Annotated in this window: 57 protein-coding genes (2 of these 57 running past the window's edge); 36 read left to right on the top strand and 21 right to left on the bottom strand. The window is 59.7% G+C overall.

All coding sequences use genetic code 11. From position 1 onward, the window contains the following. The 7 genes from LVW35_RS27465 to LVW35_RS27435 form a co-directional block, all read right to left on the bottom strand. Positions 1 to 366 carry the 5' portion of a DegT/DnrJ/EryC1/StrS family aminotransferase gene (locus tag LVW35_RS27465; protein WP_233892850.1) on the bottom strand. It extends 774 nt beyond the left edge of the window, so only the first 366 of its 1,140 coding nucleotides appear in the window; the start codon lies at positions 364 to 366; its stop codon lies beyond the left edge, outside the window. A 158-nt stretch (positions 367 to 524) separates the two neighbouring features. After that, positions 525 to 1,190, bottom strand: a complete 666-nt coding sequence (locus tag LVW35_RS27460) for an outer membrane protein (RefSeq protein WP_233892849.1) — start codon at positions 1,188 to 1,190, stop codon at positions 525 to 527. A gap of 188 nt (positions 1,191 to 1,378) precedes the next feature. Next, complete coding sequence (locus tag LVW35_RS27455) at positions 1,379 to 1,693, bottom strand: DUF2388 domain-containing protein (protein WP_003176799.1); 315 nt, start codon at positions 1,691 to 1,693, stop codon at positions 1,379 to 1,381. 69 nt (positions 1,694 to 1,762) lie between these two features. Next, positions 1,763 to 2,209 (bottom strand): NfeD family protein, encoded by a 447-nt coding sequence (locus tag LVW35_RS27450; RefSeq protein WP_233892848.1) that lies wholly within the window; start codon positions 2,207 to 2,209, stop codon positions 1,763 to 1,765. A 10-nt stretch (positions 2,210 to 2,219) separates the two neighbouring features. Next, a complete protein-coding gene (locus LVW35_RS27445) occupies positions 2,220 to 3,140 on the bottom strand; it encodes an SPFH domain-containing protein (RefSeq protein WP_010207363.1) in 921 nt (306 codons plus the stop codon). Between the two features lie 77 nt (positions 3,141 to 3,217). Continuing rightward, a complete protein-coding gene (locus tag LVW35_RS27440) occupies positions 3,218 to 4,897 on the bottom strand; it encodes a GspE/PulE family protein (protein WP_233892847.1) in 1,680 nt (559 codons plus the stop codon). An 84-nt stretch (positions 4,898 to 4,981) separates the two neighbouring features. Continuing rightward, positions 4,982 to 5,320, bottom strand: coding sequence for a hypothetical protein (locus LVW35_RS27435; protein ID WP_233892846.1), 339 nt, complete (start codon positions 5,318 to 5,320; stop codon positions 4,982 to 4,984). A 127-nt stretch (positions 5,321 to 5,447) separates the two neighbouring features. Between LVW35_RS27435 and LVW35_RS27430 the strand changes: the two genes are divergently transcribed. Then, positions 5,448 to 5,918 carry an Lrp/AsnC family transcriptional regulator gene (locus LVW35_RS27430; protein WP_010207358.1) on the top strand — a complete coding sequence of 157 codons (471 nt, stop codon included), beginning with the start codon at positions 5,448 to 5,450 and terminating at the stop codon, positions 5,916 to 5,918. A 19-nt stretch (positions 5,919 to 5,937) separates the two neighbouring features. Here LVW35_RS27430 and LVW35_RS27425 read toward each other — a convergent pair whose 3' ends face one another. Beyond that, complete coding sequence (locus tag LVW35_RS27425; protein ID WP_233892845.1) at positions 5,938 to 7,305, bottom strand: CYTH domain-containing protein; 1,368 nt, start codon at positions 7,303 to 7,305, stop codon at positions 5,938 to 5,940. Positions 7,306 to 7,463: 158 nt separating this feature from the next. On the opposite strand from LVW35_RS27425, the gene argE reads away from it, so the two are divergent. After that, positions 7,464 to 8,612: an acetylornithine deacetylase gene (gene argE / locus LVW35_RS27420; RefSeq protein ID WP_233892844.1), complete on the top strand. Its 1,149-nt coding sequence runs from the start codon at positions 7,464 to 7,466 to the stop codon at positions 8,610 to 8,612. A gap of 135 nt (positions 8,613 to 8,747) precedes the next feature. Beyond that, the gene (gene argA / locus LVW35_RS27415) at positions 8,748 to 10,046 is read left to right on the top strand and encodes an amino-acid N-acetyltransferase (protein WP_233892842.1); all 1,299 of its coding nucleotides are present in this window, start codon (positions 8,748 to 8,750) and stop codon (positions 10,044 to 10,046) included. A 68-nt stretch (positions 10,047 to 10,114) separates the two neighbouring features. Here argA and tauA read toward each other — a convergent pair whose 3' ends face one another. Beyond that, positions 10,115 to 11,101, bottom strand: coding sequence for a taurine ABC transporter substrate-binding protein (gene tauA, locus LVW35_RS27410; RefSeq protein WP_233892841.1), 987 nt, complete (start codon positions 11,099 to 11,101; stop codon positions 10,115 to 10,117). A 370-nt stretch (positions 11,102 to 11,471) separates the two neighbouring features. Here tauA and LVW35_RS27405 point away from each other — a divergent pair, with 370 nt between their 5' ends. The 8 genes from LVW35_RS27405 (at position 11,472) to LVW35_RS27370 (ending at position 18,704) form a co-directional block, all read left to right on the top strand. After that, a complete protein-coding gene (locus LVW35_RS27405; protein ID WP_233892840.1) occupies positions 11,472 to 12,845 on the top strand; it encodes an OprD family porin in 1,374 nt (457 codons plus the stop codon). 272 nt (positions 12,846 to 13,117) lie between these two features. Then, positions 13,118 to 13,756, top strand: coding sequence for a peroxiredoxin (locus LVW35_RS27400; RefSeq protein WP_233892839.1), 639 nt, complete (start codon positions 13,118 to 13,120; stop codon positions 13,754 to 13,756). 194 nt (positions 13,757 to 13,950) lie between these two features. After that, a complete protein-coding gene (gene ssuE / locus LVW35_RS27395; RefSeq protein ID WP_233892838.1) occupies positions 13,951 to 14,544 on the top strand; it encodes an NADPH-dependent FMN reductase in 594 nt (197 codons plus the stop codon). A gap of 95 nt (positions 14,545 to 14,639) precedes the next feature. Beyond that, positions 14,640 to 15,608, top strand: a complete 969-nt coding sequence (locus LVW35_RS27390; protein ID WP_233892837.1) for a sulfonate ABC transporter substrate-binding protein — start codon at positions 14,640 to 14,642, stop codon at positions 15,606 to 15,608. Between the two features lie 25 nt (positions 15,609 to 15,633). Then, a complete protein-coding gene (gene ssuD, locus LVW35_RS27385) occupies positions 15,634 to 16,782 on the top strand; it encodes an FMNH2-dependent alkanesulfonate monooxygenase (RefSeq protein WP_233892836.1) in 1,149 nt (382 codons plus the stop codon). Positions 16,783 to 16,791: 9 nt separating this feature from the next. Beyond that, positions 16,792 to 17,580, top strand: a complete 789-nt coding sequence (gene ssuC / locus LVW35_RS27380; protein WP_016978992.1) for an aliphatic sulfonate ABC transporter permease SsuC — start codon at positions 16,792 to 16,794, stop codon at positions 17,578 to 17,580. After that, on the top strand, positions 17,577 to 18,383 hold the full coding sequence (ssuB, locus tag LVW35_RS27375) for an aliphatic sulfonates ABC transporter ATP-binding protein (RefSeq protein ID WP_233892835.1): 807 nt from the start codon (positions 17,577 to 17,579) through the stop codon (positions 18,381 to 18,383). The genes ssuC and ssuB overlap by 4 nt, the downstream gene beginning before the upstream one ends. Before the next feature lie 105 nt (positions 18,384 to 18,488). After that, positions 18,489 to 18,704, top strand: a complete 216-nt coding sequence (locus tag LVW35_RS27370; protein WP_003213899.1) for a TOBE domain-containing protein — start codon at positions 18,489 to 18,491, stop codon at positions 18,702 to 18,704. Positions 18,705 to 18,832: 128 nt separating this feature from the next. On the opposite strand, the gene LVW35_RS27365 is transcribed toward LVW35_RS27370, so the two are convergent. Further along, positions 18,833 to 19,474 carry a TetR/AcrR family transcriptional regulator gene (locus LVW35_RS27365; RefSeq protein WP_233892833.1) on the bottom strand — a complete coding sequence of 214 codons (642 nt, stop codon included), beginning with the start codon at positions 19,472 to 19,474 and terminating at the stop codon, positions 18,833 to 18,835. 98 nt (positions 19,475 to 19,572) lie between these two features. Next, on the bottom strand, positions 19,573 to 20,949 hold the full coding sequence (locus LVW35_RS27360) for a glutamine synthetase family protein (RefSeq protein ID WP_010207341.1): 1,377 nt from the start codon (positions 20,947 to 20,949) through the stop codon (positions 19,573 to 19,575). 278 nt (positions 20,950 to 21,227) lie between these two features. Here LVW35_RS27360 and LVW35_RS27355 point away from each other — a divergent pair, with 278 nt between their 5' ends. The 8 genes from LVW35_RS27355 to LVW35_RS27320 all read left to right on the top strand — a co-directional run bounded on the left by LVW35_RS27355 (position 21,228) and on the right by LVW35_RS27320 (position 29,873). Beyond that, a complete protein-coding gene (locus tag LVW35_RS27355; RefSeq protein WP_233892832.1) occupies positions 21,228 to 21,467 on the top strand; it encodes a hypothetical protein in 240 nt (79 codons plus the stop codon). 79 nt (positions 21,468 to 21,546) lie between these two features. Next, positions 21,547 to 22,905: a glutamine synthetase family protein gene (locus LVW35_RS27350; RefSeq protein WP_003176780.1), complete on the top strand. Its 1,359-nt coding sequence runs from the start codon at positions 21,547 to 21,549 to the stop codon at positions 22,903 to 22,905. Between the two features lie 58 nt (positions 22,906 to 22,963). Next, positions 22,964 to 24,328: an aspartate aminotransferase family protein gene (locus LVW35_RS27345; protein ID WP_233892831.1), complete on the top strand. Its 1,365-nt coding sequence runs from the start codon at positions 22,964 to 22,966 to the stop codon at positions 24,326 to 24,328. Between the two features lie 196 nt (positions 24,329 to 24,524). Then, on the top strand, positions 24,525 to 25,619 hold the full coding sequence (locus LVW35_RS27340) for a polyamine ABC transporter substrate-binding protein (protein WP_326489612.1): 1,095 nt from the start codon (positions 24,525 to 24,527) through the stop codon (positions 25,617 to 25,619). A 151-nt stretch (positions 25,620 to 25,770) separates the two neighbouring features. Next, the gene (locus tag LVW35_RS27335) at positions 25,771 to 26,865 is read left to right on the top strand and encodes a polyamine ABC transporter substrate-binding protein (RefSeq protein WP_233892829.1); all 1,095 of its coding nucleotides are present in this window, start codon (positions 25,771 to 25,773) and stop codon (positions 26,863 to 26,865) included. 67 nt (positions 26,866 to 26,932) lie between these two features. Next, positions 26,933 to 28,075, top strand: a complete 1,143-nt coding sequence (locus LVW35_RS27330; protein ID WP_003176776.1) for an ABC transporter ATP-binding protein — start codon at positions 26,933 to 26,935, stop codon at positions 28,073 to 28,075. Beyond that, the gene (locus tag LVW35_RS27325; RefSeq protein WP_442799566.1) at positions 28,072 to 28,992 is read left to right on the top strand and encodes an ABC transporter permease subunit; all 921 of its coding nucleotides are present in this window, start codon (positions 28,072 to 28,074) and stop codon (positions 28,990 to 28,992) included. The genes LVW35_RS27330 and LVW35_RS27325 overlap by 4 nt, the downstream gene beginning before the upstream one ends. Next, positions 28,989 to 29,873: an ABC transporter permease subunit gene (locus tag LVW35_RS27320; RefSeq protein ID WP_010207334.1), complete on the top strand. Its 885-nt coding sequence runs from the start codon at positions 28,989 to 28,991 to the stop codon at positions 29,871 to 29,873. The genes LVW35_RS27325 and LVW35_RS27320 overlap by 4 nt, the downstream gene beginning before the upstream one ends. A gap of 70 nt (positions 29,874 to 29,943) precedes the next feature. Here the strand turns inward: LVW35_RS27320 and LVW35_RS27315 are convergent, their stop codons facing one another. After that, positions 29,944 to 30,585, bottom strand: coding sequence for an HD domain-containing protein (locus LVW35_RS27315; RefSeq protein WP_233892828.1), 642 nt, complete (start codon positions 30,583 to 30,585; stop codon positions 29,944 to 29,946). Between the two features lie 283 nt (positions 30,586 to 30,868). Here LVW35_RS27315 and LVW35_RS27310 point away from each other — a divergent pair, with 283 nt between their 5' ends. Continuing rightward, complete coding sequence (locus LVW35_RS27310; RefSeq protein ID WP_233892827.1) at positions 30,869 to 31,834, top strand: GlxA family transcriptional regulator; 966 nt, start codon at positions 30,869 to 30,871, stop codon at positions 31,832 to 31,834. Here the strand turns inward: LVW35_RS27310 and LVW35_RS27305 are convergent. Next, positions 31,812 to 32,165, bottom strand: a complete 354-nt coding sequence (locus tag LVW35_RS27305; protein WP_016973032.1) for a carboxymuconolactone decarboxylase family protein — start codon at positions 32,163 to 32,165, stop codon at positions 31,812 to 31,814. The two genes, LVW35_RS27310 and LVW35_RS27305, sit on opposite strands and share 23 nt — an antisense overlap. A 103-nt stretch (positions 32,166 to 32,268) precedes the next feature. Here LVW35_RS27305 and LVW35_RS27300 point away from each other — a divergent pair, with 103 nt between their 5' ends. Beyond that, positions 32,269 to 33,177, top strand: a complete 909-nt coding sequence (locus LVW35_RS27300; protein ID WP_233892826.1) for an AraC family transcriptional regulator — start codon at positions 32,269 to 32,271, stop codon at positions 33,175 to 33,177. Here the strand turns inward: LVW35_RS27300 and LVW35_RS27295 are convergent. Together LVW35_RS27295 and LVW35_RS27290 are read right to left on the bottom strand one after the other, a co-directional pair. Beyond that, positions 33,163 to 35,517: a penicillin acylase family protein gene (locus tag LVW35_RS27295; protein ID WP_233892825.1), complete on the bottom strand. Its 2,355-nt coding sequence runs from the start codon at positions 35,515 to 35,517 to the stop codon at positions 33,163 to 33,165. The two genes, LVW35_RS27300 and LVW35_RS27295, sit on opposite strands and share 15 nt — an antisense overlap. 31 nt (positions 35,518 to 35,548) lie before the next feature. Beyond that, a complete protein-coding gene (locus LVW35_RS27290; protein WP_233892823.1) occupies positions 35,549 to 36,124 on the bottom strand; it encodes a DUF6436 domain-containing protein in 576 nt (191 codons plus the stop codon). 99 nt (positions 36,125 to 36,223) lie between these two features. Here LVW35_RS27290 and LVW35_RS27285 point away from each other — a divergent pair, with 99 nt between their 5' ends. After that, positions 36,224 to 37,147, top strand: a complete 924-nt coding sequence (locus LVW35_RS27285; protein WP_233892822.1) for an alpha/beta hydrolase — start codon at positions 36,224 to 36,226, stop codon at positions 37,145 to 37,147. A gap of 16 nt (positions 37,148 to 37,163) precedes the next feature. Here the strand turns inward: LVW35_RS27285 and LVW35_RS27280 are convergent, their stop codons facing one another. Next, positions 37,164 to 37,916: a DUF2059 domain-containing protein gene (locus LVW35_RS27280; protein WP_233892821.1), complete on the bottom strand. Its 753-nt coding sequence runs from the start codon at positions 37,914 to 37,916 to the stop codon at positions 37,164 to 37,166. Positions 37,917 to 38,047: 131 nt separating this feature from the next. Here LVW35_RS27280 and LVW35_RS27275 point away from each other — a divergent pair, with 131 nt between their 5' ends. Further along, positions 38,048 to 38,680 carry a 2OG-Fe(II) oxygenase gene (locus tag LVW35_RS27275; protein WP_233892820.1) on the top strand — a complete coding sequence of 211 codons (633 nt, stop codon included), beginning with the start codon at positions 38,048 to 38,050 and terminating at the stop codon, positions 38,678 to 38,680. A gap of 2 nt (positions 38,681 to 38,682) precedes the next feature. Continuing rightward, a complete protein-coding gene (locus LVW35_RS27270) occupies positions 38,683 to 39,165 on the top strand; it encodes a DUF523 domain-containing protein (protein WP_233892819.1) in 483 nt (160 codons plus the stop codon). Here LVW35_RS27270 and LVW35_RS27265 read toward each other — a convergent pair whose 3' ends face one another. Beyond that, complete coding sequence (locus tag LVW35_RS27265) at positions 39,166 to 39,657, bottom strand: transporter substrate-binding domain-containing protein (protein WP_233892818.1); 492 nt, start codon at positions 39,655 to 39,657, stop codon at positions 39,166 to 39,168. A 134-nt stretch (positions 39,658 to 39,791) separates the two neighbouring features. Between LVW35_RS27265 and LVW35_RS27260 the strand changes: the two genes are divergently transcribed. Further along, positions 39,792 to 40,232 (top strand): DUF4399 domain-containing protein, encoded by a 441-nt coding sequence (locus LVW35_RS27260; RefSeq protein WP_233892817.1) that lies wholly within the window; start codon positions 39,792 to 39,794, stop codon positions 40,230 to 40,232. A gap of 126 nt (positions 40,233 to 40,358) precedes the next feature. On the opposite strand, the gene serA is transcribed toward LVW35_RS27260, so the two are convergent. Then, positions 40,359 to 41,588: a phosphoglycerate dehydrogenase gene (gene serA / locus LVW35_RS27255; protein WP_003195214.1), complete on the bottom strand. Its 1,230-nt coding sequence runs from the start codon at positions 41,586 to 41,588 to the stop codon at positions 40,359 to 40,361. Between the two features lie 205 nt (positions 41,589 to 41,793). Between serA and LVW35_RS27250 the strand changes: the two genes are divergently transcribed. The 4 genes from LVW35_RS27250 (at position 41,794) to LVW35_RS27235 (ending at position 46,011) form a co-directional block, all read left to right on the top strand. Continuing rightward, entirely contained in the window at positions 41,794 to 43,188 is a 1,395-nt protein-coding gene (locus tag LVW35_RS27250) for an FAD-binding oxidoreductase (RefSeq protein WP_233892816.1), read from the top strand. A 21-nt stretch (positions 43,189 to 43,209) separates the two neighbouring features. Beyond that, positions 43,210 to 43,875 (top strand): fumarylacetoacetate hydrolase family protein, encoded by a 666-nt coding sequence (locus LVW35_RS27245; RefSeq protein WP_233892815.1) that lies wholly within the window; start codon positions 43,210 to 43,212, stop codon positions 43,873 to 43,875. A 174-nt stretch (positions 43,876 to 44,049) separates the two neighbouring features. Further along, a complete protein-coding gene (locus tag LVW35_RS27240; protein ID WP_233892814.1) occupies positions 44,050 to 44,976 on the top strand; it encodes an SdiA-regulated domain-containing protein in 927 nt (308 codons plus the stop codon). 120 nt (positions 44,977 to 45,096) lie between these two features. After that, entirely contained in the window at positions 45,097 to 46,011 is a 915-nt protein-coding gene (locus LVW35_RS27235; RefSeq protein WP_233892813.1) for an SdiA-regulated domain-containing protein, read from the top strand. A 53-nt stretch (positions 46,012 to 46,064) separates the two neighbouring features. Here the strand turns inward: LVW35_RS27235 and rpiA are convergent, their stop codons facing one another. Further along, positions 46,065 to 46,736, bottom strand: a complete 672-nt coding sequence (rpiA, locus tag LVW35_RS27230) for a ribose-5-phosphate isomerase RpiA (protein ID WP_233892812.1) — start codon at positions 46,734 to 46,736, stop codon at positions 46,065 to 46,067. A 137-nt stretch (positions 46,737 to 46,873) separates the two neighbouring features. Here rpiA and ilvA point away from each other — a divergent pair, with 137 nt between their 5' ends. After that, positions 46,874 to 48,388, top strand: a complete 1,515-nt coding sequence (gene ilvA, locus LVW35_RS27225) for a threonine ammonia-lyase, biosynthetic (RefSeq protein WP_033897581.1) — start codon at positions 46,874 to 46,876, stop codon at positions 48,386 to 48,388. A 41-nt stretch (positions 48,389 to 48,429) separates the two neighbouring features. After that, positions 48,430 to 48,843: a DUF2269 family protein gene (locus LVW35_RS27220; protein WP_233892810.1), complete on the top strand. Its 414-nt coding sequence runs from the start codon at positions 48,430 to 48,432 to the stop codon at positions 48,841 to 48,843. A 110-nt stretch (positions 48,844 to 48,953) separates the two neighbouring features. Here LVW35_RS27220 and LVW35_RS27215 read toward each other — a convergent pair whose 3' ends face one another. Further along, positions 48,954 to 49,610, bottom strand: a complete 657-nt coding sequence (locus LVW35_RS27215; RefSeq protein WP_233892809.1) for an HAD family hydrolase — start codon at positions 49,608 to 49,610, stop codon at positions 48,954 to 48,956. A 143-nt stretch (positions 49,611 to 49,753) separates the two neighbouring features. Here LVW35_RS27215 and LVW35_RS27210 point away from each other — a divergent pair, with 143 nt between their 5' ends. Then, entirely contained in the window at positions 49,754 to 50,233 is a 480-nt protein-coding gene (locus tag LVW35_RS27210) for an RNA pyrophosphohydrolase (RefSeq protein ID WP_003176750.1), read from the top strand. 22 nt (positions 50,234 to 50,255) lie between these two features. Then, a complete protein-coding gene (ptsP, locus tag LVW35_RS27205) occupies positions 50,256 to 52,535 on the top strand; it encodes a phosphoenolpyruvate--protein phosphotransferase (protein ID WP_233892807.1) in 2,280 nt (759 codons plus the stop codon). Between the two features lie 44 nt (positions 52,536 to 52,579). On the opposite strand, the gene LVW35_RS27200 is transcribed toward ptsP, so the two are convergent. After that, on the bottom strand, positions 52,580 to 53,326 hold the full coding sequence (locus LVW35_RS27200) for an NRDE family protein (RefSeq protein ID WP_233892806.1): 747 nt from the start codon (positions 53,324 to 53,326) through the stop codon (positions 52,580 to 52,582). 120 nt (positions 53,327 to 53,446) lie between these two features. Between LVW35_RS27200 and LVW35_RS27195 the strand changes: the two genes are divergently transcribed. The 3 genes from LVW35_RS27195 to LVW35_RS27185 form a co-directional block, all read left to right on the top strand. Beyond that, a complete protein-coding gene (locus LVW35_RS27195) occupies positions 53,447 to 54,229 on the top strand; it encodes a sulfite exporter TauE/SafE family protein (protein WP_233892805.1) in 783 nt (260 codons plus the stop codon). A gap of 64 nt (positions 54,230 to 54,293) precedes the next feature. Further along, complete coding sequence (lgt, locus tag LVW35_RS27190) at positions 54,294 to 55,106, top strand: prolipoprotein diacylglyceryl transferase (protein WP_010207296.1); 813 nt, start codon at positions 54,294 to 54,296, stop codon at positions 55,104 to 55,106. A 51-nt stretch (positions 55,107 to 55,157) separates the two neighbouring features. Beyond that, on the top strand, positions 55,158 to 55,771 hold the 5' portion of the coding sequence (locus tag LVW35_RS27185; protein ID WP_233892804.1) for a thymidylate synthase. The gene runs 220 nt beyond the window's last position; only the first 614 of its 834 coding nucleotides appear in the window; its start codon is at positions 55,158 to 55,160; its stop codon lies beyond the right edge, outside the window.

Genomic DNA, 55,771 nt, shown 5'->3' with positions numbered 1-55,771 from the left:
CGGGGTAATCGCGGCTTCCACCTGAGCCAGGTCGATGTTGCGCGTGACCGGGTCGATATCGGCAAACACCGGCGTGGCACCGACTTCCAGGATCACGTTGGCCGTAGCAACCCAGGAGATCGGCGTGGTGATGACTTCATCGCCCGGCCCAATCCCGGCAATGCGCAAGGCAATCTCCATGGTGCAAGTGCCGGAGTTGAAGGTGCGCACCGGCCGGCCACCAAAGTATTCCGACAACTGAGCTTCGAATGCCTGTACTTTCGGCCCGCTGGTGATCCAGCCTGAGCGCAGTACGTCGCCGACCGCCGAAATAGTAGCTTCATCGATGGTGGGTTTGGAAAACGGCAGGAAGGGTTGTTGGCTCATGACGACGAAGGCATCCGTTCAGATTGGCGATGAGTAAGCGAGGTATCAGTACCGGCATGGTTGCACGGCTTGACTGAATATAGCCTGTCGCCTGTGAATGAATCGTCGTCAGTCGGGCAAAAAAATGCCGCTTCAACAGCGGCATTCTCTCCTGTGTTTCAGAAAGCGTAGCGCGCCTCCAGGAATACATTTTGTTCCTTGAGCTTGCCTTTGAGTTGTTCATCGCGGGCGTTCACACGGTTTGCGAAGGTGTTGTAGCCGGTTTCCACATCACCCATGGCGATGTAACGATAGCCCGCTCCCAGACTAAGTTGTTGGCTGACCTTCGCTTCCAGACCCATGCCTACGCTGTAGGCAAAGTTGTGTTGGCGGTTGTTGGCGAAACGACGCGTCTCACTGGTTTGATAGCCTTCGGCGTCAATGCGTGCGACGCCGACACCTGCCATACCGTAGAACGACAACCACTGGTTGATAGGGATATCTTTATAGCCGTTGAGCATCAAGCGTTGGCTCTGGACCTGCAGGCTGTTGACGTTGGCATTAAAGGGGGCCCAGTAGGATTTGAATGTCGAGTTGTTCGGCATCGTGTATTCCCCTTCCAGTCGCCACCCATTGTCAAAGCTATAGCCTGCGGCGAAAGAGGCCACGAATGACTTGCTGCTATCCGGGGCGTCCACCCGTTCAGTCACACGGGGGCTGGTGAGCAACGAACTGGAGAGGTGCTGGCGTGCGGTGTTGAATTTGGCTGATCCGTACCAGCTTTCTGCCTGGGCGTAGTCGGTAGCAAATGTAGATAGCAGGAGTGCGTAGGCAATCTTGTGCATGGACAGTGATTCGCTTTATTTAAAAGGAACCCTTAGCTTGTTGCCCGGCAGGATGAGGCTCGACAGGACTTCTCTGTATTCAGCTGTGAAAGCAGGAATACTTATGTGGTGCTCAGACGCGATGACAGTAGGAATTGAAGACAAAAAAAATGCCACTGTTTAAAGCGGCATTTTTTATCGAACCCGAGTTATTCGGTAACTGCGTTTTTCGCGAGGATGGCGTTGGCCAGCTCCATATCCGTGGCTTGCAGGCCAGGGTTGTCAGCGCGGACTTTCTGCATGGCAGCTTCCAGGTACGGGCCGCGGATGCCGCCGTCACTGGCAACAAAGCTGCCTGCGTCATCTTGTGCGGCGACCACCAGCTTGTGGTCCTTGAAAGTCAGGTACGTCGAGCCAGTGGTGGCGCCCGACGAAATGACATTGCGCCAAAAACTGTCGGCCATGGCTGAACCGACAGGAAGGGAAAGCACAGCGAGGGTTGCGACAGCATATTTAAGACGCATGATGGGTGACTCCGGGTGGGTTATCTGTACTTTCTGATTGTAATTAGCCTGACCGAGTTCCATCACTGACTAAACAGTTTCAACCCTTAACACCACGCCCTCCTGGGCAACCACCCGGACTTGAGCGCCTACAGGGCTGTCTGGGCCGGTCACCATCCATACGCCGTCTCCCACTTTTACCTTGCCCCGGCCATCCACAATCGCTTGATGCACCATGAAAGTCTGGCCAACCAGCCCCGAACCACGCTCGTTCAGCCCCGGCTGATCGCTGACCTTGGCGCTGCTGCGCTGACGTTTCCACCAATACACGGCTGTCAGGATCGACAACATGGCAAACAGAAGCAGTTGCCACTCCAGCCCCAGCGGCGGCACCAGGAACTTGATCACGCCCACCGCCGCCGCCGCGATGCCCATCCACAGCAGGTAACCACCGGCACCGAATACCTCAAGGATCAACAACACCGTACCCAGCGCCAGCCAATCCCAAAAAGACAGATGCTGCAGGAAATCCCACATGGCGCTGGCCTCAGCCTTTCTTGTTGTCGAAGGTTGCCTTGACGATCTCGCCGATACCGCCGACTGCACCGATCACCTGGCTGGCTTCCAGCGGCATCAGGATGACCTTGCTGTTGTTAGCCGATGCCAGCTTGCCCAGTGCATCAATGTATTTTTGCGCGACGAAGTAGTTAACCGCTTGCACGTTGCCCGACGCGATCGCTTCCGACACGACTTGCGTCGCGCGGGCTTCTGCTTCGGCCTGACGCTCACGGGCTTCAGACTCCAGGAACGCCGCCTGTCGGCTACCTTCGGCCTCAAGAATCTGCGCCTGTTTCTTGCCTTCGGCGGTCAGGATTGCCGATGCTCGCAGGCCTTCCGCTTCAAGGATCTGCGCGCGCTTGATCCGCTCGGCTTTCATCTGGCCTGACATGGCGGCCATCAGATCAGCGGGCGGGCTGATGTCCTTGATCTCGATACGGGTGATCTTGATGCCCCATGGCGCCGTGGCTTCGTCCACGGTTTTCAGCAATTTTTCGTTGATGCCGTCACGTTGGCTGAGCATGGCATCCAGTTCCATGGAGCCGAGCACGGTACGGATGTTGGTCTGCAGCAGGTTGCGGATGGCATGTTCGAGGTTATTGACCTCGTACGCGGCCTGCGCGGTGTTGACCACCTGGAAGAAGCACACGGCGTCGATCTGCACGGTGGCGTTGTCGGCGGTGATGACTTCCTGGGGCGGTATGTCCAGCACGCTTTCCATCACGTTGATCTTGCGACCGATGCGGTCCATGACCGGGATGATGATGTTCAGGCCAGGCTTGAGGGTATTGGTGTACCGGCCAAAACGCTCGACCGTCCACTGGTAACCCTGGGGGACGACCTTGAAGCCCATGAAGAGGATGGCGATGGCCAAGCCCACGAAAAGAAGCAGTACGGTTCCGATCTGCATTGCGATTCCCTATCTGATGGTGTCAGTGAAACGACGTTCGGCCGATTGTAACGGTGTTGTGACCGATAAGAACGGTTTCACTGCGTAACAACCAACGGATTTGTTACCGGATCCCCAGGGGTCACCCGCAATACTTCCGCCATTGTCGTCAGGCCCGCCTCGACTTTCTGCAGGCCGGCCATCCGCAAGCTGCACATGCCTTGGGCAATCGCCGTATTGCGCAAAGCCTGCACGTCCGCGCCGGGCGTGATCAACGCCTTGAGTTCTTCGTTCAATACCATGATTTCGTAGACGCCGGCTCGCCCCCTATAACCGCTGTTTCGACATTCCACGCAGCCGACCGCCTCGTGGACCTCATCCAGCGCCCGCTTGCAGTGAGGACACAAAACCCGTACCAGCCGCTGCGCCATTACCCCCAATAACGTGGCTTTGATCAAATAATGTGCAATGCCCAGCTCCTGCAAACGGCTGATGGCACTCGGAGCATCGTTGGTATGCAGGGTCGACAGTACCAGGTGCCCGGTCAACGCGGCCTGGATCGCCATCTCAGCTGTCTCCTGGTCGCGGATCTCACCGATCATGATGATGTCCGGGTCCTGGCGCAGCAGGGCGCGGATGCCGCTGGCGAAGGTCAGGTCGATGTTGTGCTGCACCTGCATCTGGTTGAACGCCGGCTCGATCATTTCGATCGGGTCCTCCACGGTGCATAGGTTGACTTCCCGGGTCGCCAGTTGCTTAAGCGTGGTGTAGAGGGTGCTGGTCTTGCCGGAACCGGTGGGGCCTGTGACCAGGATGATACCGTTGGTCTGGCTCGTCATGGACTGCCATCGTTGCTGGTCATCGTCGGATAAACCCAACTGGTCAAAGCCCTTGAGCAGCACCTGCGGGTCGAAAATCCGCATCACCAGCTTCTCTCCAAACGCCGTGGGCAAGGTGCAAAGACGCAGCTCGACTTCCGCCCCGGCCGGGCTTTTGGTCTTGACCCGGCCGTCCTGGGGCCTGCGTTTTTCCGCCACGTTCATGCGTCCCAGGCTTTTCAGGCGGCTGACCACCGCCATCGTCACCTGGGGCGGAAACTGGTAGGCGTCATGCAGCAGCCCGTCGATGCGAAAGCGCACGCGGCCCTGTTCACGGCAGGGTTCGATATGGATATCACTGGCGCGCTGGGCGAAGGCGTACTGCAACAACCAATCGACAATATTGACGATATGCGCGTCGTTGGCATCCGGCTCTTGATCATTGGCACCGAGATTGAGCAGTTCGAGATGGCCTGGCGTCGCGACCTTCTGGTCGGCGCCGCTGACAGACTTCGCCAACCGGTAAAACTCGCCGATACAGCGTGTTATGTCCTGGGGGTTGGCAACCACGCGCTTGATGGAACGCTTAAGCACCTGTGCCAGCCCGGCTTCCCAACTGGTGACGTGGGGTTGGGCACTGGCGATGGTGACGGTTTGCGCATCTACCGCCACTGCGAGGATGGCATGGCGCTGTGCGAACGCGTGGGACATCAGCGGCACCACCGTCGCCACGTCGATCTTCAATGGATCGATACGCAGATAAGGTTGTCCGGACTGTTGGGCGAGCCATTCGGTCAGGGTTTCCAGGCACGGGCCCTGGGCTGCGATGCTCTCCAGGGGGTGCTGGGTATTGCTGGCCGGCAGCGCTGACAAGCGCTGCGCGGCATCAGGGGAGATCAGCCGTCCTTCGACCAAAGCCGGCAACAGTTGATGCAGTTCCAATCGTTGATCAACCGGCATGCAGGTTTTCCTGGGTGGCTGTGGGTGTAAATCCCAGGCTAGCTAGCCCCTGAATATCTTCCTCCCTGTGTGTATTGCAGACTTTTACTGTGCGACCGCCACCACCGCTTGAGGCCCTACGGAATCAGCCGACCACATATCCAGCGTGCACACGCTGATCAGGTTTCGAATCTTTTCACCGATCACTTGGGCCCGGTGCCAGCTCAGGCCGTCCATCACGATGTCGATGTTCAGCAGGTCCTCTTCCCGGTTCACCATGACCTGTCGTGGCGTGAGGAATTGCAGTGCGAAATAATTGAGGACCCGGCACAACAGGTCAGGCTCCGCTTCGGCCACGATCCGGTAATGCGCCTGGCAATGAACGCTGTTGACGGCCCACGCATCGACGCGGGTAACAGGGGAGGTGGTTTCAACGGCGTGCATAGGAAAGCTCCAGATTCGACTGTAGAAATTTTTACATTCGCCAAGGGAGATTTCTTATCTAAGATGAGCCTGATTTAGGTTTTATCGAATTGAACAATTCAATGTAAGCACTATTTGAGGTATTTGTATGCACAGCGAATTGGACGCCTACGATCGCCGTATCTTGGCCCTGCTGCAAGAAGACGCCTCCCTGTCCAGCGCGCAGATTGCCGAGCAGGTCGGCTTATCCCAGTCACCGTGCTGGCGGCGGATCCAGCGGCTCAAGGAAGAGGGTGTGATCCGCGGCCAGGTGACGTTGCTGGATCGCAAGAAGATCGGCCTCAACACGCAGATCTTCGCCGAGGTCAAACTCAACGCCCATGGGCGCTCCAACTTCACTGAGTTCACCGACGCGATTCGCGGGTTTCCAGAAGTGCTGGAGTGTTATGTGCTGATGGGGGCGGTGGATTTTCTACTGCGCATCGTCACCTCGGACATCGAGGCGTATGAGCGGTTTTTCTTCGAGAAGTTGTCGATGGTGCCGGGGATTCAGGAGGTCAATTCGATTGTGGCGTTGTCGGAGATCAAGTCCACCACCAGCCTGCCAGTGTTGCGCTGACAGGCCGGAGCTAGCGGTCTTACAGGCGCAGCAGAGTCTTCCACGCACGGTTCTGATACACCGCAATCGCCTGATGCATCCGCGCATCCAGCGACTCATCGGTAATCGGCTGGTTGGCCAGTAGCACCAGCTTGTTCAACTCGCCGTACAAACGGTCCAGCTCCGGGATGTCCACCACATGACGCGCATGGTGCAGCCAGGCCTGGATGCGCTCGATGCGCGGCAGTTGCTCAGCCAGGTCTTCCGGCTGTTGTTGGTAGCGCGGCAGTTGCAGGGCGACGGCATCGTCGGCCAGCAAGCGCGGCAGCCAGTTGGTGATTTGCGCAGCGCCCTGGCGGTTGCCGCGCACGTTGCGGTCGGCGGTCCAGGTGCGGGCCAGCAGCCAGCGCGAGGCGTTCAGTGAGAACAGGCCCCAGCGCACGTCTTCCAGTTCTTCGACGAACTGGTCCGGCGCGGCTTTGCGAATGTCTTCATCGTCGTCACCGGCTTGTACCAGCGGGCGCCAGTCTTCCAGCAATGCATCCAGTGCGCTGCGCAGTTCGCTGGTGGATTGACGCGGTGCGGCCTGGCCGAGGCTGCCGACCAGCGCGCGCAGTTCGCCGAGGGTGTCGACCCAGTCTTGCAATAGGCGCCAGTGGCCATTGAAACGGTATTGCTCGGCCAGGCGCTGGCTGCTGCCGAGCAAGTGCCACATGATCGCGGCGAAGGCGTCGTCCAGCGGCATTTCGGCGTGGATCTGTGGCGCCGGTAGGCTCAGGGAGTAGCTGCTCGCGTCGTACAGGCGGTAACCACGCTCGGCCTTGCTGATATCGCAGGGCATCAGGGCCAGGGTGGCAGCCAGCTCGGCGGCCAGTTCCAGCAGCGCGGCCGGTTCGCCTTCGCGCAGTTCCAATTCCAGCTCGCAGATTTCTTCTTTCTGCTTGCCGACGACCACGTGACCCAGGTCCAGGGCGGCTTCGATCACCACCTTGGCCTTGCCACGGCCCCAGGCGATTTCGGCGCGTTCACGCACGAAGTCGGTGGTGAAGATCGGCTTGAGGGTCTTTTTGTCCAACTCGGCCAGTTGCTCGGGCCAGCATTCGCCGTCGAGTTTTTTTAAATCGAGCTTGGCTTTGGCCAGGTCCCAATTGTATTCGTTACGTTCCGACAAACCGGCGACGCTCTGGCCACGGGTCTTGAGCGTCTGGATGATGTCGTCACCGTCCTTGCGCAGGCGCAGGGCGACTTTGGCCTGGGCCAGGTCGCGCTCGGGGGTGTCGAAATACTGGTTCATCAATTCACGGCGTTCCCAGCCACTTTTGTTGCGTTTTTTCAGCAGCGGGTGTTCACGCAGCGCGGCGAGGGTCTCGCGGCTGACGCGAAGCTTGATTTCAGTTTCTTTTTGCATGGCCGGTACATCCAGGATCGGGAGCGCAGCCGGGGAAAAGAGTGGCTGCCAAGGTCGTGCAGTGTACAGGACTGAGCCCGGCAACGTGCCGCAACGGTTTATTGTGTCGTGCAGATGGCTCTATAGTGGGGCTCATCCGGGAAGTCCAGAGGCCGCGTATGCCATTACCGTCCATGAAAGAGCAGTTCGCCGCGCTGATTGCCGCGCCGTCGGTCAGTTGCACCCAGGCGTCTCTCGACCAGACCAACCGCCCGGTGATTGATTTGCTCGCCAGTTGGCTGGGCGACCTGGGTTTCACCATCGACATCCAACAAGTCAGCCCCGGCAAGTTCAACCTCCTGGCCAGTTACGGCAGCGGCCCCGGCGGGCTGGTGCTGGCAGGCCATAGCGATACCGTTCCCTATGACGCCGCGTTGTGGAAGACCGATCCGCTCAAGCTGACGGAAGTCGACGGTCGTTGGGTAGGACTGGGCAGTTGCGACATGAAAGGCTTTTTCGCCCTGGCCATCGAGGCGGTGCTGCCGTTGTTGGATCAGCCGTTCAAGCAGCCGCTGCTGATTCTCGCTACCTGTGATGAAGAAAGCTCCATGTCCGGTGCCCGCGCATTGGCAGAGGCGGGGCGCCCGTTGGGCCGCGCAGCAGTGATTGGCGAGCCGACCGGGCTCAAGCCGATCCGCCTGCACAAAGGCGTGATGATGGAACGTATCGACATCCTCGGCCAAAGCGGCCATTCGTCGGATCCAAGCCTGGGGCACAGCGCCCTCGAAGCCATGCACGACGCTATCGGCGAACTACGCGGTCTGCGTCTGGCCTGGCAGCGCGAGTACCGCAATCCGCAATTCAGTGTGCCGCAACCGACCCTGAACTTCGGTTGCATCCACGGCGGCGACAACCCCAACCGTATCTGTGGCCAGTGTTCTCTTGAGTTCGATCTACGGCCCCTGCCAGGCATGGACCCGCAGGTGCTGCGCGACGCCATTCGGCAGAAGCTTGTGCCCTTGGCCGAACGCCATCGGGTCAAGATCGACTACGCGCCGCTGTTCCCTGAAGTGCCACCGTTCGAGCAACCCGAAGATGCCGAACTGGTGCGGGTGGCGGAACGATTGACCGGCCATCGTGCCGAAGCAGTAGCGTTCGGCACCGAAGCGCCTTATCTTCAGCGCCTTGGTTGTGAAACCCTGGTGCTCGGCCCTGGCGACATTGCCTGCGCCCACCAGCCGGGCGAATACCTCGAAATGTCACGCTTGACGCCTACAGTGCGTCTATTGCGGGAGCTGATCGAGCATTACTGCCTGAAACCCGCATAAATTAACCCCTGCCTATTCGTACATAAAAGGAGAGTGAGCGTGTCGCCAAGCCTGTTCCGACGATAACCATCAGCCCGCTGTGCGCTTTCAAGATTCATCCTTTTTCGGCTGCTTTTTATTACAGGCCCAGGTTCTATGCCCGACTACGTTAATTGGCTTCGCCACGCGTCTCCTTACATCAACGCCCACCGCGACTGCACCTTTGTGGTCATGCTGCCCGGCGATGGTGTGGAGCATCCCAACTTCGGCAATATCGTCCACGACCTGGTGCTGCTTCACAGCCTGGGCGTGCGCTTGGTGCTGGTCCACGGTTCGCGCCCACAGATCGAAGTGCGCCTTGAAGCGCGTGGCCTGATCCCGGCTTATCACGAAGGCATGCGCATCACTGACGCGGCGACGCTGGAGTGTGTGATCGACGCGGTCGGTCACCTGCGCATCGCCATTGAAGCGCGCCTATCGATGGACATGGCCTCGTCGCCGATGCAGGGCTCGCGCCTGCGGGTAACCAGCGGTAATTTCGTGACCGCACGTCCCATCGGAGTATTGGACGGCGTGGACTACCACCACACCGGCGAAGTGCGGCGTGTCGACCGCAAGGGTATCAACCGCCTGCTGGACGAGCGCTCCATTGTGCTGCTGTCGCCGTTGGGGTACTCGCCTACCGGTGAGATCTTCAACCTGGCATGCGAGGACGTTGCCACCCGCGCCGCCATCGACCTGGGTGCCGATAAGCTGCTGTTATTTGGCGCCGATATGGGCCTGATCGATGAAAACGGTCGCCTGGTGCGTGAACTACGCCCGCAACAAGTGCCGGCTCATCTACAGCGTCTGGGCAGCAATTATCAGGCTGAATTGCTCGACGCCGCCGCTGAGGCCTGCCGGGGTGGGGTAGGGCGCAGTCATATTGTCAGCTACGCCGAAGACGGTGCCTTGCTCACCGAACTGTTCACCCGGGACGGCGGCGGTACGCTGGTGGCCCAGGAACAATTCGAGCAGGTGCGTGAAGCGGCGATTGAGGACGTAGGCGGCTTGCTCGACCTGATCAGCCCGCTGGAAGAGCAGGGCATCCTGGTGCGCCGTTCGCGGGAAGTGCTGGAGCGTGAGATCGAGCAATTCAGCGTGGTGGAGCGCGAAGGCATGATCATCGCCTGTGCCGCGCTGTACCAGATCGCGGATTCAGACGCGGGCGAGTTGGCGTGCCTGGCGGTGAACCCGGAATACCGCCATGGCGCGCGTGGCGATGTATTGCTGGAGCGTATCGAAACCCGCGCGCGCGCGCAGGGTTTGAAGACGTTGTTCGTTCTCACCACCCGTACCGCCCACTGGTTCCGTGAGCGCGGGTTTGTGCCGAGCAGTGTGGATCGCCTGCCGTCGGCGCGGGCGTCGCTGTACAACTATCAGCGCAATTCGAAGATCTTCGAAAAGGCGCTGTAACCCGATTTCGGGAACGACTCAGGTCAAAAAATGTGGGAGCGAGCAATCCCGCTCCCACATGGATCAGTTCACGGACTGATAAATTTGTCAGTCACGAAGGCTGAGTAATCCGGCAGCACTACCTCAACCTTCCCCTGTTCCTTCAAGAACTTCGCCGTCTCTCCAATCGCCTTCGCCGTGCCGCCTTTGAGCAGTGCGTCGGTCTGCTGCGCCTTGGCGTCCGGGAAGGTGGTGCCGGCCAACAGCTCTGGAATGTCGGCGGCGTTTGAACCTGTCAGTTTGGCGATTTTCTGTACCGGCTCGGAATCCTCCGTCCAGGCATCTTTATGGGCGGCGTAGTCGGCGAAGGAGTCCAGCGTGACCTTGGCAAACTTGGCCACTACGTCAGGATGTTTTTCCGCGAAATCCTTACGCGCCACCCATACTTCAAACGTCGGTGCGCCCCACCGACCCACCTGGGCCGCGTCTGTCAGGGTCTTGCCGGTCTTGCGGATTTCGCCCAAAGCCGGCGACCACACGAAGGCTCCGTCGATATCGCCCCGTTTCCACGCAGCGGCAATCTCGGCCGGCTGCAGGTTCACCACCTTGATTTGCTGGGTGCCCAGGCCCCAGTGCTTAAGCGCGCCGAGCAGGCTGTAATGAGAGGTCGAGACGAATGGCGTGGCGATGGTTTTGCCGATGAGGTCTTCGGGTTTGTCGATACCGCTGCCGTTGCGGACCACCAAGGCTTCAGAAGTATTGATCTGCGCCGATACGATGAAGGCGACGATGGGTAGATTTCGTGAAGCCGCTGCGGCAAGGGGGCTGGAACCAAGATTGCCGATTTGCACATCGCCGGAGGCGATCGCTGTTACGACTTCCGGCCCACTGTTGAATCGGCGCCAGGCGATTTTCTCGCCAATGGCCTTCTCATAGAGGCCCTCGGCCTGTGGGACTTTGCTGGGGTCAATGCCCGTTTGGTAACCGATGGTTAAATCGGCCGCTTTGACACCAAAAGAAAATATTAGTGACACAAAAACTGTAACAAATTGACGGGAGGATGTGCGTTTGGCCATGATGGCGTCGCCTTTTTGATCGTGGGTGACGTATGCAACATTACGGCCACACTAATCGATCTAAAAAAGCGCTAACAAATACCCTTTAGGAATTAGCTTATGGAGCGGTTCGTCTACCCTGACTGGCCCGCGTCATGAAAATGCTTATTTCCAAATCGTATGAAAAAGAATGAAACAATTCTTTTTGGGTGTATGAAAAACTCATTACCCTGCAGGGACCAAATCAACTGCGATTAGACGAAGGTAGTAGACACACAAGGTTACGATTGACTTGGTAGTCACTATCTGGCGCTAATCGCGCATCTGTGGATCGAGGGCGTCAGACCCGAGACCAAAGAAATACAAAAATTAGAAATGAGAGGAGCGGTACATGAAGAAGTCCACCTTGGCTTTGGCTGTAGCTTTGGGCGCAATCGCCCAGCAAGCAGGCGCTGCCGGTTTCATCGAAGACAGCAAAGTAACACTGGGGCTGCGTAACTTTTACATCAATACGGATAACCGTGACGGCACTGTCAACAGCCCGGCGAACAAAGCTGCGAAAGTTCAGAGCAAGCAAGAAGAATGGGGCCAAGGCTTCGACTTGCGCTTCATCTCTGGCTACACCCAAGGCACTGTAGGCTTTGGTCTTGACGCTATCGGCCTGCTGGGTGTTCGCCTGGATTCCGGCGGCGGCACCAACGGCGCGACTGCTTCGTCTTACGGCGGCACCGTGTTCCCGAGCAAGTCCAATGGCGAAGCCGTTGATAACTACTCCAGCCTGGGCCTGACTGCCAAAGCCAAGATCTCTCAGACAGAACTGAAGCTGGGTACTCTGCAACCTAAGCTGCCGGTTATCGTGACCAACGACGGTCGTCTGCTGCCGCAGACCTTCCAAGGTGGCCAGATCACTACCAACGACCTCAACAAAGACCTGACGCTGGTTGCCGGTCAGATCGAAAAAGCCAAAGGCCGTAACTCCAGCAACGTCGACAACCTGTCGATCTCGGGTGCAAACTCCCGTGGCGCTAGCTGGCGTGACAGCAACAAATTCTACTACGCCGGTGGCGACTACAAGATCACCAAGGACCTGACTGCCCAGTACTACTATGGCAATCTGGAAGACTTCTACAAGCAGCACTTCCTGGGTCTGACCCACAACTGGGCCATTGGTCCTGGCGTATTGAAGTCTGACCTGCGTTACTTCAACAGCTCCGACGACGGTAAAAACGGTCACGAATCCGCCTACTTCTCGTCGGGCAACTATAGCGGCGTCAACTCCGGTCGCGGCAAGGTTGATAACAACCTGTACAGCGGCCTGTTCCTGTATACCGTTGCCGGTCATACCTTCGGTGGTGGTTATCAAGTCAGCAACGGTAGCAGCGACTTCCCTTGGTTGAACCAAGGCGACGGTTCGTCCGCTTACCTGACCACTGACATGCAGATCGCCAAGTTCGCCCGTGCTGGCGAACGTACCTGGCAAGCTCGCTACTCCTACGATTTCGCCAAAGTTGGCGTTCCTGGCCTGACCGCCGGTGTTGTGTACCTCAAAGGCACTGACATCGACACCGTCAACGGTAGCCGCGCTGAGTTCACCGGCCAGTCCGAGTGGGAGCGTGACATTACTGTTGCCTACGTCGTACCAGAAGGCCTGTTCAAAAACGTCGGTGTCGCTTGGAAAAACGCTATGTGGCGCAACGATGTTGCTGCCGCGCGCGATCAAGACGAAAACCGCGTTATCGTAAGCTACACCTACGCGTTCAAGTAACTGCGTAAAACCTTGCCCGGCGCAACACCGGGCAAGGTGTCTTGCTTTCAAGTCAGGCCAAACCCCCGCAGGCCCTTCTTGAACCCTTCTGTGTACAGCGTCTCAAGGCCTTCTCGAACCTTGGAAGCGATGTTGCTCCTCGCCTTTGCATCCGTCCAATGAACAGATTTTTAATATTCTTTTATCGTCTAGATAAATCGATATTTATTCTTTTTAAATAACCCACAATCCATGCACAGTGGGCTCCATAAGCACTCACCAGGAGCCACACCATGAGCCTAAGACTGGGCGATCTCGCCCCCGACTTCGAACAGGATTCCAGCGCCGGCACGATTCGTTTCCACGAATGGCTGGGCGATAGCTGGGGTGTGTTGTTTTCCCACCCGGCAGACTTTACCCCGGTGTGCACCACCGAGCTGGGTTTCACCGCCAAGCTCAAGGATGAATTCGCCAAGCGCGGCGTCAAGGCCATCGCCTTGTCGGTGGACCCGGTCGACTCGCACCACAAGTGGATCGAAGACATCAACGAAACCCAGAACACTGTCGTCAACTTCCCGATCCTGGCCGACGCCGATCGCAAAGTGTCCGACCTCTACGACCTGATCCACCCCAACGCCAGTGACACCCTCACCGTGCGTTCCTTGTTCGTGATCGACCCGAACAAGAAGATCCGCCTGACTATCACTTACCCGGCCAGTACGGGGCGTAACTTCCACGAAATTCTGCGGGTCATCGACTCGTTGCAGTTGACCGACAATCACAAAGTCGCCACGCCCGCCAACTGGCAGGACGGCGATGAAGTGGTGATCGTGCCGTCGCTTAAGGACGAGGACGAAATCAATAAACGCTTTCCGAAGGGTTATCGCGCGGTGAAGCCGTACCTGCGGCTGACGCCACAACCGAATCGCTGATCACATAGCAGGGGTTTTGAGGCCGTTTCGACGGCCTTTTTTTGTATGGAGATTGATAAGTCTTATATTCCTTTAAAGAATAAACAAATGAATAAATAAGATTTAAAGATATATGAATCTGCTGATAAGGTTTGTTCCATCTTGGCGCCATCGCCGCACAGCGAACCGCCGACACCTGCTCAAGGAATCCCTGCATGTTGGTCGTAACACTTGGAGGCAGTCCCAGCCAGCGTTCCCGCTCCGGGGTGTTGCTGGATAAAACCCGTCAGTGGTTGCAAGACAAAGGCGTAGAAGTGGTGAGTTACCAGATACGGGACTTCCCGGCTGAGGAGCTGTTGCATGCGCGCTTCGACAGCCCGAAGGTCATCGATCTACTGCAGCAAGTGGCTAATGCAGATGGCCTGGTGATCGCCACGCCGGTGTACAAGGCTTCGTTCTCCGGTGCGCTGAAGACCGTGCTGGACCTGCTGCCCGAACGTGCCCTGGCCCACAAGATTGTGTTGCCGATGGCCACAGGTGGCAGCATCGCCCACATGCTGGCCGTGGACTACGCCTTGAAGCCGGTGCTGTCAGCCCTGAAAGCCCAGGAATTGCTCCACGGTATCTTTGCCGAAGACAGTCAGATCGCGTACGGCGAAGGCAGTGCCCAGGCACAATTGGTGCCGGTACTTGAACAGCGTTTGCACGAAGCCCTGGAAACGCTTTACGGCGCCATGGCTCGTCGCCCGAAACCGCTGGACCCCCATGTGTTGAATGAACGTTTGTTGAGTGCTCGCTGGAGCATTTAAGCCACACCGAACTGTAAAAAAACTCACCTTACTCAGCCGCCAACGGCCAAGCAGGTGCAGCCAACCCCCTCATCGCATTATTTGGAGAGAGCGCCATGCGCACTGTCATCTTGCGCCGTGGTCTGGTCGCACTGTTTGCTGCGGCTGTGTCCTTCGGCGCCATTGTTCAAGCTCAAGCCGCCGAGACTTTGCGCATCGGTTATCAGAAGTACGGCACGCTGGTGCTGCTCAAGGCCAAGGGGTCCCTGGAAAAACGCCTGGCTGCCCAAGGCGTGAACGTGCAGTGGACCGAGTTTCCTGGCGGCCCGCAATTGCTGGAAGGCCTGAACGTCGGCTCCATCGACTTCGGCGTGACCGGCGAAACCCCGCCGGTCTTCGCGCAGGCCGCTGGCGCCGATTTGCTATACGTGGCCTACGAGCCACCCGCGCCGACCAGCGAAGCGATCCTGGTGCCGAAAGACTCATTGATCAAATCCGTGGCCGAGCTCAAGGGCAAGAAAATCGTCCTGAATAAAGGTTCCAACGTGCACTACCTGCTGGTGCGCGCCCTGGAAGACGCCGGCCTGAAATATACCGACGTGCAGACCGTATTCCTGCCGCCCGCCGATGCCCGTGCCGCGTTCGAGCGTGGCAGTGTGGACGCCTGGGTGATCTGGGACCCGTACCAGGCTGCCGCCGAGAAACAACTGCAAGCGCGCACCTTGCGTGACGGCACCGGCATCGCCGACAACCATCAGTTCTACCTGGCCACCAAGCCCTACGCCAGACAACATCCGGAAGTGATCAAGGCGCTGGTGGAAGAAGTGCGCGCCGTGGGCGAATGGTCCAAGGCCAATCCTCAGGAAGTCACCGAACAAGTCGCACCGCTGCTCGGCCTGCCGGCTGACATCACCCTGACCTCGGTGAAACGCCAAGGCTACGGCGCACTGTTCCTGACCCCGGAAGTGGTCGCCGCCCAGCAGAAAATCGCCGACAGCTTCTACCAACTCAAATTGATCCCCAAACCCTTGAGCATCAAGGACGTGATCTGGACGCCACCCGCCGCCGTGGCCAAAGCGCCTTAATCCGACTTCTTCAGGAGACAACTCCATGAGCCTCACTATTTTCTGGTTCCTGCCTACCCACGGCGACGGCCATTACCTTGGCACCGCCGAAGGCGCTCGCGCCGTTGACCACGGTTATTTGCAGCAAGTGGCCCAGGCCGCTGACCGCCTGGGCTTCGGTGGGGTGTTGATCCCGACCGGGCGTTCCTGCGAAGACTCGTGGCTGGTGGCCGCTTCGCTGATTGCGGTGACCCAGCGTTTGAAATTCCTGGTCGCGCTGCGCCCCGGGATCATTTCCCCGACGGTGGCCGCGCGTCAGGCCGCGACCCTGGACCGTCTGTCCGGCGGCCGTGCGCTGTTCAACCTGGTGACCGGCGGTGATCCGGAAGAGTTGGCCGGTGACGGCTTGTTCCTCAGCCATGAAGAGCGCTACCAGGCCTCGGTGGAATTCACCCGTATCTGGCGCCGTGTGCTGGAAGGCGAGACCGTGGATTACGACGGCGAACACATCAGCGTCAAAGGCGCCAAGCTGCTTTACCCGCCGATCCAGCAACCGCGTCCGCCACTGTACTTCGGGGGTTCCTCCGAAGCGGCCCAGGACCTGGCAGCCGAACAGGTGGAAATGGTGCTGACCTGGGGTGAGCCACCGGCAGCTGTCGCGGAAAAAATCGAGCAGGTACGGGCCAAGGCCGCCAAGCTGGGGCGTACCGTGCGCTTCGGTATTCGCCTGCATGTGATCGTGCGTGAAACCAACGAAGAAGCATGGAGGGCCGCCGACAAACTGATCTCCCACCTGGACGACGACACCATCGCCCGTGCCCAGGCCTCTTTGGCACGCTTTGATTCGGTCGGCCAGCAACGTATGGCGGCGTTGCACGGCGGTAACCGCGACAACCTCGAAGTCAGCCCCAACCTGTGGGCTGGCGTTGGCTTGGTGCGTGGTGGCGCGGGTACGGCGCTGGTCGGCGATGGCCCGACCGTGGCGGCACGCGTCAAGGAGTACGCCGCGCTGGGTATCGACACGTTTATCTTCTCCGGTTATCCACACCTGGAAGAGTCATATCGCGTCGCGGAACTGCTGTTCCCCCACCTGGATATCGAACGTCCCGAGTTGCCGAAAAGCGCCGGTTACGTCAGCCCGTTCGGCGAGATGGTCGCCAACGACATCCTTCCCAAAGCTGCGTCGCAGAGCTGAGGCAGCGCCATGAACTATGAAAAACTGAGCCACCGTGTGGCGCCCTGGGTACTGCCGATCCTATTGCTGGCGGTGTGGCAGTTGTCGGTGTCGGCAGGGTGGTTGTCGACCCGCATTCTGCCGGCGCCCAGTGCCGTAATCGCAGCCGGTGTCCATTTGGTCGCCAGCGGCGAGATCTGGACGCACTTGGCGATCAGTGGCTGGCGTGCCGGCCTGGGGTTTGTGATCGGTGGCAGCATCGGCCTGGCCCTGGGCTTTATCACCGGCCTGTCGAAGTGGGGTGAACGCCTGCTGGACAGCTCGGTGCAGATGATCCGTAACGTGCCGCATTTGGCGCTGATTCCGCTGGTGATCCTGTGGTTCGGCATTGATGAGACGGCGAAGATTTTCCTGGTCGCCCTCGGCACGTTGTTCCCGATTTACCTCAACACCTATCACGGCATTCGTAACGTTGACCCGGCGCTGGTGGAAATGTCGCGCAGCTACGGCTTGTCCGGTTTCAGCCTGTTCCGCCAGGTGATCCTGCCGGGCGCGCTGCCATCGATCCTGGTGGGCGTGCGCTTTGCCCTGGGCTTCATGTGGCTGACGCTGATTGTGGCGGAAACCATCTCCGCCAGCTCGGGTATCGGTTACCTGGCGATGAATGCCCGCGAATTCCTGCAAACCGACGTGGTGGTGCTGGCCATCGTCATGTACGCCATCCTCGGCAAGCTCGCGGACTTGGCGGCTCGCGGTCTGGAGCGTGTATGGCTGCGCTGGCACCCGGCTTATCAAGTGAATAAAGGAGGTGCGGCATGACAGCTCAACAACCCCCGCGCCTGCTCAAGGGCATCCCCCTGGCAGTACGCAAGTTGCGCAAGGCCTTTGGCGCGCGTGAAGTGCTCAAGGACATCGACCTGCACATTCCTGCCGGCCAATTCGTGGCGGTGGTCGGTCGCAGTGGCTGCGGCAAAAGTACCTTGCTGCGCCTGTTGGCCGGGCTGGACAAAGCCAGCGGCGGCGAGCTGCTGGCCGGTTCCGCACCATTGAGCGAAGCGAATGAAGACACGCGGTTGATGTTTCAGGAAGCGCGCCTGCTGCCGTGGAAAAAGATCATCGACAACGTTGGCCTGGGTCTCAAAGGCAATTGGCGTCCCAGGGCCTTGGAAGCCTTGGAAGCGGTCGGCCTCGCCGAACGTGCCAATGAATGGCCGGCGGCGCTGTCCGGTGGGCAGAAGCAACGTGTGGCCCTGGCCCGTGCGCTCATCCACCAACCGCGTTTGCTGCTGCTGGATGAGCCATTGGGCGCATTGGATGCCCTGACCCGCATCGAGATGCAACAACTGATCGAAAACCTCTGGCAGAAGCACGGTTTCACCGTGTTGCTGGTGACCCATGACGTCAGCGAAGCCGTGGCGATTGCCGACCGGGTGATTCTGATTGAAGACGGTGAAATCGGCCTCGACCTGATCGTCGACTTGCCACGCCCACGTGCCCGCGGCTCACATCGACTGGCGGCGCTGGAGGCCGAAGTGCTCAACCGTGTGCTGTCGCTGCCCGGCTCGCCGCCGGAACCCGAACCTGTTTCACCGCTGCCTACGCAATTGCGTTGGGCGCAATAAAGCAGCGGCAAGCTTCCAGCTACAAGCTGCAAGGGAAAGCAAAGCGCTTTTACTTGCAGCGTGTAGCTAACAACTTGCAGCTATTTCGACCCGAGGAGAAACCGTATGACTATTAAAGCTATCAACGTGCGTAACCAGTTCAAAGGCACCATCAAGGAAATCGTCGAAGGCGACGTGCTGTCGGAAATCGATGTGCAGACGGCGTCCGGCATCGTGACTTCGGTGATCACTACCCGCTCGGTCAAAGAGCTGGAGCTGGTGATTGGCAGCGAGGTGATTGCCTTTGTGAAATCCACCGAGGTATCGATCGCCAAGTTGTGACTGAAGCTCTTTGTCGCTTCTGAGATCGCCTTCGCGAGCAAGCCCGCTTCCACATTTTGATTTGTGAACACATTCATAATGTGGGAGCGGGCTTGCTCGCGAAGAGGCCGGTCCAATCAGCACGAGAGTCAGCGCGCAGCCACCCGCTTAGGCAAATACGCCGGCAAATAAAGCCCCACATACGCATCAAACACCCGCATCCCTTCCTCCGCCATGCGTGGGGTGATCAGCCCGTGCTGATGCACCGAGCGTGCATACACGCGGTCGCTCAACTCCAATGCCAAGGCAAACACATCCACATCGCTGGGCAGTGTGGGCACTTCGAAGTGGCGATTGAACACGTCCAGCATCAAGACTCCCAATTCCAGATCATGCTGACGATCCGCCTGGGTCACCTCCGTCAGCCCGTGCTGGGCCAGGATCAACTGGCGGGCGGCGGCATCCTGATCGTAGACAGTGAGCATGCGCTGCTCGACGATGTAAGACAGGTCGCGCCAATGCTTGAGTGAATCATGATCAATGGGCGCCTGAATCGCCGCCCGGAATGCGCCGTGTACGTCGGCGGTCAAGGCTTCCAACAGTGCCGGCACACTCGCGAAGAAGTGATACACCGACGACGGCGGGATCTGCGCCCGCTCCGCCACGCTGTAGATCGACAAACTCGCCACGCCTTCGGCAGCCAGCAGGGTGCGCGCGGCGTCGAGGATCGCGTCGATCCGGGCCTGGCTGCGGGCGCGGGGTTTGCGGGGGGCGGCGGGGCGGGTGGTCATGGAAGTCTCCTACAAGGCAGCGGGCATTGTATTAGAGAACCGCATAAAAAAAGCCGCAGGCCATACAGCCTGCGGCATTCTTTTATTGCAGCAACCGCTTACACGGTATGCAGGTACCAGTTGTACTCAAGGTCGGAGATGGAGTGTTCGAACTCTTCCAGCTCACTTTCCTTACAGGCGACGAAGATATCGATGTATTTAGGATCGATGTACTTGGCCATCACCTCGCTGTCGTCCAACTCGCGCAGGGCATCGCGCAGGTTGTTCGGCAGGCTCTGTTCGTTTTGCTCGTAGCTGTTGCCTTCCACCGGTGCGTTCGGCTCGATCTTGTTGGTCAGGCCGTGATGCACGCCTGCCAGGACCGAAGCCATCAGCAGGTAAGGGTTGGCGTCAGCGCCGGCCACGCGGTGTTCGATACGTACGGCATCAGATGAGCCGGTCGGTACGCGAATCGCCACGGTGCGGTTGTCCAGGCCCCAGCACGGCGAGTTCGGCACGTAGAACTGTGCGCCGAACCGGCGGTAGGAATTCACGTTGGGGCACAGGAACGCCATTTGAGCGGGTAGGGTCTCGAGCACACCGCCGATCGCGTGACGCAATGCGGCGTTCTGCTCGGGATCCTCGCTGGCAAAGATGTTCTTGCCGTCCTTGTCCAGAATGGAGATGTGTACGTGCAAACCGTTGCCTGCCTGGCCTGGGTAAGGCTTGGCCATGAAGGTGGTGTCCATCTCATGGTCGTAGGCGATGTTCTTGATCAGGCGCTTGAGCAGTACCGCGTAGTCGCAAGCCTTGATCGGGTCGGCCACATGGTGCAGGTTCACTTCGAACTGCGCCGGGGCACTTTCCTTGACGATGGCGTCGGCCGGAATGCCTTGCTCTTTGGCACCTTCCAGGATGTCCTGAAGGCAGTCGACGTATTCGTCGAGGTCGTCGATAAGGTAGACCTGTGTCGAGTGCGGGCGTTTGCCGGAGATCGGCGAGCGGGGCGGTTGTGGGCGGCCGTTCACGTTCTCCTGGTCGATCAGGTAGAACTCAAGCTCGAAGGCGGCGCAGATGGTCAGACCGAGGTCGTCAAACTTGCTTACAACTTGGCGGAGCACTTCGCGCGGATCGGCGAAGAAAGGTTCACCTTCCAGTTCGTGCATGGTCATCAGCAATTGCGCGGTAGGGCGCTTTTGCCAGGGTTCATTGCATAGGGTGTCGGGGATTGGATAACAGATTCGGTCAGCATCACCGATGTCCAGGCCCAGGCCGGTGCTTTCCACCGTAGAGCCGTTGATATCCAGGGCAAATAAAGAGGCAGGCAAGTTAATGCCCTTCTCGTAAACCTTGTGGAGGCTGGTGCGTTCGATGCGCTTGCCGCGCACCACACCATTCATATCCGCAATTAGAAGGTCTACGTACAGAACCTCAGGATGATCCTTAAGGAACGCGTTCGCTTCGTTAAGCTGAACGGCACGCGGGGGTACCGACATGATGCAACACCTTTGTTGTTAAAAATATCAATCATTGATCTTTTCTGGTTTCAGTCAACCCGAACGGCATGCTGAAGTCAAGCGAGGCCTTTTTTGCCCTAAAAAAGCGCCACGAAGGCTTTTTTGAGGCTTTTTGGGGCGGTTTTTTGGGTTTGAAGGGCTTGGGACTCGCAGGCTTGAGCGGACCGTGTTGTATTTTTTACGGGGGTGTTGTGTAAAAAAATGAACAAGGCTAAGCTCGATTCAAACCCATAACAGCAATAATACCGGGGTGCTTCATGTTTCACCTGCCGCCCAACGGCGTCTTTGCCTGCCTCAGCCAGGCGGTGTCATCCGTACATTCCTTCCGCGTGAATACCCGCGCACCGGCCAATATTCTTGACGCCCGGGCCGACCTCTTTTTTGCCTCCTCATTTGCCAACGAACAGCGTGCGCCTCGCGCGCTGCTCAAAATTGCGCACAACTTTGGCGTGAGGAATGCAACGCTGCAGCAAATGGCAGGTAAGCTCCTACCCTGAATGAAAAAACGACGCGGATGCTGCGTCAACCAACGCCTGGCCTTTAATGGATGCCAGGAAACCCAGCCCAGAGGCATTTATGAGTAACAACCTCGACCAGCTCACCGATTGGTTGAAAGACCACAAGATCACAGAAGTCGAATGCATGATTGGCGACCTCACCGGCATCACCCGGGGCAAGATCTCGCCGACCAACAAGTTCATCGCCGAAAAAGGCATGCGCCTGCCCGAGAGCGTGCTGTTGCAGACCGTGACCGGCGACTATGTCGAAGATGACATCTATTACGAATTGCTCGACCCGGCCGACATCGACATGATCTGCCGCCCCGACCAGAACGCGGTGTTCCTGGTGCCGTGGGCTATCGAGCCGACCGCCCAGGTGATCCACGACACCTACGACAAGCAAGGCAACCCGATCGAGCTGTCGCCGCGCAACGTGCTCAAGAAAGTCCTCAAGCTCTACGCCGACAAAGGCTGGCAGCCCATCGTGGCGCCGGAGATGGAGTTCTACCTGACCAAGCGCTGCGAAGACCCGGACTTCCCGCTGCAGCCGCCGATTGGTCGTTCCGGTCGCCCGGAGACTGGTCGCCAGTCCTTCTCTATAGAAGCCGCCAACGAATTCGACCCATTGTTCGAAGATGTCTACGACTGGTGCGAACTGCAGGAACTGGACCTCGACACGCTGATCCACGAAGACGGCACGGCGCAGATGGAGATCAACTTCCGTCACGGCGATGCCCTGTCCCTGGCCGACCAGATCCTGGTGTTCAAGCGCACCATGCGTGAAGCCGCGCTCAAGCATGATGTGGCCGCCACCTTCATGGCCAAGCCGATGACCGGCGAGCCCGGCAGCGCGATGCACCTGCACCAGAGCATCATCGACATCGCCACCGGCAAGAACGTCTTCTCCAATGAAGACGGGACCATGAGCCAGCTGTTCCTCAACCACATTGGCGGCCTGCAGAAGTTCATCCCTGAATTGCTGCCGTTGTTTGCCCCCAACGTGAACTCGTTCCGTCGCTTCCTGCCCGACACCTCGGCGCCGGTGAACGTGGAGTGGGGCGAAGAAAACCGCACTGTTGGCCTGCGCGTACCGGACGCTGGCCCGCAGAACCGTCGTGTGGAAAACCGCCTGCCTGGCGCCGATGCCAACCCGTACCTCGCGATTGCCGCCAGCCTGCTGTGTGGCTACATCGGCATGGTCGAAGGCCACAACCCGAGCGCGCCGGTGGTGGGCCGTGGTTACGAGCGGCGCAACCTGCGCCTGCCGTTGACCATCGAAGACGCCCTGGAACGCATGGAAAACAGCAAGACCATCGAGAAATACCTGGGTCAGAAATTCATCACGGGCTACGTCGCGGTCAAGCGGGCCGAGCATGAAAACTTCAAGCGCGTGATCAGTTCGTGGGAGCGGGAATTCCTGCTCTTCGCCGTCTGATGCGCCGGGCGCGCTCTTCACGCGGCGCGCCCTCACCTGAAAAGTCTAGGAGATTGGTATGTCCAGCAACAACCCGCAAACCCGTGAATGGCAAGCCTTGAGCAGTGATCACCACCTGGCGCCGTTCAGCGACTTCAAGCAATTGAAAGAGAAAGGCCCACGGATCATCACCAAAGCCCACGGCGTTTACCTGTGGGACAGCGAAGGCAACAAGATCCTCGACGGCATGGCTGGTCTGTGGTGCGTGGCGATCGGTTACGGTCGCGATGAATTGGCTGAAGCCGCCGCCAAGCAGATGAAAGAACTGCCGTACTACAACCTGTTCTTCCAGACCGCTCACCCGCCGGTGCTGGAACTGGCCAAGGCCATTTCCGACATCGCGCCCGCCGGCATGAACCATGTGTTCTTCACCGGTTCCGGCTCCGAAGGCAACGACACCATGTTGCGCATGGTCCGCCACTACTGGGCCATCAAGGGCCAGCCGAACAAGAAAACCATCATCAGCCGCAAGAATGGCTACCACGGCTCCACCGTGGCCGGCGCCAGCCTGGGCGGCATGACGTATATGCATGAGCAGGGCGACTTGCCGATCCCTGGCATCACTCACATCGCCCAGCCGTACTGGTTTGGCGAAGGCGGCGACATGAGCCCCGAAGAATTCGGCGTGTGGGCCGCCAACCAGTTGGAAGAGAAAATCCTGGAGCTTGGCGTGGAAACCGTCGGTGCCTTTATTGCCGAGCCGATCCAGGGCGCCGGCGGCGTGATCGTTCCGCCTGCCACCTACTGGCCGCGCATCAAGGAAATCCTCGCCAAGTACGACATCCTGTTTATCGCTGACGAAGTGATCTGCGGTTTCGGCCGCACAGGTGAGTGGTTCGGTAGCGATTTCTACGACCTCAAGCCGCACATGATGACCATCGCCAAGGGCCTGACCTCGGGCTACATCCCGATGGGTGGCCTGATCGTGCGCGATGAAGTGGTAGACGTGCTCAACGAAGGCGGTGATTTCAACCACGGTTTTACGTACTCCGGTCACCCGGTCGCTGCGGCAGTGGCACTGGAAAACATCCGCATCATGCGCGACGAAAAAATCGTTAACCGTGTGCACGACGAAACGGCACCGTATTTGCAGAAACGTCTGAGGGAATTGGCGGATCATCCGCTGGTGGGCGAAGTGCGCGGTGTGGGTATGCTCGGTGCCATTGAACTGGTGCAGGACAAAGCCACGCGCAAGCGTTACGAAGGCAAGGGTGTCGGCATGATCTGCCGTACGTTCTGCTTCGAAAATGGCCTGATCATGCGCGCCGTAGGCGACACCATGATCATTTCGCCGCCGCTGGTGATCAGCAAGGCAGAAATCGACGAGCTGGTGACCAAGGCTCGTCAATGCCTGGACCTGACTTTGGCGGCATTGCAGGGCTAAGTGCTAGGCTCAGAACGCAGCAGTTTTCGGCCGCTGCGTTTTGCGCAGTTATAAATGAGGCTTTGGTTGAAAGCCGGCCCTTGAACTTGCCAGACTGTCGCCCTGTTTTGTTGCCCTTTGGCTGGGCCTCGAAACATATGAAGCTTGTGGCCCAAAAAAGAAAAAATTGGAGCATCACCAAATGAAGGCATTAGGTTTGAAGAACGCTGGCAAGACCCTCCTCGCCTTGTCCCTGATGGGCGCAATGGCGGGCGCGGCCCAGGCCGACGATAAAGTGCTGCACGTCTACAACTGGTCCGACTACATTGCACCGGACACCGTCGCCAACTTTGAAAAAGAGTCCGGCATCAAAGTGGTGTACGACGTGTTCGACAGCAACGAGACCCTGGAAGCCAAGTTGCTGGCAGGCAAGTCCGGCTACGACATCGTTGTGCCGTCGAACAACTTCCTGGCCAAGCAGATCAAGGCCGGTGTTTACCAGGAGCTGGACAAGTCCAAGCTGTCCAACTACGACAACCTGAACAAATCCCTGCTCAAAGCCGTTTCGGTCAGCGACCCGGACAACAAGCACGCCTTCCCGTACATGTGGGGCTCGATCGGCATCGGCTATAACCCGGAGAAGGTCAAGGCCGCGCTGGGCGTGGACAAGATCGAGTCGTGGGACGTACTGCTCAAGCCTGAAAACATCGCCAAGCTGAAAAGCTGCGGCGTGAGTTTCCTCGATTCGCCAACCGAAATGCTGCCGATCGCGCTCCACTACCTGGGCCTGCCGACCGACAGCCAGAAGAAAGACGACCTCAAGCAAGCCGAAGCGCTGTTCCTGAAGATCCGCCCTTCGATCGGTTACTTCCACTCGTCCAAGTACATCTCCGACCTGGCCAACGGCAACATCTGCGTGGCCGTGGGTTACTCGGGTGACATCCAGCAGGCCAAGTCCCGTGCGGCTGAAGCCGGTGGCAAGGTCAAGGTGGCCTACGACATTCCGAAAGAAGGTGCTGGCAGCTTCTTCGACATGGTCGCCATCCCTAAGGATGCCGAGAACGTCGACGCAGCCTACAAGTTCATGAACTACCTGCTCAAGCCGGAAGTCATGGCGTCGATCACCAACAGCGTGCGTTTCCCGAACGGTAACGAGAAAGCCACCGCCCTGGTGGATAAAGACATCACCAGCGACCCGGGCATCTACCCGCCAGCGGATGTGCAAGCCAAGCTTTACGCCATTGCCGACCTGCCGGCTGCGACCCAGCGTGAAATGACACGTAGCTGGACCAAGATCAAGTCGGGTAAGTAAGCCCTGAAACCTGTGAAGGGGCAGTTTGACTGCCCCTCTCACAAATTAAATAACAGAAAGTTTTGCCGGATCGGTTTATCGAGGGTAAGTTGCGCGCCGGTTTTGTTGCCGGGCAACAACTTTGGGCCCAACTATTTAAGAGGACCTCCACTTGCCAATTTCTTTATTTCGCAAAGCCATGCTGGTGGGTGCAGGTATCACGCTGACGTTGAGCGTGCAGGCAGCACCGACGGTGCATATTTATAACTGGTCGGATTACATCGGCACCGACACCCTGGCCAACTTCGAAAAGGCCAGCGGCATCAAGCCCGTGTATGACGTGTTTGACTCCAACGAAACCCTGGAAGGCAAGCTGCTGGCCGGGCGTACCGGCTACGACGTGGTGGTGCCGTCCAACCACTTCCTGGGCAAACAGATCAAGGCCGGGGCGTTCCAGAAGCTCGACAAGTCACTGCTGACGAATTACGCCAACCTTGACCCGGCGCTGCTCAAGCGCCTGGAAAAGAACGACCCCGGTAACCAGTACGCCGTGCCGTACCTGTGGGGCACCAATGGCATCGGCTACAACGTCGATAAAGTGAAGGAAGTGCTGGGCGTCGACCATATCGATTCCTGGGCCGTGCTGTTCGAGCCGGAGAACATGAAGAAGCTGGCGACCTGCGGCGTGTCGTTCATGGACTCGGCGGATGAAATGCTGCCGGCGGTGCTCAACTACATGGGCCTGAACCCTAACAGCACGAACCCGGAGGATTACAAAAAGGCCGAAGAGAAGCTGCTGAAAGTGCGGCCGTACGTGACCTACTTTCACTCTTCCAAATACATCTCGGACCTGGCCAACGGCAACATCTGCGTGGCCGCAGGTTTCTCCGGCGATGTGTTCCAGGCCAAGGCCCGCGCGGCCGAGGCAGGCAAAGGCGTGAACATCGCCTACACGATTCCGAAAGAAGGCGGCAACCTGTGGTTCGACGTGCTGGCTATCCCCAAGGATGCCACCAACGTCAAAGAGGCCCACGCCTTCATCAACTATTTGCTGCAACCTGAGGTGATTGCCCAGGTCAGTGATTACGTCGGTTACGCCAACCCTAACCCAGGGGCGGACAAGCTGATGGAGCAATCGATACGCACGGACGAAGCGGTTTACCCACCGCAGGCGGTACTCGACAGGACCTTTGTCAATTTCGAGCTACCCCCGAAAGTGCAACGTTTGATGACCCGTAGCTGGACCAAGGTCAAGACGGGCAAGTAAGGCTCAACCTATCAAGGTTCGTCCGTATTGGACGTTCTGCACTCTTTTTTTTCTGGGAGTTTCGTAAATGGCAGTTGCCTCCGGCGCCTATAAGAAAGCCCTCGAAGGGGACCAGACACCGAAGAAGGTGCTGGTCAAAATCGACCGGGTCACGAAGAAGTTCGACGAGACGATTGCCGTGGACGATGTGTCCCTGGAAATCAAGAAAGGCGAGATCTTCGCCCTGCTCGGCGGTTCGGGTTCGGGCAAGTCCACCTTGCTGCGCATGCTCGCAGGTTTCGAGCGCCCGACCGAGGGCCGCATCTACCTCGACGGTGTGGACATCACCGACATGCCGCCCTACGAGCGGCCGATCAACATGATGTTCCAGTCCTACGCCTTGTTCCCGCACATGACTGTGGCGCAGAACATTGCCTTCGGCCTGCAACAGGACAAGATCCCCAAGGCTGAAGTCGACGCCCGTGTCGCGGAGATGCTCAAGCTGGTGCAGATGAGCCAGTACGCCAAGCGCAAGCCGCATCAGTTGTCCGGCGGCCAGCGTCAGCGTGTGGCCCTGGCCCGCTCCCTGGCCAAGCGCCCGAAACTGCTGTTGCTCGATGAGCCGATGGGCGCTCTCGACAAGAAGCTGCGTTCGCAGATGCAGCTGGAACTGGTGGAAATCATCGAGCGCGTCGGTGTGACCTGCGTGATGGTGACCCACGACCAGGAAGAGGCCATGACCATGGCCGAGCGCATCGCAATCATGCACCTGGGCTGGATCGCCCAGATCGGCAGCCCGATCGACATCTACGAAACGCCTACCAGCCGCCTGGTGTGTGAGTTCATCGGCAACGTCAACATCTTCGACACCCAAGTGGTCGATGACGCCGAAGGTCACGCAGTGCTCAAGTGCCCGGACCTGGATCGCGACATCTACGTGGGCTACGGCATCGCTACCGCCGTGGAAGACAAGTCGGTGACCTACGCGATCCGCCCGGAAAAACTGCTGGTCACCACCGAAATGCCGACCTGCGAGCACAACTGGTCCAGCGGCAAGGTACACGATATTGCCTACCTGGGCGGCCACTCGGTGTTCTACGTGGAGTTGCCGAGCGGCAAGCTGGTGCAGTCCTTCGTGGCCAACGCCGAGCGCCGTGGTCAGCGTCCGACTTGGGGTGACCAGGTCTACGTATGGTGGGAAGACGACAGCGGCGTGGTACTTCGCTCATGAATATGAAGAAGTTCAAGCGGCGCTTGGATCGCATAATCCCCAATGGCAAGCAGGTGGTCATCGGGATTCCCTTCCTGTGGCTGTTCCTGTTTTTCGCACTGCCGTTTTTCATTGTATTGAAGATCAGCTTTGCCGAAGCCGATGTAGCGATTCCGCCCTACACCGAGATCTACACCTACGTTGAGCAGAAGCTGCAACTGGTGCTGAATCTGGCCAACTACCAGTTGCTGGCCGGCGATGAGCTGTATATCTCTGCGTACCTGGGCTCGCTCAAGATGGCGTTCTTCAGCACGCTGCTGTGCCTGCTGATCGGGTATCCGATGGCCTATGCCATTGCCACCGCGCGCAAAGAGATGCAGACCGTGCTGGTGCTGTTGATCATGATGCCGACCTGGACCGCGATCCTGATCCGCGTGTATGCGTGGATGGGCATTCTCAGCAACAACGGTTTGCTCAATGGCTTCCTGATGTCCATGGGACTGATCAACGAACCGCTGCAGATCCTCAACACCAACATCGCGGTGTATATCGGCGTGGTCTATTCGTACCTGCCGTTCATGATCCTGCCGTTGTACGCCAACCTGGTGAAGCACGATCAGAGCCTGCTGGAAGCCGCATCGGACTTGGGTTCGAGCACCTTCAACAGCTTCTGGAAGATCACTGTGCCGCTGTCGAAGAACGGCATCATCGCCGGCTGCATGCTGGTGTTCATCCCAGTGGTCGGCGAGTTCGTCATCCCGGAACTGCTGGGCGGACCGGAAACCCTGATGATCGGTAAAGTGTTGTGGCAAGAGTTCTTCAACAACCGTGACTGGCCGGTGGCTTCTGCCTTGGCGGTGGTGATGCTGGCGATCCTGATCGTGCCGATCATCCTGTTCAACCGCAGCCAAGCCAAAGAGATGGAGGGCAAGATATGAAGCGCTTCAGTTTCTCGAGTTTCATGCTGGTGGCGGGGTTATTGTTCATCTACCTGCCGATGCTGATCCTGGTGATCTACTCGTTCAACGAATCCAAACTGGTGACGGTATGGGGCGGTTGGTCGATCAAGTGGTACGTGGGCCTGCTGGACAACACCCAGTTGATGGGCTCGGTGGCGCGCTCCCTGGAAATCGCCTGCTACACGGCGGTGGCCGCGGTGGCATTGGGTACATTGGCGGCGTTTGTGCTGACCCGTATCAGCCAGTTCAAGGGCCGCACCCTGTTCGGCGGCCTGGTGACGGCGCCGTTGGTGATGCCGGAAGTGATCACCGGTCTGTCGCTGTTGCTGCTGTTCGTGGCCATGGCGCAGATGATCGGCTGGCCCCAGGAACGCGGCATCGTCACCATCTGGATCGCCCACACCACGTTCTGTGCGGCGTATGTGGCGGTGGTGGTGTCGGCGCGCCTGCGTGAGCTGGACCTGTCGATCGAAGAAGCGGCGATGGACTTGGGCGCGCGCCCGTGGAAGGTGTTCTTTCTGATCACCATCCCGATGATCGCGCCGTCGTTGGCGGCGGGCGGCATGATGTCGTTTGCGCTGTCGCTGGATGACTTGGTATTGGCCAGCTTCGTGTCGGGGCCGGGTTCGACCACCTTGCCGATGGAAGTGTTCTCGGCGGTGCGCCTTGGGGTTAAACCCGAGATCAACGCCGTGGCCAGCCTGATCCTGTTGGCGGTGTCGCTGGTGACTTTCCTGGTGTGGTTCTTCAGCCGTCGTGCCGAAGAGCACCGCAAGAAAGCCATTCAGCAGGCCATCGAAGAAGCAGCGGCGGATGGCTGGAAACAGCCGGACAAGCGTCGGGCACCTGCACCGGTCTAACTGACGGAACGCGGTAAAAAATGTGGGAGCAGGCAAGCCCGCTCCCACAGTTGATTGCATTTCAGGTCAACTATGCAGTCCAGGGAGACTTGCGAATCACCTCCACAAAATTCATCGGCTTGAACCCCGGCTCCTGATCCACCAGCACATCCGTCTTCACGTTGCCAAACGTGGTCTGCGGACGATGGCGCAAGCCGTCGGCAAACGCGCAGATGATGCATTCCTTGAACCCTTCACCCCGTGGATGCGCATGCACCACGGCTTCGCGCTGCACGGTGGAAAACGCAGCGTAGTCCATGCCCAGCACGTCCATCTCCACACCGGCCGTCACCAGCGCCACGGTCGGGCGCAGATGCTGCGGCACGCCCGGTGTGGTGTGCAGGGCGATGGACAGCCACACCTGTTCGATATCGTCATCGCTCAGCCCGTAAGGCTTGAGGAAGGCGGCAGCCGCGTTGGCACCGTCCACTTCAAAGCGCTCGTTGTCACTGCGATGGCCTTCGACCAGGCCCAGGTCATGGAACATCGCGCCGACGTAGAGCAATTCCGGGTTGTACGCGAGTTGCTTGCGTTCGCCGCTCAAGGCGCCAAACAGAAACACCCGGCGGGAGTGGTGGTAGAGCAGGTCGGATTCGACGTCGCGGATGTATTCGGTGGTGGCCTTGGCCAGGGCGCTGTCCGGGATCTGGATGCCGGCGATGGTGGTGCTCATGGTCGTTCTCCTCAACAAAGCGCCGTGGGTGGCGCCGATGAGTCCAGTCTGGTCGCGCGCTCGCGAAGGAGCTATGGCGGCGAGGGAGCGATCCCGGCCAATGTGCCGTCACATCGTGCCAGCCGGAATAATCTCTTGAAGCCTGAGAGGATCAAGTGTGGGAATGGGCTTGCCCGCGAAAGCGGTATGTCGGTTAATACATGTGCCGACTGATCCACCGCATTCGCGAGCAAGCCCGCTCCCACAGGGGTGTGTTCATTCAGTTAACCAAGGCTAACCATTCATGGGCAAAACCGTCGCCATCCTGATCTTTCCCGGCGTCCAGTCACTGGACGTGACCGGCCCCATGGATGTGTTCTGCGAAGCCAACCGCTTTTTGCCGCCGCAAGACCATTACCAATTGGAGGTGATCGGCTTCGGCCACGGCAGCATGGCGGCTTCCAATGGCCTTTCATTGCAGGCTCACCGGCACTACAGCGAAGCGCTTCAGCCCTACGACCTGCTGTTGGTCGCCGGCGGCCCCCAGTTGCCCTTTGAAGACTTCGGCGCCGAATTTGATGACTGGCTGCGCGGCGCCACTGCCCGTGCGCAACGTTTCGGCTCGATCTGCAACGGTGCCTTCATGCTGGCGCGCGCCGGGCTGTTGGCTGGCAAAACCGTCACCACCCACTGGAATGACGCGGCGGATCTGGCGCGGCTGTGCCCCACGGCCCAAGTAGAAGCCGACCGCCTCTATGTGCAGGACGGCAACCTCTACACCTCGGCCGGGGTCACGGCGGGCATTGATCTGTCACTGTATTTGCTGGCCCAGGATCACGGCCCGGAAGTCGCGTTGAGCGTGGCCAAGCGCTTGGTGGTGTTCACCCAGCGCTCAGGCGGGCAGTCGCAGTTCAGCCCGTTTCTCACACCGCACGCCGAAAACACCTCGGCAGTGGCGCTGGTGCAGCTTTACGTGTTGGCGAACCTCACCGGGGATTTGACCATTGCCGACCTGGCCAGGGCGGCCAATATGAGCGCGCGCAATTTCTCTCGGGTGTTTGCCCGTGAAGCGCGGATCACGCCGGCGGAGTTTGTCGAGCGGGCACGGGTAGACGCGGCGCGGGTGATGCTCGAAAGCAGCCTTGCGCCGCTCAAGACCGTCGCCTATCAATGCGGTTTTCGCGACGCCCAGCACATGCGCAGTGTATTCAACCGCCGGCTGGGCGTGACGCCGCAACAGTTCCGGCTTAACTTTGCGGCGCCGGTTTGAGGGTGTCGTAGGCTTCCAGCGCGCGCAGCGAGTAGATGTACGCCGCGCCCGCATTCAGCGAGATGGCGGTGGCCAGTGTCGCGGCGACTTCTTCACGGGTGGCGCCGGCCTTGATCGCCGCGTCGGCATGCACGCCGATGCAGCCATCGCAGCGCGTGGTGATGGCCACGGCGATGGAGATCAGTTCACGGGTCTTGGCGTCGAGCACGTTGTTTTCTTCGGCAGCCTCGCCCAGCGCCATGTAGGCTTTGACCATCTTCGGGTTGCTCTTGCCCAGCGCGCCAAAGGCTTTCTTCACGGTAGGCAGCAAGTCGGACCAGTTATTGAACATTGCGGTAACTCCTGAACAGGTTTGGTTGGTGTAGAACCAGTCTCTTCCGTTCTGGGGCGGCGTTATTGTTCAATCCGCTCATCTTTTTGACCGATGCTCGCAAATGAACTCGATCGACACACTCATCGCGCTGGCCAACCTGCGCGGCAGTCTGGATTTACGGTGTCAGTTCCAAGGAGAATGGGCGCTGGACCACGCGCCGGAAAGCCTCGGTGTGGCGCCTTACCACATCGTGCTCAGCGGCATCTGTCGTGCCGAGTTGTCGGGCGGCCAGCAAGTGACGCTGGGGGAGGGCGACATCCTGCTGATGCCTGGCGGTGCCACGCACTTGTTGCGCAGCCAGGGCGCCCGGATTCAGCCAATACAACCCCAGGTGATTGAAGGCGGCGTACTCAAGGTACATCGCTTGGGCAGTGATCGACCGGACCTGGACATGCTCTGTGGCAGTTTCCACTACAACCGCCAGTCATTGTTGCTCGGCGCGTTGCCGGAGTACCTGGTGGTGTCCAGCCGCGAGTGGCAGGGCGACGGGCAACTGGCGGCGTTGATCGCGTTATTGCGCAGTGAAGCGGACGGCCAGCAATTGGGCGCGCGCTCCTTTATCGACGCGTTGTCGTCGGCGCTGTTCACGCTGATCCTGCGCACCTGGCTGAGCCGCCAGGCGCCCGCGGCCGGCACCTTCGCGTTGCTCGCCGACAAGCGCTTGAGCAAAGCCTGGCAGGCGATGCTGGCCGATCCGGGGCATGAGTGGACCATCGACAGTCTGGCGGCGGCTGCGACGATGTCACGCGCTACTTTCATGCGCACGTTCGTGAAAGTGGCAGGCGTGTCGCCGTGGGGGCTGCTGACTCAGTTGCGCATGGAGCTGGCCTTCAACCTGTTGCGCCAGTCGCACCTGAGCCTGTTGGATATCGCGGCCCAGGTGGGTTACCAATCCCAGGCAGCGTTCAGCAAGAAATTCAAGGAGACCTATGGCGAGGCGCCGGGGCGCCTGCGGTCATCGGGCGGGTAGCAACTTGAGGGTGTCACGGGTGTTGGCGGTGACTTCCTCGTCAGTGAAATGTGCCTGTTCGTAGCCGCCTTCGATGTAGGTTTCCGCCTGGTCGCCGTAATGCCGGTCAAACGGCACGCCGCTTTGGCCGACCGGATTGATGGTCAACGCGTGGGCCGCGTCGGCGAAGTCGATCAGACGACGGGTCGAAGGCCCATAGGTAACGGGCCACGGTGCCGGTCCGATATTGGCTGACTGGTTGTTTGGTACTTCGTGGGTGCCCGGCGCTGGGAACGGGCCGACATTGACGATCAGGTCCAAAGGTTTCTGCGAGCCCAGTGGGTGGCTGTGGGTCAGGGTATGGGCCTTGCCCCACTGCCATTGACTTGGGTCATCGCCGAACGCGGCCTTCAGATGCGCGAGGCTGTTGTCCCAGGCGAGCTTGACGGTGTCAGCGCGCTTACCGTCCCACCACGGCGAATCCGGCGTGGCGGCCAGGCGTGGCAGCGCGGCGTCGATCACGCGGGTGCCGAGCAGGGTCTTGAACAGGTTGTCGCCAAGTTTCGGGTGGAAGGCGGCGTCAGCCAGGTTGAACAGGAACTGGTTGAACAGCGTGGCGCTGGTCGAGTCCAGCGGGTAGTCACCCTTCCAGCTTGCAAGCTGCTCCACCAGTTTCAATTGCGCGGGATCTTTGACCACTTCGCGCAGCACCGGCAACAGCGGCGCCAGCAAGCGTGGGCCGAAGGCGGTGGTGGTGCCAAGCTGCAAGGCCTGGCTGTTGTTCACATCCCACTTCACGTTCTTGTCGCTCAGTTGCGCGTTCAACTGTTGCCCACGATCAGCCAGGTTGTAGTAACCGGGAATCTCCATGCCGGTCGGCGAGACCGGCTGGGCATTGGCCGACACCACGTAACCGCGCACCGGGTTTTCTTCCTGAGGGTTGGCGCTGAAAGGATAGAAGCCAAGCTTGTCGGCCTGGGCGGTGCTGCCGTCGAGAATAAACCCGGCATTGACCCCAGCCGGCCGAATAGGCAATTGCGCTGCCGCCCACCAGCCGATATCGCCCTTGGCATTAGCCCACACGATGTTAAGGCCTGGCGCGGATACCTTGGCCGCCGCCGCACGGGCCTTGACCAGCGTGTCGGCGCGGTTGAGCTGGTAGAACCCTTCAAGGATCGGGTTCTGGGTATCGAGGAACGCCCACCACATGGCAATCGGCGTTTTGCCGGCGTTTTCGCCCAGCACGTCATTGATGATCGGGCCGTGCGGGGATTGGCGCAGCGTCAACGTCACTGGCGCCTGGCCCTTCACCGCAATCTGCTGCTCGGTGCTGGTCATGTCGACCCATTGGTCGTGGTACCAGACCTGATTGGCGTTGTCTGGGTTGACCTTCTCGGCGATGAGGTCGAGGTCATCGTTCTGGAACATGGTCAGGCTCCAGCCAAAATCCAGGTTGTGCCCCAGGAATGCCACCGGCACCAGTGCGTTGTGGTAGCCATACAACTCGAACCCCGGTGCTGACAGCTGTGCCTCGTACCACACCGACGGCACCGAGAAACGGATGTGTGGATCACCGGCCAGCAACGGTTTGCCGCTCTTGGTGCGGTTACCGCTGATGGCCCAGGCGTTGCTGCCTTCGAACTGCGGCAGGCCGTTATCGGCCAGGGCCTGTTCGCTCAAGGAGGCGAGGGCGCCGAGGGTCTGCCAATCGCTGGTGGCGAGGTTGAGGGCGCCTTTGGGTTGCCAGTCCAGGTCGAAGACTTTCAGGTAGTCGCTGCCCAGTTGGTCGCGTACGTAAGTCAGCAAAGGCTCAGTACGAAACGCGGCAGCAAAGCTATAGGCCATATACCCGGCGACGCTGATGGTGTCCTCGGCGGTAAACGGCCGCTTGGGGATGCCCAGCACGTCGAACTCCATCGGGCTGGCGTGGCTGTCCTGATACTGGTTGATCCCGTCCAGATAGGCTTGCAGGGCCTTCCAGTGCGCTGACTCATGGTCCAGTTGCGCCACATAGGTGGCCGCGCGGTCGCGAATGCGCAGGCTGCGGAACAGCTTGTCGGTCTCCAGCACCTTGGGCCCCAGCACCTCGGCCAGCTCGCCTCGAGCCAGGCGCCGCATGATCTCCATCTGGAACAGGCGGTCCTGGGCGTGCACGTAGCCGAGGGCGCGGTAAAGGTCGGTCTCGTTCTCGGCGCGAATGTGCGGTACGCCACGGTCGTCGTAACGCACAGTGACCGAGCCCTGCAGATGGGCCAGTTCAACCGTGCCCTGGCGGGTGGGTTGCTTGCTGTACACGTACCAACCGGCGCCGAGGGCGACCAGCACGATAAGAACCGCGAAAACCCGCAAGACGCGCTTCATGAACATTCCTTACCAAGGGTGGGGTGGCGAGTTACGAGCCTTTTGGCCATGAACAATAGCAGCCCACCGCCAAGGTGTGCGTGGCATTCACCTCGCGTCCCGCTTCCAGGGCCTTCAAGATCGGCTCAATAAAACTGTTGCTGGAATTGCACGTGAGGCCTTCGCTGTAGGGGCCGAAATACGCAAGCTTGCCGCTGCGATCCCAGATACCCACGGCAGGGCTGGCCGGCACCTGCTCAGCGCCGGGCAGGGCGGTGAGGGGTTTCATCGTGCGCAGGTTGTCGGGCAATTGGCCGTGGCTGCCGGGTTTTTGCAGGGCGTAGAACTCGACGCCTTGGGGCCCGTACTGCTCGATCAATTCGCCCAGGTGCTGCTGATTACCGACGTTGCACGGGCAGGCCGGGTCCCAGAAGTGCACCAGGCGGATCGGGCCGGGACCGGCGAGGTCGGCAGGCAGCTTCAAGGGGTCGCCGGAAAACACCGCCGTGTGCTCACTGAAGGCACGCAAGTAGCGGCCCTGAAACCAGTCATACGCCGCCCACAGCACGCCGACGCAGATAACCAGGATCAGGCCGGCGAAAGAGGCGGTACGGTAGGGCTGTCTCATTCAGATGTATCCTCAGAGGTCGCGTAGCTTGCCATGCTTGTCCTGACAGATGAATATCGCAGCTCGATATTCATCTTTGCCGCAAGTCTGGAAGCCTTTATGCCCGTTACCTTTGACCCCGATCATCTGCGCGAAAGCTTGCGACCCCTAGTGGATGCGCAACCGCTTTCAGCCGAGGCGCGGGTATACCAGCGTTTCTATGGGCTGGACCAGGCCGTGAGCCGCCTGGGGCGCTTCGAGGTGGAGGGGTTCGAGGTGGTGGCGCAAGTGTGGTGGCCGCTCACGCCGGTGGCGACGATGTTCATGTTCCACGGCTTCTACGATCACATGGGGTTGTATGGCCATGTGGTGAAGTGGGCGCTGGACCAGGGCTTCGTGGTGATCGCCTGCGATTTGCCGGGGCACGGCCTGTCCAGCGGCGCACGCGCCAGCATCGATGATTTTGCGGCGTATCAACAGGTGGTGAAAGCGCTGTTTGCCCAGGCGCAAGCACTGCAACTACCGCAACCCTGGCACCTGTTCGGGCAAAGCACCGGCGGGGCGGTGGTGGTGGATCACCTGCTCAACCATGGCGCCGATAGCCCCGCCCAAGGCAGGACCTTCCTGCTGTCACCTCTGGTGCGGCCGCGTGCCTGGGGGTGGTCGCAGGTCAGCTACTACCTGCTGCGTCCGTTCGTCAAAGGCATTGCGCGGCGGTTCAGCGAGAACACCCACGATCCGGCGTTCAAGCCGTTCCTGGAAGCCGACCCGCTGCAGCCGCGTCAACTGCCGACTGCCTGGGTAGGCGCCTTGGCGCGCTGGATCAAACGCATCGAAGCCGCACCGCGCAGTACGCGGCGGCCGGTGATCGTGCAGGGTGAGGAAGACATGACGGTGGATTGGCAGCACAACCTGCACGTGTTGCGCGGCAAGTTCGACCAACCCGAGGTATTGATGCTGCCGCGTGGCAGGCATCATCTGGCCAATGAGATCCCGGAGATTCGTGATGAGTACTTCAAATACTTGACGGATCACCTGAAGTAACACGCTCTCACAGTTGTTACTGCGCCAGGCTTGAGGTGCTCTGGCCGACTGCCAGTCCGGCGCGAATGGCTGCGAGTGCCGCCTGGTAATACGCCTTACCTTCCGGTGACTCGGCAAATGTCGCGAACTCTTCCAGCTCCGGGTCGGACAAATCCCGATAGACGTACAGCAGCGTGTTGTTCAGGTCCTTGTCGATCTGCTGCATCAGCCGCTCGCGCTGTCCGTTCAACATACCCTGGGCTTGTCCGCCGCCCAGCAGGCCGGGAATCATCTGGCTCAGGCTATCGGCCGCCACGCCGGCAATCGCCAGGCTGACTTCCGCGCCGGCTTCACGCGCCGGCAGCGCTTGGGCCAGGTGGCCGATGATCAGGCTGCGGGTGGCGTCGGCTTCGATCTTCGGCAGGCCTTGGGCGTTTTTCGCCAATTGATCGCGGCGCGTGGCAAGCAGTTCGGCGGCAACAATCTTGCGGCCCAGGGGCGATTGGAAAAACGCCAGGGCAGGTTTGGGGTCTGCGAGGTTTTTGCGCAATTGCGCTTCGGCACGCTGGTCCACGGCCTGGGCGGCAAAACGTTTATTGCTGTTGTCCACCAACGCCTGGTACACCGCCGGCGGGAGGCTATTGCGGTAGCGTTGCTGGGCAGCACTGAGGGCGTCATTGAAATGCGCACGTTGCTCGGCCCAGCCGGCGACCTTGTACAACTGGTCATGGCCGTCTGCCCAGGCGGGCAAAACGCAGAACATCAGCAAGGAAAAAAACAAACGACGCATATGGACTCCTGTCAGTCGGCCACTATTGTCCGTGTCGGGCGTGGGATTTGTCGAGAAGTCCTATCAGTCACCTGACTAAAGTGTATTCAGACGCTCGACGGCTCTGTCCGATTTACAGGCGTATGGATACTATGCGCGCCATGCAAATACCCCTCGATCACCCCTTGCTGCAACGTATTGTCGACGACCTGGCCGAAAAGGGCTGGTCCCGGCAAGACAGCTTCCTGCCCCAGGCTCTGACCCTGGAACTGGCGGCTGAGTGCCGTAAACGTGCGGCTGAGGGTGAACTGGCTCCGGCAGCGGTGGGGCGCGGCCCGTCCCAGGAGGTTCGCGAAGGTATTCGCGGTGACCATATCCAGTGGCTGGAAGCGGGCGATGCGGCGGTCTGCGACACGTATATGGCGCTGATGGATAGCCTGCGCCTGGCGATGAACCGTGGCCTGTTCCTCGGCCTGGAAGATTTCGAAAGCCACTTCGCGATGTATCCGCCGGGGGCGTTCTACCTCAAGCACCTGGACCGTTTCCGCGACGACGACCGGCGCATGGTGTCGGCGGTGATCTACTTGAACGATGCCTGGCTGCCCGAACAGGGCGGCCAGTTGCGCATGTACCTCAAGGACGGCGTCGAATACGATGTGGCACCCACAGGCGGTTGCCTGGTGGTGTTCCTGTCGGGCGAAGTGCCCCACGAAGTCATGCCCGCCACGCGCGAACGCCTGTCCCTCACCGGCTGGTTTCGCCGGCGGGGCAACGAGCCGTTCTGAGCATGGAAAAGATACTGATCAGCCGTTGCCTGCTAGGGCACAAGGTGCGCTACGACGGCGGGGCCAGCGGGCCGTTCGACCTGCTGGCGGTGTGGCAGGCCGAAGGGCGTGTGGTTGCGATCTGCCCGGAAGTGTCGGGTGGTTTGCCGACACCGCGCCCGCCCGCCGAGATACCCGGCGGACAAGGTGTGGCGGTATGGGAGGGCCGTGCCCAGGTGCTGACAGCCGAGGGCGAAGATTTCAGCGCCGCCTTTCTCGACGGCGCCCGCCAGGCCTTGGCGCTGGTGCAGCGCCACACCATCCGCATCGCCGTGCTCAAGGCCAATAGCCCGTCGTGCGGCAATCTGCTCACCTATGACGGCACGTTCTCGGGTGTGAAAGTGAGCGGCGAAGGCGTCACGGCTGCGCTGTTGAAGCAGCATGGCGTTGAGGTATTCAATGAACTGCAATTGCCCGAAGTCGCCGCCGCCCTGGCTCATCGCTGATTATTGAGCCTTGGCCACCGGCTCGTTTTCCAACCACTTCTGAGCCAGCGCCTTCAATCGGCCATCCGCCTTAACCCGCTGCAATGCCTTGTCCAAGCTCGCCTTGAACGCTGGATTACCTTTCTGGAACGGGATCGCCAACTCTGGCTTCTCGTTGTAAGGCTCACTGAAATCGAAACGATCCTGCAGCGCGGCAGTCATAGCGATATGGTTGATGGCCACGTCGTACTTGCCGGTTTCCACGCCTGGCAGCAGGTCAGTGTCATCGGTGGTGATGAACGAGGGACGCACGTCCATCTCCTTGGCCAGTTGCTCGCCCAGTTCCACTTCGAAGCCGGTGAGTTTGTCGCCTTCCTTGAAGTTGAACGGCGGGATGTTGGCTTCAAGGGCGATGCGCAGTTCGCCACGGTCGAATACATCATCGACCAGTTCGGCATGCGCCAAGGGGCTCAGAAGGGGAATCAGCAGTAACAGGCCAGGCGAAAAGCGCATGGTCACTCCTAGAGATTTTTAATGTGCGAGGCGCCGTTCAGCATCGCTTTGCTATGGTGTTGAGTGCCTTGGACAGCAATTTGTCGCGAAGTTGTCATAACCCTACAGATTTCACAGAAAAACTGGAGAAGCGAATGAAAGCCCTTTTGTCCCGTGCCACCCTGGCCTCCCTGCTGCTGGGTGCTTCCATGCTGGCCACCGCCGCCGACGGCATCCCGCGCAGCGCGCCACCTGAAGGTGCCAAAGTATTCATCGTGTCGCCCAAAGACGGTGCCACCGTCGACAAGACCTTCACCGTCAAATTCGGCATGGAAGGCTTGAAACTGGCCCCCGCCACCGACCAGGAGCCCGGCACCGGCCACCACCACCTGTTGGTCGACCAGAAAGCACTGCCTGACGCCGGCGTGCCGATCCCGGCCACCGACACCGTGATCCACTACGGCAAGGCCCAGACCGAAACCGAACTGACCCTCACCCCAGGCAAACACACCTTGCAGCTGGTGGCCGGCGACAAACTGCACATGCAGTTCAACCCGACGGTAGCCTCGAAAGTAATTACGATTAACGTGAAATAAAAAAACGGGAGTCCCTTGCGGGGCTCCCGTTTTTTATTGCTGCAAACGGCAAGTTAAAAGCTGCAAGTAAGCGCTTTTCGCTTGCGGCTTGAAATTTGTAGCTTGCCGCGGACCACGGCCACCGCTCTAGAAAAGCACGCGGCTTCGGATGGTCCCGTTAATGTGCTGCAGCTTCTCTTGCGCAAGGTCCGAGTACTCGGCGTCGACGTCGATCACCACGTAGCCGACCTTCTCGTTGGTCTGCAGGAACTGACCAGAGATGTTGATGCCGTTTTCCGCGAAGACCTTGTTGATCTCCATCATCACGCCAGGGATGTTCTGGTGGATGTGCAGCAGACGGTGCTTGCCAGGGTGAGCCGGCAGGGCCACTTCCGGGAAGTTCACGGACGAAACCGAAGTACCGTTGTCGCTGTACTTGACCAGCTTCTCCGAGACTTCCAGGCCGATGTTGGCCTGGGCTTCAGCGGTGGAGCCGCCGATATGCGGGGTCAGGATCACGTTGTCCAGGCCACGCAGCGGGCTTTCGAAGATGTCGTCGTTGGAGCGAGGTTCCACCGGGAACACGTCGATGGCGGCGCCGATCAGGTGCTTGTCCTTGATCGCGTCGGCCAGGGCGTCCAGCTCGACCACGGTGCCACGGGCTGCGTTGATCAGGATGCCGCCTTTCTTGATGGCGCGGATTTCCTTCTCGCCGATCATCCACTGGGTCTCAGCGGTTTCCGGAACGTGCAGGGTCACGATGTCGGACATGCCCAACAGCTCGGTCAGGCTGGCGACTTGGGTCGCGTTGCCCAATGGCAGCTTGGTCAGGGTGTCGTAGAAGAACACCTGCATGCCCAGGCCTTCCGCCAGGACCGACAGTTGAGTACCGATCGAGCCGTAACCGACGATACCCAGCTTCTTGCCACGGATTTCGAAAGAATTGGCTGCGCTTTTGATCCAGCCGCCACGGTGGCAGGAAGCGTTCTTCTCAGGAATGCCGCGCAGCAGCAGGATGGCCTCGGCCAGCACCAGCTCCGCAACGGAACGGGTGTTGGAGTACGGTGCGTTGAACACCGCGATGCCGCGCTCGCGCGCTGCGTTGAGGTCGACCTGGTTGGTGCCGATGCAGAAACAGCCGACTGCCACGAGTTTCTTGGCGTGATCGAAGATCTCTTCGGTCAGCTGAGTGCGGGAGCGAATGCCGATGAAGTGCGCGTCGGCGATCTTTTCCTTGAGTTGGGCTTCCGGCAGAGAACTGGTGATGTACTCAATGCTGGTGTACCCAGCGGCTTTCAGAACGTCGACAGCCGATGGGTGGACGCCTTCCAGAAGAAGGAACTTGATCTTGCTCTTATCGAGAGAAGTCTTGCTCATCTGCGTAAACCTGTATCCCGGAGAAAAATGGCAGGGAATCGGATCACGTAAGCTGACCCGGACGGCAGGAAAGCCGTCACCGCAGAAACGCCCTTGGGCTCTGTCCTGCGGGGGCGGTATGCTAGCATACGCGCCCCGCTAAACACCTATTCCTGCGACGTGAAGCGTTCTCAGGATGACCATGAATTGTTCGAGAGTTCTGTCGATGACCCATCCTGCCCTGATTGATGAGCTAAAGACCCTGGTTGAGCCCGGCAAAGTGCTGACCGATGCAGACTCCCTGGAGGCTTACGGCAAGGATTGGACCAAGCACTTCGCACCCGCGCCGACCGCCATCGTCTTCCCCAAGACCATCGAGCAGGTCCAGGCCATCGTGCGTTGGGCCAATACCCACAAGGTGGCGCTGGTGCCATCGGGCGGGCGTACCGGCTTGTCGGCCGCTGCCGTGGCGGCGAATGGCGAAGTGGTCGTGTCGTTCGACTATATGAACCAGATCCTCGACGTGAACCTCACCGACCGTACTGCCGTGTGCCAGCCGGGCGTGGTCACCAAGCAATTGCAGAACGTCGCTGAAGAAAAAGGCCTGTACTACCCGGTGGACTTCGCATCCTCCGGCTCCAGCCAGATTGGCGGCAATATCGGCACCAATGCCGGCGGGATCAAGGTGATTCGCTACGGGATGACGCGTAACTGGGTGGCTGGCATGAAGGTCGTCACCGGCAAGGGTGACGTTCTGGAGCTGAACCGCGACCTGATCAAGAACGCCACCGGCTACGACATGCGCCAGCTGTTCATTGGCGCCGAAGGCACGCTTGGCTTTGTGGTCGAAGCCACCATGCGCCTGGACCGTGCGCCAAAAAACCTCACCGCCATGGTGCTTGGTACCACTGACTTCGACTCGATCATGCCGGTCTTGCACGCGTTCCAGAGCAAACTGGACCTGACCGCCTTCGAATTCTTCTCCGACAAGGCCCTGGCCAAGGTCATGGGCCGTGGCGATGTGCCGGCCCCGTTCGAAACCGAGTGCCCGTTCTATGCACTGCTGGAATTCGAAGCCACCACCGAAGAAGTCGCCAACCACGCGCTGGAAACCTTCGAACACTGCGTGGAGCAAGGTTGGGTGCTGGACGGCGTGATGAGCCAGAGCGAAACCCAGCTGCACAACCTGTGGAAACTGCGCGAGTACATCTCCGAGACCATTTCCCACTGGACCCCGTACAAGAACGACATCTCAGTGACGGTCTCCAAAGTGCCGGCGTTCTTGCAGGAAATCGATGCGATCGTCGGCGAACACTACCCAGACTTCGAAATCGTCTGGTTCGGCCACATCGGCGACGGCAACCTGCACCTGAACATCCTCAAGCCGGAAAACTTGAGCAAGGACGAGTTCTTCGCCAAGTGCGCCACCGTGAACAAGTGGGTCTTTGAAACCGTCGAGAAGTACAACGGTTCGATCTCTGCCGAACACGGCGTGGGCATGACCAAGCGTGACTACCTGACCTACAGCCGCTCGCCGGTTGAAATCGAATACATGAAGGCAGTGAAAGCGGTGTTCGACCCGAACGGGATCATGAACCCTGGCAAGATCTTCGCTGTTTAATCGCCCTGAAGGAGTCGTTCCATGAGCTACCAGCACAAGTATGTCGACGGCACCAACATCCACTTTCCGCTCGGTAAAGTGGTGTGTATCGGACGTAACTACGCCGAACACGCCAAGGAGCTGGACAATCCGGTGCCGACCGAGCCACTGCTGTTCATCAAGCCGGGCAGTTGCGTGGTGCCGCTGGAAGGCGGTTTCAGCATTCCGACCGAGCGCGGTTCGGTGCATTACGAAGCGGAAATCGCGGTATTGATCGGCAAGCCGCTGTCGACCAAGCCCAGTCGTGAAGAAGTGCTGGACGCCATTTCCGGCTTCGCCCCGGCCCTGGACCTGACCCTGCGCGACAAGCAGGCCGAGCTGAAAGCCAAGGGCCTGCCGTGGGAAATCGCCAAGTCCTTCGACGGTGCGGCGGTGATCGCACCGTTCGTGGTGGGCAGCACCTTCCCGGACGTGACCGACATCGGCATCCGCCTGAGTATCAATGGCGAAGTACGCCAGGATGGCAACAGCGCGCAGATGCTCAACCCGATCATCCCGATGATCCAGCACATGGCCGGCTGCTTCTCGCTGCAAGCGGGCGATGTGATCCTCACCGGCACCCCGGCCGGCGTGGGCCCGCTGAATCTGGGCGATGAGCTGGTGTTGGAGCTGTCGGGTGTGAGCCGTTTCGAAAGCCAGGTTCGCTGACCAAACGCAGTAAAAATGTGGGAGCGGGCTTGCTCCCACATTGGATCGCATGCATCCAGCTACCTGTTTTTTGCATTTTTTTCACACACAATCCGGATAATCCTCAGCCTCTTGCGCGCGGGCTTGTCGTTCCTGTGCTATCACGTAACGCTGACTTTCCGGAAAAAGCGCTCAATGGCCGTGCCCCTGCCCTCTGCTACACCCAAGCCACGTTCCCGCTTTGCCTTGCGCTGGTATTCCTGGCTGTTGTTGGTGGGGGTGATCTCCTATGGCGTTGCCTGGGCCATGCACTGGGATGATCGCGGCGTGCTTTGGTTGCTGGAGCGGTTTGAAACACCGGCCGAACGCCAGGAAAGCGTATGGCTGCCGGATTACCACGCCGTCATCGATGGCAAGCTTCTGCCGGGGATGGAGAAGGACGAAGCTTCGGACGTCGCCTACAACCCCCAGACCAAAACCCTGTTTTCGGTGATGGGCAAAAACCCCTTCCTCGTCGAGTTGAGCCTGCAAGGCGATGTGCTGCGCAAGATGCCGCTCAACGGCTGGGATAACCCGGAAGGCGTGACAGTGATGGAAAACGGCTTGATCGCCGTGGTCGATGAGCGCCAGCACACGCTGACCATCGTCAAGGTCGACGCCACCACTGCTGCGTTGAGCAAGGCCGATTTCCCGAGCTATGACCTGGGCCCGTCCAAGGACCAGAATAAAGCCTTTGAAGCGATCACCTGGGACAAGCGCAACCAGCAACTGGTGCTCGGTGAAGAGCGCCCGCCGGCATTGTTCACCTGGAAAAGCGACGGCGGCCAGACCCTGGCTGGCGATAAGCAAAAGCTGGCCAGCAAAGAATTGGACATGCGCAACCTCTCGGCCTTGGCCGTCGACCCGCGTACCGGGCATCTGCTGGTGCTGTCGGCCGATTCCCACCTGCTACTGGAGCTGGACGAGAAAGGCGAGCAAGTCAGCTTCATGACCCTGCTTGGTGGTTTCAATGGCCTCAAAAGCACCATTCCACGTGCGGAAGGGGTGACCATGGACGAGAATGGCACCCTGTACATAGTCAGTGAGCCAAACCTCTTCTATCGTTTTGAAAAGCAGAAATAGCACACCGATTACGTCGGATATGTCTCTATGAGCGGCATTCGCCAGACATCAGGGCGCGTTTAAGTTTAAATTCAGACAGGCGTGATATTCATTCGCCACTTTTGATTTTGAGCCCGCCCGATGCGACGACTAGCCCGCCCCAAACCGCTTTTCTTCATTCTTGCGCTGATCGCTCTGGTCAGCGCCGGGGCTGTCGCGCAGCATTTTCGCCTGTTCGAGCGCGCCTGGTTCAACTGGCAGGCGTGGCGTCAGCCCACGGACGAACGCTCCATTGGCCTGGCGGACTACCGGGTAGCCCTGGAGGCCCAGGTGATCGAAGGCCTCGATGACGATGTATCGGCCCTGACCTACGATCCGGTGCGTAAAAGCCTGTTTACCGTCACCAACAAAAACGCCGAACTGATCGAGCTGTCGCTGGAGGGCAAGATCCTGCGGCGTATTCCCCTGATAGGGTTTGGCGATGCCGAGGCGGTGGAATTCATCAGCGACAACATTTATGTGATCAGCGATGAGCGCCAGCAGCGGCTGATCAAGGTGCATGTGGACGACGACACCCAATTCCTCGACGCCGCCGATGCGGAGCAGATGACCCTGGGCCTGCACGTTGGCGGCAACAAGGGCTTTGAGGGCCTGGCCTATGACTCGGTGGGCAAGCGCCTGTTCGTGGCCAAAGAGCGCGATCCTATGCTGATCTATGAGGTTCATGGCTTTCCCCATTTCAAGCCGGAAAAAACCTACTCGGTCCACGTGATCAACAACCCCAAGCGTGATGCCGGACTGTTTGTGCGTGACCTGTCGAGCTTGCAATACGACGAACGTAGCGGCCATCTGCTGGCGCTGTCGGATGAGTCGTTCCTGGTATTGGAACTGGATATCGACGGTCGCCCGTTGAGCAGTCTGTCACTGCTCAACGGGCGCCATGGCCTGACGAAGCGGGTGCCGCAGGCCGAGGGGATCGCCATGGATGACGAGGGCACGTTGTACCTCGTCAGCGAGCCGAACCTGTTCTACGTATTCAAGAAAACAAGTCTCTGAAGTCCCGCAGGACCAATGTGGGAGCGGGCAAGCCCCCCACATTTAGTAACGCGTCAGGCCTTGAGGGTTTTCACGCCTTCGGTGGTGCCCAGCAACAGCACATCCGCCGGACGCGCGGCGAACAAGCCGTTGGTGACCACGCCGACGATCGCGTTGATCTGAGTCTCCAGTTCAACGGGATTGGTGATCTGCATGTTGAACACGTCGAGGATGATGTTACCGTTGTCGGTCAGCACGCCTTCGCGGTACACCGGGTCGCCGCCCAGTTTCACCAGTTCGCGAGCCACGTGGCTGCGGGCCATCGGGATGACTTCCACCGGCAGCGGGAATGCGCCGAGTACCGGCACCAGTTTGCTGGCGTCGGCGATGCAGATGAAGGTCTTGGCCACGGCCGCGACGATCTTCTCGCGGGTCAGGGCTGCGCCGCCGCCCTTGATCAGGTTCAGGTGTTCGTCGCTTTCATCGGCGCCGTCGACGTAGAACTCCAGGTTGCTCACGGTGTTGAGCTCGTACACCGGGATGCCATGGCCTTTCAGGCGTGCGGCGGTGGCTTCGGAACTGGCCACGGCGCCGTCGAATGCGCCTTTGTGCTGGGCCAGTGCGTCGATGAAGCAGTTGGCGGTGGAGCCGGTGCCGACACCGACGATGCTCTTGTCGTCGAGTTTAGGAAGGATTAAATCGACAGCGGCCTGGGCCACTGCCTGTTTGAGTTGATCCTGGGTCATGCGGGCTCCGGAACGGGCGGGGAGTTATCGAGGGCGGCGAGTATAACCCAACAAAACCTCGGGATTCGTGTGGTCGCCCGGCCAAACGCTGGGTTAGACTCCTTGGCCCTGCCTAACCTGCTCAGTGATTCCCGCCGATGCTTGAACAGTACGTCAAAAAGATCCTCACCTCGCGCGTTTACGACGTTGCCGTAGAAACCCCGTTGCAGACCGCCCGCCAGCTCTCCGAGCGGCTGGGCAACCAGGTCTGGCTCAAGCGTGAAGACTTGCAGCCGGTGTTCTCGTTCAAGATTCGTGGCGCCTATAACAAGCTGACCCAACTGACTGCCGAAGAGCGCGCACGTGGCGTGGTCACGGCGTCGGCGGGCAACCATGCCCAGGGCCTGGCCCTGGCGGCCAAGGTGCTGGGGGTCAAAGCCACCATCGTGATGCCCAAGACCACCCCGGAGATCAAAGTCGAAGGCGTGCGCTCCCGTGGCGGCAAAGTGGTGTTGCACGGCGATTCCTTCCCGGAAGCCTTGGCCTACTCGCTGAAACTGGTCGACGAAAAAGGCTACGTCTATATCCACCCCTATGATGATCCGCACACCATTGCCGGGCAGGGCACCGTGGCGATGGAGATCCTGCGCCAACACCCAGGGCCTTTGGACGCAATTTTCGTCCCGGTGGGCGGCGGTGGGCTGATCGCCGGTATTGCGGCGTACGTGAAATACCTGCGCCCGGACATCAAGATCATCGGCGTCGAGCCGGACGACTCCAATTGTCTGCAAGCCGCGCTGGCGGCGGGCGAGCGCGTGGTGCTGCCGACTGTTGGTATCTTCGCCGATGGCGTGGCGGTGGCGCAGATCGGCCAGCACACCTTCGACATCTGCAAGGACTATGTGGATGAAGTGATCACCGTGAGCACCGATGAAATCTGTGCGGCAATCAAAGACATCTACGACGACACCCGTTCCATCACCGAGCCGGCAGGGGCATTGGGTGTGGCCGGGATCAAGAAATACGTCGAGACCCGTGGCGTCACCGGGCAGACCCTGGTGGCGATCGACTCCGGCGCCAACGTCAACTTCGACCGCTTGCGCCATGTGGCCGAGCGCGCTGAGTTGGGTGAGGGCCGCGAAGCCATCATCGCCGTGACCATCCCCGAGAAACCCGGCAGCTTCAAGGCGTTTTGCGAGGCCGTGGGCAAGCGCCAGATCACCGAATTCAACTACCGCTTCCACTCCGGCAGCGAGGCGCACATCTTTGTCGGCGTGCAGACCCACCCGGAAAACGACCCGCGCAGCGCGCTGATCGCCAGTCTCACCAGCCAGGGTTTCCCGGTGCTGGACCTGACCGAGAACGAGCTGGCCAAATTGCACATCCGCCATATGGTCGGCGGCCATGCAGCCCACGTCAGCAATGAAGTGGTGTTCCGCTTCGAATTCCCGGAGCGTCCGGGAGCCTTGTTCAACTTTCTTAACAAATTAGGCGGGCGCTGGAACATCTCGATGTTCCACTATCGCAACCACGGCGCAGCCGACGGCCGTGTGGTCGCCGGTCTGCAAGTGCCGGCGGACGAGCGTCACCTGGTACCGGCAGCCCTTGAAGCCATTGGCTACCCGTACTGGGATGAGAGCGATAACCCGGCCTACAAACTGTTCCTCGGTTGAGCGACTACGCTGATTGGGGCGGCCTTTAAGGAAGACGACACATGGAAACCCTGACAACCTTGAAAGTTATCCACATCGCAGCCACGGTGTTGCTGCTGCTCAGCGGCCTCGGCCTCGCATTGCTGGCCTGGCGCAAACGCAGCGCCGGCCCGACGGTGACCGTGCAGCGCCCGTGGGCGTTTATCTGGTTATTGATGGGCGTGTGTGTGGTGAGCATGCCGTTTACCGGCTGGTGGCTGGTGCACTTGGTCGGCTGGCCGCTGGGCCAGACGTGGATCCTGGGTTCCAGCATCCTCTACACCGTGGCGGCGCTGGCCTGGTTCTGGCTGGTGGCGCGGCTCAACCGTCTGCGCAAGGGCGAGGGCGGTAACCTCAACTTCACGCTGGTGCTGGCGGTGGTCAGTCTGGTGGGGTTCGTGGCGATTGCCGGGTTGATGGGTGCCAAGCCGGTTTAAGGCGTTAGACCGAGGCGCCTCATTCGCGAGCAAACCCGCTCCCACACTTGACCGAGTTCTTCTGAAGATACCGGCTCAAGACACAAGCGGGCTCGCTCGCGAAGGCGTCATCAGCTACGCAGGGTAATCACCGGCCAGCCACGCTTCTCAGCCTCAGCCCGCAAATTCGGATCCGGATCCACCGCCACCGGATGAGTCACCTGCTCCAACAAAGGCAGGTCATTCATCGAGTCACTATAGAAGTAGCTGCCCTCAAGGCTGTAGCCGGTTTCTTCCAGCCAACGGTTCAAGCGCGTCACCTTGCCCTCGCGAAAGCACGGCACATCGGTGCTGCGCCCGGTGTAGCGGCCGTTTTCCATCTCGCACTCGGTGGCGATCAGGGTTTCGACGCCCAGGCGTGCGGCAATTGGTGCGGTGACAAAACGGTTGGTGGCGGTGATGATCACCAGCTTGTCACCGGCGGCGCGGTGCTTGGCCAGCAATTCAACGGCCAGGGGCAGCATCAGCGGGTCGATGCAGTCGCGCATGAAGTCGCTGTGCCACTCCTCCAGTTGGGCCATCTCGGTGCGGCCGAGGATTTCCAGGCTGAAGTTCAGGTAGGCAGCGTTGTCCAGCTTGCCCGCTAGGTAATCCTGGTAGAACTCGTCATTGCGGGTCTTGTAGGCGACCGGGTCGAGAATCCCGCGTTCACAGAGGTAATCGCCCCAGGCGTGATCGCTGTCACCGCCGAGGAGGGTGTTGTCCAAGTCGAATAAAGCCAGGCGCATTGCAGTTACTCGCTGAAATGTCTGTAAAAAGGCGTCCAGAATACGGTCTTTTCACAAGAGTGCACATAAGGTAAGAAGCCTCGTTGCCGCTTCATCAACCTTTGTGGAACAATGCGACGACATGCGTTTGCGAGGTTGTTGCCGTGATCGACCCCGATGGTTTCCGTCCTAATGTCGGGATTATTCTTACGAATGATGCCGGGCAGGTGCTATGGGCTCGCCGAATCAACCAAGATGCCTGGCAGTTTCCTCAAGGCGGAATCAACCCCGACGAAACCCCTGAAGACGCCTTGTACCGTGAGTTGAATGAAGAAGTCGGCCTTGAGCGCGAAGATGTACAAATTCTGGCCTGTACCCGTGGCTGGTTGCGTTATCGTTTGCCGCAACGCCTGGTGCGTACTCACAGCCAACCGCTGTGCATCGGCCAGAAGCAGAAATGGTTTCTCCTGCGCCTGATCTCCAACGAGCAGCGGGTGCGGATGGATTTGACCGGTAAACCGGAGTTCGATGGCTGGCGTTGGGTCAGCTATTGGTACCCGTTGGGCCAGGTGGTGACATTCAAGCGCGAAGTTTATCGTCGCGCTCTCAAAGAGCTTGCCCCGCGCCTTTTAGCGCGCGACTGACGACGGAGTTCGACCCCGAGCCATGCTCAATACGCTGCGCAAGATCGTCCAGGAAGTTAACTCCGCCAAGGATCTCAAGGCGGCGTTGGGGATTATTGTGTTGCGCGTCAAGGAGGCCATGGGCAGCCAGGTCTGCTCGGTTTACCTGCTGGACCCCGAGACCAACCGTTTTGTGCTGATGGCCACCGAGGGCTTGAACAAGCGCTCTATCGGCAAGGTCAGCATGGCGCCCAATGAAGGTCTGGTGGGCCTGGTGGGGACGCGTGAAGAACCCCTGAACCTTGAAAACGCGGCCGATCACCCGCGTTATCGCTACTTTGCCGAAACCGGCGAAGAGCGTTACGCCTCGTTCCTCGGCGCACCGATCATTCACCACCGCCGCGTCGTCGGCGTGTTGGTCATCCAGCAAAAAGAACGTCGCCAGTTTGACGAAGGTGAAGAAGCCTTCCTCGTGACCATGAGCGCGCAGCTCGCCGGGGTTATTGCCCACGCCGAAGCCACGGGCTCGATTCGCGGCCTGGGGCGTGAGGGCAAGGGCATCCAGGAAGCCAAGTTCGTGGGCGTGCCGGGCTCACCGGGCGCGGCGGTCGGTACGGCGGTGGTCATGTTGCCGCCGGCGGACCTGGATGTGGTGCCGGACAAGACCGTCAAAGACATCGACGCTGAAATCAAACTGTTCAAGACCGCCCTCGAAGGCGTGCGCGCCGACATGCGCAACCTGTCGAACAAGCTGGCCACCCAGTTGCGCCCCGAAGAGCGCGCGCTGTTCGACGTGTACCAGATGATGCTCGACGACGCGTCGCTGGGTAACGAAGTCAAGACTGTGATCAAGACCGGGCAGTGGGCCCAGGGCGCACTGCGCCAGGTGGTCACTGATCACGTCAACCGTTTCGAACTGATGGACGACGCCTACCTGCGCGAACGCGCTTCGGATGTGCGCGACCTCGGTCGCCGTCTGCTGGCCTACTTGCAGGAAGACCGTACCACCAACCTGGTCTACCCCGACAACACCATCCTGATCAGTGAAGAGCTGACGGCCACCATGCTCGGCGAAGTGCCGGAAGGCAAGCTGGTCGGCCTGGTGTCGGTACTGGGTTCGGGCAACTCCCACGTCGCGATTCTGGCCCGGGCCATGGGCATCCCGACCGTGATGGGCCTGGTGGACCTGCCGTATTCCAAAGTGGATGGCATCGACATGATCGTCGATGGCCATCGCGGTGAAGTGTTCACCAACCCCAGCGAAGTCCTGCGCAAGCAATACGCCGAGGTGGTGGAAGAAGAGAAGCAACTGGCGTTGGGACTCGACTCATTGCGCGAGCTGCCATGCGTGACCACCGATGGCCACCGAGTGCCGCTGCTGGTCAACACCGGCCTGCTCGCCGATGTGGCTCGCGCACAACAGCGCGGCGCCGAGGGGGTGGGGCTGTACCGCACCGAAGTGCCATTCATGATCAACCAGCGTTTTCCGAGTGAGAAGGAGCAACTGGCGATTTATCGCGAGCAATTGCAGGCCTTCCACCCGTTGCCGGTGACCATGCGCAGCCTGGACATTGGCGGCGACAAGTCACTGTCATATTTCCCGATTAAAGAGGACAACCCGTTCCTCGGCTGGCGCGGCATTCGCGTCACCCTCGACCATCCTGAAATTTTCCTCGTACAGACCCGCGCCATGCTTAAAGCCAGCGAAGGTCTGAACAACCTGCGCATCCTGCTGCCGATGATCTCCGGCACCCATGAGCTGGAAGAGGCGTTGCACCTGATTCACCGCGCCTGGGGCGAAGTGCGCGACGAAGGCGCCGACGTACCGATGCCGCCGATTGGCGTGATGATCGAAATCCCGGCGGCGGTGTACCAGGCCAAGGAGCTGGCGCGGCAGGTGGACTTCCTGTCGGTGGGCTCCAACGACCTGACCCAATACCTGCTGGCCGTGGACCGTAACAACCCACGGGTGGCCGACCTCTATGACTACCTGCACCCGGCGGTGCTGCAAGCCCTGCAACACGTGGTGCGCGACGCCCATGCCGAAGGCAAGCCGGTGAGCATCTGCGGTGAAATGGCCGGCGACCCGGCGGCGGCGGTGCTGTTGATGGCAATGGGCTTTGACAGCCTGTCGATGAACGCCACCAACTTGCCGAAGGTGAAGTGGATGCTGCGCCAGGTGGAGCTGAGCATGGCCAAGGATTTGTTGGCGGAGTTGATGACCATCGACAACCCGCAGGTTATCCACAGCTCGTTGCAGTTAGCGCTGAAGAACCTTGGGTTGACTCGGATGATCAACCCGGCCTCCGCGAAGACCCTCTGATTTCAGGTGGTGGACTTTTGTAGTGAGCGGGCTTGCCCCGCTCACTACAGTTTGATCTCTACATCGCCCAACCGCCCACCATGCGGGCCAAAACTGCGTTCCACCATCCGCCGCGTCCCGTCGGCATTCACAATCAACGCAGTACTCGCTCGTGTTCCATAACTCGGGCTGGCAATAAACACGCTGGATAACAAACTCTCGGTCGCCAAGCCCACCCCGGTATCCGGCAGGTCCGCAAACGGTGCCGTCTGCGGATCACTCAAAATCCCCAACAAGGCTTCCGGCTGTGGATCTTCCAGCACCGCGCTCAACGCCGCTTTGGCCTTGAGCAATTTAGGCCACGGCGTATCCAGCCCGGCGTTGGACAACCCATACACCCCGGCCTTCAATCGCGTCGCCTCGGTGTGGTTGGCGTTGTAATGCCACAGTTCATCCCGCGTGCCCACCAGCAGGTTGAATCCGGCATATTCAATCGAACGGCCGTTAACGTCGGACAAATACTCTTCAATCGGCAGCGAACCGTTGAGAAAGCGTGCGACCAACTCGCCACGGGACTTGCGGGCCGGCGGCTGGTGCGGGTCGCGGATATTGGTCAGCGCGGCAAAGCGCCCTTCTGCATTTACCCCCAGCCAGGTGCCGCCGGCTTCCTGATCGCGGCCGGCGTAGACCTCGGGCGCATCCAGCCATTGTGCCAGCGGCAGGCTGGGACGGGCGTAGAACTCATCGCGGTTGGCCGCGACGATCAGCGGCTGGGCGTGGCCCGGCCGCCAGGCGAAAACAATCAGGCACATCAGGCGATCCCTTTTGTGTTTTTAGCCACTCTACCCACTCACGCCGAGGCGTTCCATCGTATCCAGTTGGGTCGCATGCCTTCCATCCGTTAACATGCCGGACTTGGTTCGGGGGCTCCCATGGAATTTCTGCTGTATTTGCTGCTCGGCGCCTGTGCGGGTGTACTCGCCGGGCTGTTTGGCGTGGGCGGCGGGATCATCATCGTGCCGGTGCTGGTGTTCAGCTTTACCTTGCAGGGCTTCGACCCGCAGGTGCTGACCCACTTGGCCGTAGGCACCTCCCTGGCGACCATCATCTTTACCTCGGTGAACGCTGTGCGCGAGCATCACCGGCGGGGCGCGGTGCGTTGGCCGATCTTTGTATGGATGACCGTGGGCATCCTGATCGGCGCAGGCTTTGGCGCACTGACCGCCGAGGCGATTTCCGGTCCGCACCTGCAAAAGATCATCGGCGTATTTGCCTTGCTGGTGGCCGTGCAACTGGCCCTGGACGTTAAGCCCAAAGCCAGCCGGACGGTGCCGGGCAAATTCGGCCTGACCGTCGCCGGTACCTTTATCGGCTGGGCCTCAGCGATTTTCGGGATTGGCGGCGGTTCGTTGACCGTACCGTTTTTGACCTGGCGCAGCGTGCCGATGCAACAGGCGGTCGCCACTTCATCGGCGTGTGGCCTGCCGATTGCGCTGGCCAGTGCATTAAGTTTCATGATTCTGGGCTGGCATGACCCGTTGTTGCCCGCTCATAGTCTAGGGTTCGTGTATTTGCCGGCACTGCTGGGCATTGCCCTGACCAGTATGGTGTTTGCCCGCTTCGGCGCACGCTTGGCGCACCGGCTGTCGCCGCGGTTGCTCAAGCGGTTGTTCGCCGGATTGCTGTTCTGTGTCGGCATAAACTTTTTGTTGTAATGCAGGCTTAATCGCGTCCGGGCATGGTCCGCTCGCCTAACGAATGATTTAACGAGGAGTCGCAATGCTGCCTTACCCGCAGATCGACCCGGTGGCCCTGGCCATCGGTCCGCTGAAAATCCACTGGTACGGGTTGATGTACCTGATCGGCATCGGCGGTGCCTGGTTTCTGGCCTCTCGACGCCTGAACCGGTTCGACCCGACCTGGACCAAGGAGAAGCTCTCCGATCTGATTTTCTGGCTGTCGATGGGGGTGATTGTCGGCGGACGCCTGGGGTATGTGCTGTTCTACGACCTTTCTGCGTACATTGCCAACCCGACGCTGATCTTCGAAGTGTGGAAGGGCGGCATGGCGTTCCACGGTGGTTTCATTGGCGTGATGATCGCCGCGTGGTGGTTCGGCCGTCGCAATGGCAAATCGTTCTTCCAGCTGATGGACTTCGTTGCGCCAATGGTACCGATCGGCCTGGGCGCCGGGCGCATCGGCAACTTCATCAACGCCGAGCTGTGGGGCAAGCCGACCGACGTGCCCTGGGCCATGGTATTCCCGCCGTTCAGCGACCCGGCGCAACTGCCGCGCCACCCGTCGCAGCTTTATCAGTTCGCATTGGAAGGCGTGGCGCTGTTCCTTATCCTTTACATCTTCTCGCGCAAGCCGCGCCCGACCATGGCGGTGTCGGGCATGTTCGCGTTGTTCTATGGGATCTTCCGCTTTATCGTCGAGTTCGTGCGTGTGCCGGATGCACAACTGGGCTACCTGGCGTTCGGTTGGGTGACCATGGGACAGATCCTCAGCCTGCCGATGATTCTTGGCGGTCTGGGCCTGCTGTGGTGGGCATACAATCGCCCGCAACCTTTGAAGAACACCGCGCTTTAAATTCGAATGCCCGGACCGTAGGGTCCGGGCTTCAACGATACGGGTACCAACATGAAGCAATATCTCGAACTACTGAACGACGTCGTGACCAATGGATTGACCAAGGGCGATCGCACCGGCACCGGCACCAGGGCCGTGTTTGCCCGTCAGTATCGGCATAACTTGGCCGACGGCTTCCCGCTGTTGACCACCAAGAAGCTTCACTTCAAAAGCATCGCCAATGAGTTGATCTGGATGTTGAGCGGCAACACCAACATCAAGTGGCTGAATGAAAATGGCGTGCGCATCTGGGATGAATGGGCCACCGAAGATGGCGACCTCGGGCCGGTGTACGGCGAGCAGTGGACCGCCTGGCCGACCAAGGATGGCGGTACGATCAACCAGATCGACTACATGGTCCACACGCTCAAGACCAACCCCAACAGCCGCCGCATCCTGTTCCACGGCTGGAACGTCGAGTACCTGCCCGACGAGACCAAGAGCCCCCAGGAAAACGCGCGCAACGGCAAGCAGGCCCTGCCGCCGTGCCACCTGCTGTACCAGGCGTTCGTGCACGATGGTCACCTGTCGATGCAGTTGTATATCCGCAGCTCCGACGTCTTCCTCGGCCTTCCGTACAACACCGCCGCGCTGGCCTTGCTCACCCATATGCTGGCCCAGCAGTG

It is taken from the genome of Pseudomonas sp. HN11 (genome assembly GCF_021390155.1).
GTDB lineage: Bacteria > Pseudomonadota > Gammaproteobacteria > Pseudomonadales > Pseudomonadaceae > Aquipseudomonas.
Note: the sequence above shows the minus strand (reverse complement) of the source record. Positions and strands in the feature narration are given on the sequence as shown.

Coding starts and splice junctions, on each gene's coding strand:
- LVW35_RS27460 (WP_233892849.1), bottom strand. CDS start 1,190: ATGCACAAGATTGCCTACGCACTCCTGCTATCTACATTTGCTACCGAC.
- LVW35_RS27440 (WP_233892847.1), bottom strand. CDS start 4,897: ATGCCGGTTGATCAACGATTGGAACTGCATCAACTGTTGCCGGCTTTG.
- lgt (WP_010207296.1), top strand. CDS start 54,294: ATGCTGCCTTACCCGCAGATCGACCCGGTGGCCCTGGCCATCGGTCCG.
- LVW35_RS27270 (WP_233892819.1), top strand. CDS start 38,683: ATGGAAAAGATACTGATCAGCCGTTGCCTGCTAGGGCACAAGGTGCGC.
- LVW35_RS27445 (WP_010207363.1), bottom strand. CDS start 3,140: ATGCAGATCGGAACCGTACTGCTTCTTTTCGTGGGCTTGGCCATCGCC.
- LVW35_RS27350 (WP_003176780.1), top strand. CDS start 21,547: ATGAGTAACAACCTCGACCAGCTCACCGATTGGTTGAAAGACCACAAG.
- LVW35_RS27260 (WP_233892817.1), top strand. CDS start 39,792: ATGAAAGCCCTTTTGTCCCGTGCCACCCTGGCCTCCCTGCTGCTGGGT.
- LVW35_RS27290 (WP_233892823.1), bottom strand. CDS start 36,124: ATGAGACAGCCCTACCGTACCGCCTCTTTCGCCGGCCTGATCCTGGTT.
- serA (WP_003195214.1), bottom strand. CDS start 41,588: ATGAGCAAGACTTCTCTCGATAAGAGCAAGATCAAGTTCCTTCTTCTG.
- argA (WP_233892842.1), top strand. CDS start 8,748: ATGCCCGACTACGTTAATTGGCTTCGCCACGCGTCTCCTTACATCAAC.
- LVW35_RS27450 (WP_233892848.1), bottom strand. CDS start 2,209: ATGTGGGATTTCCTGCAGCATCTGTCTTTTTGGGATTGGCTGGCGCTG.
- LVW35_RS27400 (WP_233892839.1), top strand. CDS start 13,118: ATGAGCCTAAGACTGGGCGATCTCGCCCCCGACTTCGAACAGGATTCC.
- LVW35_RS27295 (WP_233892825.1), bottom strand. CDS start 35,517: ATGAAGCGCGTCTTGCGGGTTTTCGCGGTTCTTATCGTGCTGGTCGCC.
- LVW35_RS27325 (WP_442799566.1), top strand. CDS start 28,072: ATGAATATGAAGAAGTTCAAGCGGCGCTTGGATCGCATAATCCCCAAT.
- LVW35_RS27330 (WP_003176776.1), top strand. CDS start 26,933: ATGGCAGTTGCCTCCGGCGCCTATAAGAAAGCCCTCGAAGGGGACCAG.
- LVW35_RS27430 (WP_010207358.1), top strand. CDS start 5,448: ATGCACAGCGAATTGGACGCCTACGATCGCCGTATCTTGGCCCTGCTG.
- LVW35_RS27285 (WP_233892822.1), top strand. CDS start 36,224: ATGCCCGTTACCTTTGACCCCGATCATCTGCGCGAAAGCTTGCGACCC.
- LVW35_RS27280 (WP_233892821.1), bottom strand. CDS start 37,916: ATGCGTCGTTTGTTTTTTTCCTTGCTGATGTTCTGCGTTTTGCCCGCC.
- tauA (WP_233892841.1), bottom strand. CDS start 11,101: ATGGCCAAACGCACATCCTCCCGTCAATTTGTTACAGTTTTTGTGTCA.
- LVW35_RS27390 (WP_233892837.1), top strand. CDS start 14,640: ATGCGCACTGTCATCTTGCGCCGTGGTCTGGTCGCACTGTTTGCTGCG.
- ssuD (WP_233892836.1), top strand. CDS start 15,634: ATGAGCCTCACTATTTTCTGGTTCCTGCCTACCCACGGCGACGGCCAT.
- LVW35_RS27245 (WP_233892815.1), top strand. CDS start 43,210: ATGAGCTACCAGCACAAGTATGTCGACGGCACCAACATCCACTTTCCG.
- LVW35_RS27265 (WP_233892818.1), bottom strand. CDS start 39,657: ATGCGCTTTTCGCCTGGCCTGTTACTGCTGATTCCCCTTCTGAGCCCC.
- rpiA (WP_233892812.1), bottom strand. CDS start 46,736: ATGACCCAGGATCAACTCAAACAGGCAGTGGCCCAGGCCGCTGTCGAT.
- LVW35_RS27405 (WP_233892840.1), top strand. CDS start 11,472: ATGAAGAAGTCCACCTTGGCTTTGGCTGTAGCTTTGGGCGCAATCGCC.
- LVW35_RS27435 (WP_233892846.1), bottom strand. CDS start 5,320: ATGCACGCCGTTGAAACCACCTCCCCTGTTACCCGCGTCGATGCGTGG.
- LVW35_RS27315 (WP_233892828.1), bottom strand. CDS start 30,585: ATGAGCACCACCATCGCCGGCATCCAGATCCCGGACAGCGCCCTGGCC.
- LVW35_RS27365 (WP_233892833.1), bottom strand. CDS start 19,474: ATGACCACCCGCCCCGCCGCCCCCCGCAAACCCCGCGCCCGCAGCCAG.
- ssuE (WP_233892838.1), top strand. CDS start 13,951: ATGTTGGTCGTAACACTTGGAGGCAGTCCCAGCCAGCGTTCCCGCTCC.
- LVW35_RS27320 (WP_010207334.1), top strand. CDS start 28,989: ATGAAGCGCTTCAGTTTCTCGAGTTTCATGCTGGTGGCGGGGTTATTG.
- LVW35_RS27300 (WP_233892826.1), top strand. CDS start 32,269: ATGAACTCGATCGACACACTCATCGCGCTGGCCAACCTGCGCGGCAGT.
- LVW35_RS27355 (WP_233892832.1), top strand. CDS start 21,228: ATGTTTCACCTGCCGCCCAACGGCGTCTTTGCCTGCCTCAGCCAGGCG.
- LVW35_RS27250 (WP_233892816.1), top strand. CDS start 41,794: ATGACCCATCCTGCCCTGATTGATGAGCTAAAGACCCTGGTTGAGCCC.
- ptsP (WP_233892807.1), top strand. CDS start 50,256: ATGCTCAATACGCTGCGCAAGATCGTCCAGGAAGTTAACTCCGCCAAG.
- LVW35_RS27215 (WP_233892809.1), bottom strand. CDS start 49,610: ATGCGCCTGGCTTTATTCGACTTGGACAACACCCTCCTCGGCGGTGAC.
- LVW35_RS27240 (WP_233892814.1), top strand. CDS start 44,050: ATGGCCGTGCCCCTGCCCTCTGCTACACCCAAGCCACGTTCCCGCTTT.
- LVW35_RS27425 (WP_233892845.1), bottom strand. CDS start 7,305: ATGCAAAAAGAAACTGAAATCAAGCTTCGCGTCAGCCGCGAGACCCTC.
- LVW35_RS27370 (WP_003213899.1), top strand. CDS start 18,489: ATGACTATTAAAGCTATCAACGTGCGTAACCAGTTCAAAGGCACCATC.
- LVW35_RS27360 (WP_010207341.1), bottom strand. CDS start 20,949: ATGTCGGTACCCCCGCGTGCCGTTCAGCTTAACGAAGCGAACGCGTTC.
- LVW35_RS27455 (WP_003176799.1), bottom strand. CDS start 1,693: ATGCGTCTTAAATATGCTGTCGCAACCCTCGCTGTGCTTTCCCTTCCT.
- LVW35_RS27220 (WP_233892810.1), top strand. CDS start 48,430: ATGGAAACCCTGACAACCTTGAAAGTTATCCACATCGCAGCCACGGTG.
- LVW35_RS27345 (WP_233892831.1), top strand. CDS start 22,964: ATGTCCAGCAACAACCCGCAAACCCGTGAATGGCAAGCCTTGAGCAGT.
- ssuC (WP_016978992.1), top strand. CDS start 16,792: ATGAACTATGAAAAACTGAGCCACCGTGTGGCGCCCTGGGTACTGCCG.
- LVW35_RS27195 (WP_233892805.1), top strand. CDS start 53,447: ATGGAATTTCTGCTGTATTTGCTGCTCGGCGCCTGTGCGGGTGTACTC.
- LVW35_RS27305 (WP_016973032.1), bottom strand. CDS start 32,165: ATGTTCAATAACTGGTCCGACTTGCTGCCTACCGTGAAGAAAGCCTTT.
- ilvA (WP_033897581.1), top strand. CDS start 46,874: ATGCTTGAACAGTACGTCAAAAAGATCCTCACCTCGCGCGTTTACGAC.
- LVW35_RS27310 (WP_233892827.1), top strand. CDS start 30,869: ATGGGCAAAACCGTCGCCATCCTGATCTTTCCCGGCGTCCAGTCACTG.
- LVW35_RS27235 (WP_233892813.1), top strand. CDS start 45,097: ATGCGACGACTAGCCCGCCCCAAACCGCTTTTCTTCATTCTTGCGCTG.
- argE (WP_233892844.1), top strand. CDS start 7,464: ATGCCATTACCGTCCATGAAAGAGCAGTTCGCCGCGCTGATTGCCGCG.
- LVW35_RS27275 (WP_233892820.1), top strand. CDS start 38,048: ATGCGCGCCATGCAAATACCCCTCGATCACCCCTTGCTGCAACGTATT.
- ssuB (WP_233892835.1), top strand. CDS start 17,577: ATGACAGCTCAACAACCCCCGCGCCTGCTCAAGGGCATCCCCCTGGCA.
- LVW35_RS27200 (WP_233892806.1), bottom strand. CDS start 53,326: ATGTGCCTGATTGTTTTCGCCTGGCGGCCGGGCCACGCCCAGCCGCTG.